Below are 56,666 nucleotides of genomic sequence, written 5' to 3'. Positions count from 1 at the left end.
TTACTCAAATTTGTATTGAAGTCAGGTTCGCCTTTCATGCCGCAGGTGGTGTAGTCCTCGTACATGGCGTCATACAGTTGCTGTTCGTCGAGATCGAATAATTCCCGTGCGCCCTGGTAGATCAGGCGAAACAGTCGGGGCAGGGCGATCTTGTGGGTCTGCCCGGTGGTGGCATATAACCAGTCCGACAGCTGGAGAAAGCGCTCGAAAGGGATCTTGTCGAGCAGCAACGAGCGGGTCCGGTTGAAACGCCCCGAGTTGCCGATCATATCCCAGTAGCGGGCAAAGCGACTCAGGCGTTGCATCGTGGCAAAGTCGATGTCGCGGGTACTGAGAATATTGTATGGCGGCGCGGGATTAAAGCACAGTTGATATTCGTCGATGTGACGAATTATCGGTGCGCCGCGCAGCCGCTTGAGGATGCCGACCTGGATTTCATGCGGATTCAGGTCAATTAGCTTATCAAAGCCCCGGGCGATACTCGCCACATCTTCGCCAGGCAGACCCAGGATCAGATCTGTATGCAGATGCGCATGGGTTTGCTCGCGCAAAAAACGGATATTCGCCTCGGCCTTGTCATCATCCTGGCAGCGACTGATACGTTCCTGTACCTCCGGGTTGAAAGTCTGGATGCCAATCTCGAATTGCAGCGTTCCGGGCGGGAATTGCTGAATCATGGTTTTCAGTTGATCGGGGAGATGATCCGGAATCAGTTCAAAATGCAAAAACATTCCGTCGTTGATCCGTGCCAGGAAGAATTCCATAATCCTCAGGCTGCTGGCCACCTTGAGATTGAAGGTCCGATCGATGAATTTGAAATGCCGGGCGCCGCGTTGATAAAGATCGTCCATGTGGGCAAGAAATTGATCCAGATCGAACGGCCAGGCGGTTTTATCCAGCGCCGAGAGACAGAACTCGCATTTGAAGGGACAGCCGCGCGAGGCCTCGACATAGATGAAGCGGTTGCGGATATCCTCGTCGGTATAATAGGGATAGGGGAAGGCCAGATCCGCCAGCTTGAACGGCTCCGGCGGCACGATCTTCTCCTCAATCGGTTCGCCATCCAGTAGCCGCTTGCAGAGTCTGGCAAAAGCCAGATCCCCCTGACCACTGACAATATGATCCACCTCGTCATAAAAAGGTAGAGTGGACTGCTCGTAGCTCACCTCCGGTCCGCCGACAATGATGATGAGATCGGGGCGCACGCGACGCAGGATGGCGATCAGCTCCCGGCTTTGCGCAATATTCCAGATATAAATGCCCAGACCGATGATCGTCGGGTTGTCAGCCAATAGCTGCTCGGCAATCTCGATGGGCCGCTGATTGATAATGAATTCCCGGATCCGGGCACGCGATTGCAGATTGCCAAGATTGGCGTACAAATAGCGCAATCCCAGCGAGCTGTGAAAATAGCGGGCATTAAGTGTACAGAGGGTGATATCAGTCATGCCCGGCCTCTTGCTCTTTGCGTTGACGTTTATGCAGTGCCTTGTTGATGGCACGTGAGGCGGCGATCATGCCGAACGTGGCGGTGACAAAGACCGCCGAGCCGTAACCGAAGCGACAATCCAGGTTAACGCCGTGAATCCCCGGTTTTTGATGGCTCACGCTACCGTCCTCTTTGGGATAGAGTTTATGCTGCGAGGAGAACACACATTCAACTCCGAAGCCGCGCTTCGGGTTCTTGCTGAAACCGAAACGGGCGCGCAGATTGTTGCGCACTTTGGCGGCGAGGGCATCGTTGTAGGTTTTGCTCAGATCCGCGACATGGATCAGATTCGGGTCAGTGACGCCGCCGGCGCCGCCGGTGGTGATAATCGGTAGCTTGTTGCGCCGGCAATGCGCGATCATCTCGGTCTTGAATTTGATACTGTCGATGGCGTCGATGACGTAATCGTAGTTTTTGTTTGCTGAAAGATAGTCGGGCAGGTTGTCGCTGTTAATAAAATCATCGATCACATTGACCCGGCAAGCGGGGTTGATTTCCTGGATGCGTCGGCTCATGACGATGGATTTTTTCTCGCCGATCGTGTCGCTCAGCGCGGGCAATTGCCGGTTGATGTTACTCGCGGCCACGGTATCGTAATCGATCAGAGTCAGTGTGCCGACGCCGGTGCGCGCCAGCGCTTCCACAGCCCAGGAGCCGACACCGCCCAGCCCGACCACGGCGATGTGCAGTTGCGCCAGCCAGGGATAGACCTGCTCACCATACAGGCGACGCAGGCCGCCGAAGCGTTCATCATAGTCATCGTGGGTCATGGTTTAGTGCAATCCGAGCACGGCTTCGGCATTGGCGGTGGTTTGCCGCGCCACCTCGGTGGGATCGGCGTTGCGCACTTCGGCCAATGCCGCCAGGCATTCGGGCAGGTATTCGGGACTGTTACGCTCACCGTGATGGGAGGCGACGGTCATGTCCGGGGCGTCGGTCTCCAGTACGATCACCTCCAGAGGCAGCTCGCGGGCCAGTTTACGCAGTTTATTGGAGCGCTCGTAGGTGAGCATGCCGCCGAACCCCAGCTTGAAGCCCAGCTCGATATACTGGTGTGCCTGCTGCAGGCTGCCATTAAAGGCATGGGCGATACCGCCACGGACCGGGATCTCGCGCAAAGCCTTGAGGATCCGATCGTGGGCCTTGCGACAATGCAGCAACACCGGCAGCTCGGTATGCCGGGCAAAGTCCAGCTGGGCACGCAATAACGACTCCTGATTCCGCCGGTCGGGGTTCTCAATGTAATAGTCCAGTCCAATCTCACCGATCGCAACGGGCCGGCTTTCCTCCAACAAGCTGGTCAGTTGATCCAGATGTGCCGGTTTGTGCGCCTCGAGATACAGGGGGTGCATGCCCAGCGCCGGATAGAGGCCGGCGTCCGCCTCGCACAGCGCCAGGAGCCGGGACCAGCTGTCGGCGGTCACGCCGGGCACCACAATCCGGCGCACACCCGTCTGGCGACACCGGCCGAGCAGCTGCTCGCGATCGGTATCGAAAACGGGATCATCGAGATGGCAATGGGTGTCGATTAAATCCATACGGCTATTCTAGCGGCTCCAGAGGTCGAGTGTAAATAACTGAAACAAAAGGGGTTTTAGACTGAATTACCGCATTTTTGTCCACCACAGCCAGCCCGGCCCCCTGGAAACCTGCACATGAATCCTTATAATGGTGTATAACCAAGTTCAAGACTCAAGTAAACCGCAAGGAGGTAAGTGATGGCGACAGGTACATTCAAACCCAAAGCCGATCCATTGAATCGTCCGGATGACGCAACTGGTTTTCGCATCGGCTGGAAATACAAGACCAAATTCGAACGCGGCCATTTTGACGACGAGATGACCTACGGCGAGGCCAAGAAGAAGGTCGAGGAACTGGCTGCCAAGGAACCGGAAAAAACCTTCTGGCCGGAAATCATTTACGAATAAAACCGCATCACAAACCGGGCGCCAGCCCGGTTTTTTTATCGAAAAGATTCTGCTATAGATGGTAGAGATTAAGCGTTTTGTACTGAGAGGAGACACTATGGCAACGAAAAAAACGGGAGCAGGTTCGAGGTTCAAAGAGTCGGTGCGCACCCGCACCACCGATGCGATGAAAGAAGCGGAGAGAATTCGCGAGCAGATGATGAAAGAAATCCATGAGGGGTTCGACAAGGTCAGTAACAAGGTCTCTTCCGCCGCCAAATCGACCTCGCAAAGGACGGAAGATTTGCGGAACCAGGTTTCCGATATTCATCCCCGGGAATACTGGGAGAGGGTGGTCAAGGAGGTCGAAGAATTGAGAGGCGAGCTGGTCAACGGTGTTTCGGAACGATTCAATCAGTTGCGCAAGGCCACGGAGAATGCGCTCGCCAAATCCGGTAAGAAAACCGGCAAAAAGAAAATAGCAAAAAAGCCGGCAAGCAAAAAGAAAGCCGCAAAGAAAAAGACAGCCGGAAAGAAGGCGACTAAAAAGAAAGCGGTCAAGAAAAAGGTTGCCGGGAAAAAAACAACCAAAAAGAAGGCCGCCAAAAAGAAAGTCAGCAAGAAAAAACCGGCCAGGAAAAAGGCGCGCGGTTAGAGACTGTAAATTAAATTGTGTAACTGCTCAAAGTCCCATACCCTTGATAATAAAGGAGAAGACACATGAGCAGAAGAACAAAAACCAAAACCGATCTCGACCCGCAGCTTGAAGAACTGGTCAAGGCAGTCAAAACGCCAGAACAGCTTGCCGCATTGACCCAGCAGCTTCAGCAAAAAGCCTTTGAGGCCATGCTCGAAGGCGAGATGACTGACCATCTCGGCTATCCCAAGCACGCCACAGCCGGCCACAACACCGGCAACAGCCGTAACGGGTATAGCGCCAAAACCCTCAAAGGCGAACAGGGCGCACTGACCCTCGATGTGCCTCGAGACCGTAACGGCGAGTTTGAGCCGCTCATTATTCCCAAGGGGCAGACGCGTCTGCCGATGTTCAACGATAAAATCCTGGCGCTCTACAGTCGGGGCATGAGTACCCGCGATATCGTTGCCATGCTACTAGAGCTCTACGGCGTCGAGGTTTCCCCTACGCTCATCTCCCAGGTCACCGCGCAGGTGATTGAGGAAGTGCAGCAGTGGCAGTGCCGACCGCTGGACGAGATCTATCCCATCGTCTATCTGGACTGCATCCACATCAAGATCCGCCAGGACAAGCGGGTCAGCAACAAGGCCATCTATCTGGCGCTGGGTATCAACCTGGACGGCCAGAAAGAACTGCTGGGGCTCTGGCTCAATGAGAACGAGGGGGCTAAGTTCTGGTTGTCCGTGTTGACCGAACTCCAGCAGCGGGGTGTCCGGGATATCTTTATCGCCGCCGTGGACGGTCTGACCGGCTTCCCCGAGGCGATCAATACCGTCTACCCCAAAACAAAAATCCAGCTGTGTATCGTCCACATGGTGCGCAACTCGCTGAAGTTCGTGGCCTGGAAACAGCGCAAGGCGGTCGCCGCGGATTTGAAAAAGATCTACACCTCCCTGACGGTGGCCGAAGCCGAGCAGGAGCTCGACGCCTTTGCGGCTCGCTGGGATGATCAGTTCCCGTCGATCAGTGCCAGCTGGCGGCGACACTGGCCCAACCTGATTACCCTGTTCGACTATCCGGATGACATCCGTCGGGTGATCTACACGACCAACGCCATCGAATCACTGAACAGCGTGATCCGCAAGGCGGTCAAAAATCGCAAGGTTTTCCCTAACGATGAATCCGCCCTCAAGGTCGTCTACCTGGCCATCCAGGCGGCATCGAAAAAATGGACCATGCCCATTCACCATTGGAAGAACGCGCTCAATCGCTTTATGATTGAATTCCCGGACAGAATGCCGGAGCAGTTCTAAGCGGGCAGTTACACAGAATTATTTACAGTCTCCGCGGTTAGGCAATGATTATTGCTAAATAGCCGTTTCAAATGCCAGATTATCCTGGCTTTCATCGGCACTGGTATTCGGAACGGCTATCGAAATATCTGTTCCTAAAAGGTGTTCTGAGGCTGCACGCCAAGTAACAATTTAATATCTGGATATCAAGTCTAAATAACTTCTCCCATAAGGCGCGTAAAAGTGTAGGTCAGGTTGCGCGCAGCGCTACCTGACATTCTCCGCGTCGGCAAAGATGTCACGCAGGCTAACGCCAGCGTGACCTACAGGATTGGCCAGAGTATAAACCAGGCATGAATTTGGAGCAGTTGTTTAGTCATGGATTTGTCATGTTGTGGCATCTAAGGATAGAATCAACTTATTGATTGGTCATAAATATGACAAACGGCATGCTCGAAACCTTTACACAGCTTGGTATCGCCATCGCCATCGGTTTAACGATTGGCCTGGAGCGGGGTTGGAAAGATCGCGAGAGTGACGAAGGACTGCGCGTTGCCGGCCTGCGTACCTTCGGGTTGATTGGTCTGTTAGGCGGTCTGTGGGGTTTGCTGGCCCATCAGCTGGATACCTGGCTGCTGGGGTTTGCTTTCCTGGCGCTGGCGAGCCTGCTGATTGTTGCGCATGTCGTGGCAGTCAGCCACACGAAGGATTTCGGGATTACCACCATCGTTGCCGGCCTGATCACCTTCGCGCTGGGTGCCCTGGCTGTCAGTGGCTCCATACACGTTGCCACGGCCGGGGCAATCATCACCGCCCTTATTCTCAGCCTTAAACCATTGTTACATGGCTGGTTAAAACTGCTTGATTTCGACGAACTTTCCGCCATTCTCAAGCTGGCCCTGATCTGGATCGTCATACTGCCCTTAATGCCCGATCAGGGATTCGGCCCCTGGCAGGCGATCAATCCGTATCAAATCTGGTGGATGGTCGTGCTGATTGCCGGTATTTCATTTGCCGGCTATGCGGCGATAAAAATTGTCGGTTCGCGCAAGGGGCTGCTGATTACCGGTTTTCTGGGCGGGCTGGTCTCCTCGACCGCCGCCACGCTCAATTTATCCAAGCTGGCACAGAAAAAAGCCCGAATCGCGGTGATCTGCGCCGCCATTTTGCTGGCGGAGACCATCATGTTCCCTCGCATACTGCTGGAGATCGCGGTGGTTAACCGCGACTTGCTGGTTCCCACGCTGTTGCCGATTCTGCTGATGACGGCCGTCATGCTGGTTGGCGTCATTGTCATCTGGCATCGCAAAGAGGCACCGGGCGAGGCGGAATTACCCGTCACCAACCCCTTTCAAATCAAGATGGCCTTGCAGTTCGGACTGCTGCTGGCGCTGGTGATGTTTTTGGCGCAGGCCTTCATGGCCTGGCTTGGCGATGCCGGGATCTATCTGGTCGCGCTGATCTCGGGGATTGCCGATGTGGATGCGATCACCCTGTCGCTGGCCTCAATGGCCAGGTCGGATCTGGCACCCGAGACCGCCGTGCGCGGTATTGTGATCGCCGCTATCGCCAATACCTTGTTCAAGACGGCACTGGCGCTGATGATTGCGGGTCGACAAATGTTATGGCGGCTTTTGCCCGTGGCTCTGATCGCCTGTGTTGCGGGCGGGGTGAGTCTGTTCTGGCTGTAGGCCAATAAAAATCAATACGGAGATTGAGTATTGATTTTATCCAAATAAAAAAGGAGACCGACGGTCTCCTTTTTTGGTTTGCGCAATTGAGCTGTTCTACCTAGCTGTCCGGTTTGTCCGAACCTGTGCGCGAGGTGTCGCTTTGCTGAACACGCCCGGATTCCGGTTTGTTCTGATTCTCGCTCTGTTCCCGGGGCTGTTCCTGGGCGGGCCTGGTCTGGGTTTCCACCTGAACCAGTGAACCTGAGCCGGCGCTGTTTTCAGCCGATTTGGGCTCGCTGGATTTTGCGGGACCTTCTGCGGCGGCTTTTTTCCCGGATTGTTCCTCCGTGCTTGCCGGTTTTGAAGCGGGCGTCTCGGGCGTATTGCCGGCGGGACGGCCGCTCGCTTCACGCGGTTGTTGCGTCGGTTTTACCGGGCTGGCGTTGTCGTCGGCTTTGCCTGTCGCCCCACCGGATTCAGATTGTGACGGGCTTGTCGATGTCGCCGGTTGTCCGGTGGACGAACTCTTGTTCTCTGCTTTTTGCTGACCGGTCGGTTGTCGGGTACCGCTTTCGGTTTCATTGCGAGCCGGCGAGTTATCTGTGGGCTTGTCTTGTGCCTGAGATTCATTGCCACGGTTGTCATTTTCGCCGGACTGCGCTGCGGAGGGGGATTTCTGATCCTTGTTCTTGTCGGTGTCCTTGTCGGTTTTGTCCGACGGGCCACGGTTGTCGTTGCGATGGCCATTATTTTCGTTTTTATTGTCGCCTTGCGAGGACTGATCGCCACTGTCGGCGGGCGACGACGAGGAAGAAGAGGGACGCCGACGGCGACGGCCACCCCGACGGCCCCGGCGACTGCCGGAGGAGCTGCGTGGCTGCTGCTCGCCTTGCTGTCCACCCGTGCCGCTGCCGCTCTCCTGCGATTTTTGTTTACTCTCCTTGTTCTCCTTGCTCTCCGCAGACGGCTCGCTGGCGGGCCTGGTGTCAGCCTGCTTCGCCGCGGCCGGTTTGTTACCGCCCTGGCTTTGTGCGCCGCTTTGCGCAGTACGGCGGTTTTGCTGACCGCCGGATTTGCGTCGCTGACCTTCGCCGGCGCTACTCTTGCGACGGGGACGAGTCGTCGCGCCGGATTCCTGGCGTGGTTTTTGACGCCCGGCTTCATCGCTGCCGAACAACAAGCGCCACAAGCGGACAAACAGCCCGGGGCCGTGCGGGGCGACAGGTGCAGCGGCTACCGGCCGGGGCGTGGCCGGTTTGACTGATTTGACGGCCGGCTCTTCCGGCGCAATGGCGGTCGAACTCACCGAGGCGGAGACCGCTTCAATGCCTTCTTCATCATGGCGCTCGACCAGCTGAAAACTCTGTTTGTTCTCTTCCAGTGACGGATCATCGTCGCGAACGCGGGTCACTTCAAAGTGTGGTGTCTCCAGATCGATGTTCGGTATCAACAGGATTTTGATTCCGTGTCGATTTTCGATTTCCTGCAACACATCGCGTTTTTCATTTAACAGGAAAGTGGCGGCATCCACCGGTAACTGGGCGACAACGCGCGCCGTTTTTTCCTTCATGGATTCTTCTTCGACCAGACGCAGGATCGACAATGCCAGCGATTCGATACCGCGAATGGTGCCGTGACCGCTGCAGCGTGGGCAGATGATCTGGCTGGATTCACCCAGCGAGGGACGCAAACGCTGTCGGGACATCTCCAGCAGGCCAAAGCGCGAGATACGCCCGACCTGGACCCGGGCACGATCCGCCTTGAGCGCCTCACGCAGGCGGTTTTCCACCTCACGCTGGTTCTTGGCGGGGCTCATGTCGATAAAGTCGATGACGACCAGGCCGCCCATATCACGCAGGCGCAACTGGCGGGCGATCTCTTCGGACGCTTCGAGATTGGTGTTGAGCGCGGTCTCTTCGATGTCGGCGCCCTTGGTGGCGCGCGAGGAGTTGATGTCGATGGAAATCAGCGCTTCGGTGTGGTCGATGACCAACGCGCCGCCGGAGGGCAGACGCACCTCGCGCTGGAAGGCGGACTCAATCTGCGATTCGATCTGGTAACGGGTGAACAGCGGCACCGGATCCTGATAGAGCTTGATCTTGTTCAGGTTGTGCGGCATCACCTGGGCCATGAACTCCCGGGCCTGTTCATAGACCTTGGGCTCGTCGATGATGATTTCGTTGATGTCGTTACGGAAATAATCGCGGATCGAGCGGGTGATCAGATTGCTTTCCTGATAGACCAGAAACGGCGCGTTTTTCTGCCCGGCGGCTTCCTCGATCGCTTTCCAGAGATTGAGCAAATAATCCAGATCCCACTGCAGCTCTTCGACATTCTTGCCGACACCGGCGGTGCGGATGATGATGCCCATGTCCTGGGGGATTTCCAGCTGGGCGAGGGCGTCACGGGCCTCGTTGCGGTCATCGCCCTCTATCCGGCGGGAGACCCCCCCGGCTCGTGGGTTATTCGGCATTAACACCAGATAACGCCCGGCCAGGCTGATAAAGGTGGTCAGGGCCGCGCCTTTGTTGCCGCGCTCTTCCTTGGCGACCTGGATGACCAGTTCCTGGCCTTCCTTCATGGCATCCTTGATATTGAGCTTGCCGCCGGGATCGACGCCTTCGCGGAAATACTCGCGGGATATCTCCTTGAGGGGCAAAAAGCCGTGGCGTTCGGCGCCGTAATCGACAAAGGCCGCTTCGAGGCTGGGCTCGATGCGGGTAATTTTACCTTTATAGATGTTCGACTTTTTGGATTCGCGGGCGCTGGTTTCGATATCCAGATCGTAGAGGCGCTGGCCGTCGACCAGCGCGACACGCAACTCTTCCGGCTGAGTTGCGTTAAACAACATTCTTTTCATTGTATAACCTTTATGCGTGCGTGCGCTCTGACCCCGGTCGCCTGTACTTCGGACCGTGGGCAATGCCACAACAGACCTTCGCACGAACCCGGCATCGCCGACAGCCGGCGTGACTCAGAGATCCACCCGGGTCACGTGCTGGTCTGCCCACCCGATCGCGAAACGTGTCGCGGCCCCGGGGAGCGCGTATGTTCATCCACGGCTATTCGTCGTGTTAACAGGTCGCGAATAGCCACATTTGTCTTGCAGTTATCACCTGCGCGAAGCAGATGATGGAAAACCGGTTTTTGACCGTCTGCGCCGCCCTGTATTCACTCGGAGGTACAGCAGCGGCGAACTTCCCCAATAATCGGAAGTTAAGCGAATATATCAGTGTTGCTCCAGAGCATCAATCGCTGGACGAAAAATGCTAGAATAGGCCCTATCATGGCGACAAAAAGCAGTAATCCGGGCCCTTCAGAGGTCAAACTGGTCACAATCGGGCCCGAACAGGCCGGCCAGCGCATCGACAACTATCTGCTCACCCGGCTCAAGGGGGCGCCCCGCAGTCTGATCTACCGCATCCTGCGCAAGGGCGAGGTGCGGGTCAACAAGGGCCGGATCAAGGCGCCTTACCGGCTCAAGGCCGGGGACGAGGTGCGGATCCCGCCGGTGCGTCTGGGCGAGAAAACCGTCACCACGCCGGCCGAGCGGGTGCTGCGCCAGGTCGAGTCAGCGATTTTGTATGAAGACAAGCGGATTTTGATTCTCAACAAACCCAGCGGACTGGCCGTGCATGGCGGTAGCGGGATCAGCTACGGGGTGATCGAGGCCCTGCGCGCCCTGCGGCCCGACGCCCCGTTTCTGGAGCTGGTGCACCGCCTGGATCGCGACACCTCCGGCTGTCTGGTCATCGCCAAAAAACGCAGCGCCCTGCGGACCCTGCACGAGCTGCTGCGCGAAAACCGCATGGACAAATATTATCTGGCGCTGCTCATGGGTCCCTGGCAGGGCGGGGCATGGCGCGTCGAGGCGTCGCTAAAAAAGAATGTGCTGGCATCCGGTGAACGGATTGTCCGGGTGGATGAGACCGGCAAGGCCGCGGCCAGCCTGTTTCGGCCTTTGGCGGTCAATGCCACGGCCAGCCTGGTCGAGGTCAAGCTGGAGACCGGGCGTACCCATCAGATCCGGGTGCACGCCGCCCACCAGGGCCATCCCATCGCCGGCGATGAGAAATACGGCGATCCAAAATTCAACAAACAGCTGCGCGAAGCGGGGCTCAAACGGCTGTTTTTACATGCCCACCGGCTGGTATTTGCATTTGACGATGACGGTCCCCATATTGACGTGAGCGCGCCGCTGGACACGCACCTGCAAACATTACTCGCAAAACTGAATCTGGAGTTTCATGAATAACACACAACTGATTGTTTTTGACTGGGACGGGACCCTGATGGATTCAGAAGGGGAGATCCTCACCTGCATGCGCGCCGCGATCCGCGATCTGGATCTGGCACCGCGCAGCGATGAGCAACTGAAAAACATCATCGGCCTGGGATTGCAGGAAGCGCTGCGTACCCTGTATCCGCAGGGCAGCCCCGAGGAGTTGATCCAGTTGACCGCCCGCTATCGACATCATTTTTTGGAAAGCGAACGTGAACCGTCACAGCTGTTTGCCGGTGCGCGGGAGATGATCGAGGAGCTGCACCGCGCCGGCCACTTTCTGGCCGTGGCCACCGGTAAGGGTCGACAGGGATTGAACAAGGTCCTGCAGCAGACCGGGCTGGATGAATATTTTCACACCACCCGCTGTGCCGATGAATGTCATTCCAAACCCCATCCGCAGATGCTGCACGAGATCATGGATTATCTCGGCGTCGAGACGGACGCGGTACTGATGATCGGTGATACCGAATACGATTTGCAGATGGCCAGCAACGCAGGTGTAAAATCCCTGGCAGTGAGTTATGGTGTCCATGAGCGCCAGCGCCTGCTCGATTGCAAGCCGCTGGATTGCCTGGACAGCATTGGCGATGTTCACAACTGGTTGAAGGAACGCAGCAACCTGGCCGCTTGACAACAACCTCCTTGGTAGCGCCACCGGCGCGATGAAACGCACGAGACGGGAATGGACAACATGAGCGACGAACAAAACAATCAGGATTCATCCGCGCAACAATGGCAACAGGATGTCATCAACCGCCTGGCATTCGCCGCACTGAATGAACAGAAGAAAAGCCGCCGCTGGAAGATCTTTTTCGTGCTGCTGTTCCTCTCCTATCTGTTTCTGGTCTATTTCACCGCCTTCGTCAACACCGACTCGGCCCGCGCCAGCCTCATCAGTAAAAAACACACCGCACTGGTCGAAGTCAACGGCGTTATAGCTGATGGGGAATCAGCCAGCGCCGATAACATCGTCACCGGATTGCGTAACGCATTCAAGAACGAGAAAGTGTCAGGAATCATCCTGCGCATCAACAGCCCCGGTGGCAGTCCGGTGCAGGCCGGTTATGTCAATGATGAGATCAACCGCCTGCGTGAACAGTATCCCGAGACCCGGGTCTATGCTGTGATCAGTGACATCGGTGCTTCCGGCGGCTATTACATCGCCGCCGCCGCGGATGAAATCTACGCTGACAAGGCCAGCCTTGTCGGTTCCATCGGGGTGATCATGAACAGCTTCGGCTTTACCGAAGCGATCGACAAACTGGGTGTGGAACGTCGTCTGTACACGGCCGGTGAGAACAAGGGCTTTTTGGATCCCTTCAGCCCGGAAAAGCAAGAAGATGTGCAGCATGTCAAGAAAATGCTGACCAACATCCACCAGCAATTTATCGATACCGTCAAAAAAGGGCGCGGCGACAGATTGGCCGATGATCCGAAGCTGTTCAGTGGATTAATCTGGACCGGCGAGGAGAGTCTCGAACTGGGGTTGATCGACGGCCTCGGCAGCAGCAGCTACGTCGCCCGCGAAATTATTAAAGCTGAAAACATCGTTGACTACACACCGCAGCCCGACTTCTTCGAGCGCTTCACCCGACAACTCGGCGCCGCCATGGCCGGCACCATGAGCAAGACACTGGGGTTGGAGAAGGGAACGATCCGGTAATTTTAAAAAAATAACCACGAAGACACCAAGACACAAAGTAACTATTTTGGTTTTCTTCAAGCCTTCGTGTCTTCTTGGTAAGCTTTGATTTGCATCCTGCGCACCGCATTCCCGATACCCTGATAACGGTGTGCGGAACACAGCCTGTCCCTCGGGTTGGAAAAGGGAATATCGGGTAGATCAACCGATTAACCGGCACGCACCGGGCGGCGCCGTTCATGGGACGCCCGGTGCGTGGGTTAAGCCGGGAATTACTGATGCAGGATCTCGCCTTTTAACGAATAGGCAATCGCCAGAACATCTTTCTGGGTCTGTGCGTCGATTTTCTCTTCCTCCAGCGCTGCCATAATGTCATCGAGTGCGGCCAGATATTCCGTCGCATTGATATTCATTCCACGGTGCGTGTCCGGCATCGAGCGTCCCTGGTATGCTGCATTCCCGCCGCTACCGGCTTCGAGAAATGCGCAGAGATGGTGCTTGGTCGTCGCCAGTTTTTCCGGGGTGTCCAGATAGGGACGAAAACGCGCCCGGATGGTCGGGTTCTCCATGTGGTTGGCGACGATCTTCTCCACCAGCGTATTAATACCGTTACTACCCCCCAGACGTTCAAAAAGTGATGCATTTTCCATTGTCTATCTCCTTATGGTTTGCGTTCAGGTCGTTTGACTTACGGCACACTAATAGACCGGTCGGTCTATATTTTACACGGCATTTCCCGGCTACAGCAGTGGGGTTGGATATTGACCTCCCTAGGCCGAGGCTATGCGGAAATAGAAATCCAGCATTTCCCGCAACGGCGCGGGATCACGTCGCAGGCGTGTCCGCAAAGCCGCGCCTTCCCAGCAGTTGACGAGCAGTTCCGCCAATTTCTGCGGGTCGGTATTTTCAGCGAGATCCCCGCGTTCGATCGCCTCCTCAAGGCTGATGGCGATACGCTGGGCGATCTCAAAGAAACACTGTTCAACCTTCTGGCGAAAGACCTCACTGACCCCCGACAGCTCCTGGCCCAACCCGCCCAACAGGCAACCCAGGTAACCCTGGGTGCGATACTTCTCCTCGCTGAGCTCGAAAAAACGGCGTACCCGTTGTAGCGGGGCAAGACTTTTGTCACCCAGAGAATAGTCGAGTCCGGCATGCACCTCTTCCATATAGCGATCGATGGCCTGCAGACCAAAGTCCTCCTTGGACTTGAAGTGGTGGTAAAACGAACCCTTGGGAATGCCCGTCGCTTCCAGCACCGCGGTGATGCCCAGATCGTGGTAGCCGTGGCGCAACAACATGGCCATGCCCTGTTCGAGTAAAAGCTGTTTGGTTTCGGTTGCCATTTGCGTCGCAGATTATTAATAGACCAGTCAGTCTGGTTGTAAGTGTAAATTATGAGGGAATATTGTCAAGCTGGGCAGGGATGATAATCAGCTCGGCACAGCAATGGCCGGGACCAGCGCAAGACGCCGGGGCTGGAAGGCGAGAAAAGTATCCGATAAGAATGCTATTTGTTTAGCGTGAATAGGACTTTATCAACGGGGGCGATAGCCCATGTACAATATTTCTTTTCAGGAGCTCTGACCAAAGCCTTGACCAGGTATCCCAATTATGAGTGCCATTTATCGAATAAATATTGGCCGACGGTAATAGTTGCTTAAACTCGTTGTACTGAGGGGCTAAATCATCCTGCCTGCCATAGGCAAGATAAATATTTTTCAATGACTGATAACCGTTTTCCCTGGCAGGACGAATTATGTCATTCATAAATCGCTCGGGAAAATTTCCACGTATGAGTAGGAAATGTTCGCATCAACTGACAGGAAGTCGAGGTTAAGCCCGTTTTTACGTGCGTTATCTACAAATCCATAGGTCTCAAAATCCGCGGGCCTATCCCAGGCCCCCGGTAAAAGAATAACAAGTTGTTAGCTGTCATTATTATTTGATTTATACCAGGTCTTTTTCATAGGATCGCTTTCTTGCGGGAAGAAAGAGCAAGCGGAAAGGCATAGAAAGGAAAACAGACAAATAATAATTCTGGAAATAAACGAGTGCAGTTGCATGAGATTCCAGGGGCCGAGACTGTAAATAATTCTGTGTAACTGCCCGGTTAGAACTGCTCCGGCATTCTATCCGGAAACTCAATCATAAAACGATTCAAGGCGTCCTTCCAATGATGAATGGGCATGGTCCATTTCTTGGAGGCCGCCTGCATGGCCAGATAGACGACCTTGAGTGCCGCGTCGTCATTCGGAAAGACCTTACGGTTGTTGACGGCCTTACGGATAACGCTATTGAGGGATTCGATAGCGTTGGTGGTGTAAATTACTTTACGAATATCATCCGGGTAGTTAAACAGGGTGATGAGATTCGGCCAGTGTTTGCGCCAGGCCGTGCTGATGGACGGAAACTTCTCATCCCAGCGCTCGGCAAAGGCGGCCAGCTCTCGCTCGGCCTCCTCGACAGTGAGGGAGGCGTAGATCTTTTTCAGGTCAGCGGCAACGGTCTTGCGTTCTTTCCAGGAGACGAATTTGAGCGAGTTGCGCACCATATGCACGATGCATAGCTGGATCTGGGTCTTCGGGTAAACGGTGTTAATGGCTTCCGGGAAGCCTGTCAGCCCATCCACCGAGGCGATGAAAATGTCCTTCAGGCCCCGTTGTTGCAGTTCGGTGAGCACGGACAGCCAGAACTTGGCACCCTCGTTTTCCGCGAGCCACAGCCCCAGCAGTTCTTTCTGGCCGTCCAGGTTGATGCCCAGCGCCAGGTAAATGGCTTTGTTGATGACGCGTTTGTCCTGACGGATCTTCACCCGGATGCAGTCGAGATAGACGATGGGATAGACCTCATCCAGGGGTCGGGATTGCCATTGCTGGACCTGTTCCAGCACCTGCTCGGTGACCCGTGAAATCAGCGTAGGAGAGACCTCAACGCCGTACAGTTCCAACAAGGTGGAAGCTATGTCCCGCGTGCTCATGCCCTTGCTGTAGAGCATGATGATCTTGTCGTTGAAAATCGGTAGCCGGGTCTGGTTTTTGGAGATAATGAGCGGCTCAAATTCCCCGTTGCGGTCCCGGGGAATGGCAATTGGCAGCTCGCCAAGCTCGCCCTTCAAGGTTTTACTGCTGTAACCGTTACGGCTGTTGCCGCTATGCTGACCGGCTTTGTCATGCTTGGGATAGCCAAGGTGGTCATCCATCTCGCCTTCGAGCATAGCTTCAAAGGTTTTTTGGCGCAGCAAGCGGGTGAGGTCCTCGAGTTCCTCCGGTGTTTTGATACTGTTCACCAGGGCTTCAAGCTGCGGGTCGATATCGGTTTTGGTTTTTGTTCTTCTGCTCATGTGTCTTTTCCTTTATTATCAAGGGTATGGGACTTTGAGCAGTTACACAATTTAATTTACAGTCTCCAGGGGCCTTGTAATAATCTTGTCCTGTGTAAAGCAATTACGAGCTAAACTGATCGTTGTATTCAAAGCCTAAATCGGCAATACATCTTTTGTCCACCAGTCGTATTCCTAAAGTCACCCTCAATCAATGCGCAGGCAAGTACAATCTCATGTAGGCAGGCTGTTCAAGCGATATTCCCGAGTATTGACGAGGCGGGAGGGCGTCTAATATAGTTTCTCACAGCTCATAATGCTTTATAACATCAATATTTGTTCTTCTGGTGACTATATTAGTTTAATTATATATTCTAAAAAAGAAAGCGATCATGGTTAATCGAAATCGATGTGCTGAATGCGTTGTGTCAATATCTCGATTGTCAAGTAGGAGACTTGTTTGAGATAACAGATTAGCCAGATCCTATAAATAAAATAAAACTCAGCCAGTTAAAAGTATGCGCTCGTACAAGGTGTGGCTGTATAGTCTGACAAGAGAAAAATAAGGAGTTATTTTCAGGTAATCAGGCTGGTTGTACTTGTTTGTGCCCAAGCTTCCATGGCTGTTAGAGAACGATTATTAGTAATTACAAGAGGTATTAGCCATGGCGATGACTAATTTTGAAAAAGAAGTTGCTGCATTAATCATCGAATCGCTTAATCTTGAGTATATCGGGATCGAAGATATCAATCCGGAAGAACCTCTGTTTAACGTAGGGCTCGGGCTGGATTCAATTGATGCGTTGGAATTGTCTGTTTCGCTGTCCCGGAAATACGGGATAAGCTTGCGTGCTGATAATCCTGATATCCATAATATTTTATCCTCCCTGAAGTCGTTGGCGGCATATATACAAGCGAATGCCAACACACCAGTCAAAAGCTGATTTATGCGCATTCCTGTAATTGATAACTGTTTATTATTTTTGCAGTGACAATGATAAATTCTTTTTTCTGTATCCCTGGGAATCACCTATCATTAGAAGGGCATTTCCCCGGCAATCCGGTTGTGCCGGGTGTTGTTGCCCTGGATATGCTGGCAGAAAGGTTGCTGGAAAACATTAATGATGGTTACATCAGCGGGTTTCCGCAAGTTAAATTTCATGCGCCCATTTATCCGGATCAAAAAGTAACTGTACAGTTCCATAAAAAAAAAGAGTTTTTATACGACTTCACATGTAAAGTTAATGATCAAAAAGTGATTTCAGGAAAAATCTTGACGGCATCTGATAGGTGCGGTGATGGCTGAAAACTGGGATGAGAAAAAAGAGCGCAGCAACCCTTTTTTATTAAAGTTTATATGCAAATTCGCGCTGTACATGCCACGTTCTATCACTCGGCTGTGGTTATGGCCGATCTGTTTATATTTTTTTATCTTCTCCCCAGGGGCACGTAAAGCCTCCTCTGAATATCTGCGTCGTAATCCAAATACCTCTGATAGTATTTGGGCTGTATATAAGCACATCTATACTTTTGCATCAGTAATTCTTGATCGGGTCTATTTTATTACAGGAAGGTTTGAGAAGTTCTCTATCAGCTTCGACATCGATTCGAATGCTTTAGATGTTCTCAAGAACGGGGACGGGGCTCTTTTACTGGGGGCTCATATCGGAAGCTTTGAGGCCATGCGGTGTCTGGCTATAAAACAGGCCGACATCAACCTGAAAGTTTTGATGTATCGTGATCATAATGCCATGATTACTCGTATTCTTGATGAGTTAAATAGTGAGATTGCCGGGTCGGTCATCAACATTTCTGACATAAATGCCTTGTTACAGGCACAAGAGGTCGTTGATGGCGGCGGGGTTCTGGGTTTGCTAGGGGACAGGGCTGTATCCGATGAGAAGGTAACTCAAACCCGGTTGTTCGATGATATGGTTCGAATTCCCGCAGGTCCTTTTTCGCTTGCTTTAATTCTTGGCGTGCCAATTATTGTTTTTTTTGCAACATACACTGGCGGTAACCACTATCAAATCACGTTACGAAAAATAAGCGATCCTGCTAAAGTACCAAGAAGCCAGAGAGAGCCCTGGATACGGGATCTTACAAAGAGTTATGTGTCGCACCTTGAAAGCATTCTGATTCGATATCCTTATAACTGGTTTAATTTCTATGATTATTGGGGTGATGAATGATTCGGTCGCTACTGGTTATAGTCGGGATTGCTTGTAGCTGCCTGGCGCAGGCTGATTTTCTTGATCAGAAGCTAGTCGAAATCTCATCGCGCGACGAACTCTCTGCTAAATTTGTTGATATATGGCGCGCTGATTATCTTGATGAAGATATTGTGAGCCGTGGAAATCTACATTTCAAAAAACCGGACACATTAATAAAAAAAGTCACTGAACCTGAGAAAATAATTTATACTGTATCAAATGATACAGTGAAAATAGAGAAAGACAACGAGACCAAGCATATCAAATTGAGCGAACACCCTGATCTTGCAGTGGGCATCTATGCATTGAGAGCCTTATTGCAGGGCAATAGGGCTGCCCTTGACAAGATTTTCTTGCATCAGCTTCGCTATTCCGACGAGAGATTTCAATCCTGGACTCTGGAACTATTTCCCAAGTCGAGTCACAATAAACAAAAAATAGAACAAATAACTGTTACCGGTAATAAAAGCAATCTGCAGAAACTCAAAGTTTACTACGCGAATGGCGATACCCACGTAACACTGATTGAGCACCATGACTGATGCTAAACCGATAGTACTGCAAGCGATCTGGCTGGTAGTGGTTATTCTACTGTCAGTCTATCTTTCATTCAATTTACGCACCGTTACCGATCTCAAACAGTTTATGCCTCTCGAACAAGAAGGCAGCACGTTTCATGCCTTTCAAAGTAAAATCCTCTCCGGGCGTGAATCTTCGTCATTACTCATTAGCATTCATGGTGCCAAGGCGGGTGAACTGGTCAGACTAAGCCAGGGTTTACGGGCTAATTTGTCTGGAATGAATAATATCCTAACCCTGCATAATGGCGAGGCTCGCTATATAAAAACTGATCTTGAGCGATTGGAGGAATCACGTTTCCTCCTTGTCGACACAGACTGGTCTGTTACTGGTTTGCGCAAGGCATTTGAAGCCAGGGTATCCGATCTCCGTCAGGGGCAGGGTCCCGTTATTGGGCAATTAATCAAATCCGATCCTTATCTGTCACTCAAATCATACTTTCAACAAATCGATTATCCGGAAAAATTGGACAACCAATACCCAGTATGGTATGCAAGTGAAGTGGGTGCAATTCTTCGCGCCGAATTCAGGTCTGATAATGTTCCGCTTGATACTATCGAGAAGACGCAAGATGTATTACATAATACGTTTCAGGAACTCTCGCCAGCAGAGGGTGCCAAGCTCGACATCGCCGGCCCCGGTGCGATTGCTGTTGCGACAAAAGATGAAATAAAAACCGTAACTCAAAAACTAAGCTGGGTTGTCCCCGTTTTGCTGATTTTGGTCTTCTGGATTGCCTATCGATCGCTGTATCTTGTTTGGTTCTCGTGTATTCCGCTGTTATCTGGCGTGTTGGCTGGGCTTGTTATTACTCAGATTGTTTTTTCACATGTCCATGGCATTGTCATCGCATTCGGTTTTACCATGCTGGGAGTTGCGCTTGATTACCCTGTTCACCTGTTCAGCCATAAATATTCTAATGAAACATTATCGGCGACAATTAACCGAATTTGGCCAGTGTTGCGTCTTGGCGGGATAAGTTCCGCCGCCGCTTTTCTGGTTTTATTATTTAGTGGATTCGAGGGCCTGTCCCAACTGGCAGTTTATGCTTCGTCCGGTCTGATAGTGGCATTGTTAATGACACGTTATTTTCTTCCCGTAACTATTAATCCGAATCGGATTCAGCCAATTTTAATCACTTTCAATAAATACATTCCGTCAATTAGTGCGGCATTGATTATAATAGTGGTGATGGTTGCTATTTCTGTGCCGTGGATAAAAGCAGATACCTACTGGAATAATGATCCTGATTCAGTCAGCCCTGTATCCCAAGAGCAGAAAGAACAGGATGCGATATTACGAAATTATATCGGAGGCGTGGAAGTATCGGACGTCTTCATGCTCGAAGGCGATAATCTAAATCAATTGCTGGTTTCTACCGAACAACTCACATTACTATTAAATAATCTTGTCAAAAGTGGAACCGTTAAAGATGTGCTTCCAGTAACTGACTTTTTACCTTCCAGAGAACGTCAAGAGTTCCGAAAAGCACAGATCCCGGAACGTGATGAATTAAAGCAACGGGTAGAACAGGCGGTTGAAAATACGCCGTTAAAGCCATCTGCATTTAAGCAATTTATTGAACTTGCCGAATCATCAAAACACAAGGATGTTGTCAATTATGAAGATATATTAGGCACCCCGGCCGAGCCACTTGTCAGATACGGACTCATTCCTTCTCAGGATGGTTGGCTGTCTGTGATTCGCCTGAGTGGACTTTCATCTTCTGAAAGGCTCTCAGAGTGGTTACTGAATCACCCTGAAGTACGACAATATCATGTTAACATAAAGGACGAAGTCGGCGAATTGCTGACACTCTATCGTGACAAAACGCTTTCTGGCATCTATTGGGCCCTCAGTCTTCTCGTTGTGGTAATTTACTGGTACAGCAAAAGCCTGGCTACGACGATTCGAATTATCTCTCCGGTATTGTTGGGTGTTACCGGCGGTCTTTCTGCGGGATTGCTGGGTGGGCAGGGCCTTAATGTATTCCACCTGATGGCTGTTTTTCTTGTCCTTGGCATGGGGCTCGATTACAGTTTGTTCTTCAATCATTGCCGGGAGAAAAAAGCTGATTTTTCACGGAGCTTTCACGCTATTAGCGTCAGTGCCGTGACAACAGTCACACTATTCCTGTTTCTGGCATTTTCGGCCATACCGGTTCTGTCTGCGATGGGAAGTGTGATTGTTGCAGGTATAATACTAAGCTTTATTTCAGCCTTGTTGATATCCGCAATTAATTGGCATAATAAATACTTTATTTGAAAATTTACGATTTATTTCCCCTTTAACCCATAGTTATTCAACATGTTATCATGGAGGCACCGGATAAATTGATTGTCACCCGAGACGAGATTTGCAAACGAATCCCCCATTCTTATGGTATGTGCTTGATTGAAATTGTTAGTGACTGGGATGAAGATTCAATTACTTGTGTATCAAAAACACACATACTTCCCAGCAATCCTCTTCGCAACAAGAACCATCTACCCATGACTGCGCTGATTGAATACGGGGCGCAAGCAATGGCGATTCATGGCAGCCTGATGAGTAAAAATGATGGAAATGAATCGCGGGCTGGTTACCTTGCAGGTCTGAAAGACGTTCATCTCGAAAAAGGCGACTTGTCTGATATCCATAATGAAATCCTGATTGTTGCCAAAAATATTTATTCAGACGGCAAAAATATGATATACGATTTCTTCGTATATAATGGCGAAAAGCAATTAGCAACCGGTCGCGCTACGGTGTTTGGCGCTATCGAGTCTGGAGGCTTATGATAATGCGCGCTTTGGTAACAGGAGGCAGTGGAGATATTGGTAGTGCGATTGCCAGAGCTCTTGCTGCTCACGGCCATTATGTTTATGTTCACGCCAACTCCAATTATGAACGTGCTAAACGGATCGCTGACGATATTCTACATAATAATGGCTATGCCGAGCCAGTGAAGTTTGATGTCAGAAACCGCAATGAAGTGAATGCCAGCATTGACGATATTCTAAAGGCTGGTCCGATTCAGATTTTGGTCAATAACTGCGGTATTACGGATGATGCGGTTATGGCAGGTATGCAGGGGGAGCAATGGGATAATGTCATAGACGTTAACCTGAACGGATTTTTTAATGTTACTCAACCGCTTCTGCTACCAATGATCAAGACAAGATGGGGCCGCATTGTTAATATTTCATCAATAGCTGGAATCATGGGAAATCATGGCCAGGCTAACTACGCTGCATCCAAGGCAGGCCTGATCGCCGCCGCCAAGACTATGGCCCGGGAAATGGCTTCCCGCGGAGTGACTGTGAACGTTGTTGCGCCAGGCATTATTGAAGGTACCATGACAAATGAGATATTCGATAAAGAAACCATCAAACGCCTGATACCAATGTCAAGGTCGGGCAAACCGGAAGAGGTGGCCAGTGTTGTTGCTTTTCTAGCCTCCGAGGCTGCCAGCTATGTTTCCGGTCAGGTAATCGGCGTAAACGGAGCAATGCTTTAGAGACAGATATTTTATATTCCTGCGAGGAAGTTTTAAAAGTATTAGCGGCTAATACGTGATAGTAAGGTATTGTTATGCGTTAACCTGGAATATATGAGGCCTGTAATATACCAGTGAAGTAGAAAAGCTTCGTTGATATACCCAAAACCTAGCCGCTTTGCGCTGATTGTTTTGGCAGGACATACGTGAACCTGAAAACCAAATTGTCTGGCCATTATACTCGCACGAGCAATATGGTATTGACTCGAGATCAAGACAATATTATGTCTCTCCCCAGGTAGACTCTCCGGGAGTTGAGCAAGATTTTCCAGGGTATTACGTGATGTCTCTTCTGTGTAAATCTTATCCGGCTTAAAACCCTTATTTACCAGGTATTTCTTTCCTGCACCGGATTCACTGATCTCCGCATCACCAGTCATACCCCCAAGCAGGTAAAAATCCAGCTTTGGATTGATTTGGTATAATCTCAATGCCGTTTCAAGCCGCTCAATGTACTCCGTGTCAGGCTGGTTATTGATCAGTTTCTTCCCAAGAATGACGACAGGACCATATTCTGAAGGGCAATCGTTTTGCCGGGATTTTTTAACCACATACAGAAGGGTGGTCAAAAGCGAGATGCTCATTGTTATAATTATGACAATAAACGAGAGTAATCCCATCAAGCATCCTGCATAATCAGTTTTTTCTTTATATTCAGGTAGTAATTTTGGTTTTATTGTTGAATGGTACAAGCCTTGCAGATACATACCACGCATGAATAAATATCGGGCAACCATTAGTGTAATCAAAGTAATATCTCTCACCCCTCGAAAGTGACTCGGGCGCGCATTCGGGGCATAAACGGCAGGTATGCTTACCGCTTTGCTTTGAATTCCGAGTTGCGCTGCCTTGATCAAAATTTCGCTTTCAAACACAAAACTACTGCGTTTTGAGGTGGATATCTTCAGATTATTAAACAATCGGGCCGGGTAGATTCTGAATCCGGACTGGCTATCGGACATCGGATAGCCTGCTGCCCAGGCAAGCCAGAAATTTGCGATGCGGTTGGCATAATATCGTTTTGCCGGAATGGCTGATTTATCCGCCAGACGGGCACCGATGATGATACTGTCAGGGTATTCTTCCAGCTGAGTCTGTAACCGTGGGATGTCATTTGGCGAGTGCTGTCCATCACCATCCAGTGTCACATAAAAGTCGACCTGGTGTTTTCTGGCTTCCTGTATTCCGTCCCATAAGCTCGCTGCCTTGCCCTGGTTGTGCTCGTGCTCGATAATAATGACTGGCAGGTCACTAACAACCCCTGATGTATCATCATCCGATCCGTCATTGACAACAATAACAACATTAGAAAACTCTAATGCTGATTGGGCAATGTTGCGCAGTGTCCTGGCTTCATTGTAGGCAGGAATAATTATGGCGTAGCTACTGGACATGTGAGTTAACGATTTTATACACTATTTTTATGCTAGCTTAGCATAAAAGGTGTGTATGAATTTGGAACAGTTATTTAGTCTTTTGCCATCTTACTTAAAAATATATTTCCAGTATTTCTAGATGGTATAAAATCCTTCCTGATCGAGCATTCGTATCAATCTGATTAATGGCAAACCGATCAAGGTATTGGGATCGTCGCCTTCGAGTTTTTCGAACAGGGCGATGCCCAGCCCTTCGGACTTGAAACTGCCGGCGCAGTTGTAGGGCTGCTCTTTCTGTAAATAGTTTTCAATCTGGCTGTCATTCAGCTGGCGGAAATGGACCTTGAAGGGCACCACGTCACACTGGGCATGATCGGTAGTGCTGTTATAGAGGCACAGCCCGGTGAGGAAAGTGACTGTCTGGCCGGAAGCGGCGCGCAGTTGTTCGACGGCCCTGGCGTGATCGCCGGGCTTGCCTAGGATTGTATCATCGATCACCGCAACCTGGTCGGAGCCGATGATCAGCGCGTCGGGAAATTGATCAGCCACCGCGCGAGCCTTGGCTTCGGCCAGACGCTCGACCAGTTGTTCGGCGGATTCGCTGGCCCGCGCCGTTTCGTCCACCTCCGGGGAGGCGGTATCAAACGGCACACCGAATTTTTCCAGGATAGCCTTGCGAAACGGCGAAGTGGAAGCGAGGACCAGCTTATTACTCATAGAAAAATATCTTTCATTATATGAAGTTTTTTATCACCACGAAGTCACGAAGCCACGAAGAAAATCAGAAATAATGACTTCTTCGTGTCTTGGTGTCTTCGTGGTGAGATTTTGCTTTTTATTCTATCTCCACCAGCGCCTCGTCCGGGTTGACGCTTTCGCCCTTGGTGACGTGGATGGCCTTGATGATACCTTTAATCGGCGCCTGGATCTCAGTTTCCATTTTCATCGCTTCGGTGATCAGTACCGGATCGCCGGCCTCGACCTCGTCACCGACGCTGACCAGCACGTCGACGATGGTGCCGGGCATGGAGGTGGAGACGTGGCCGGGGGTGGTGGCCCGGGGGCGTTTGCCGGCGGCGGAACGGGCGTGGCCGGTATCGCCGCCTTCGCCGCCCAGAGCGATCTCATCCAGCGATTCGAGCAGGATCTCCTCGGGTACGCCGTCCACTGTCACGTAGTAGGGACGCAGATGTTCCTTGGGATAACCGCGCCCGGTGACCTTGATGTGGTAGCTCTCGCCATGCAGGGTAACGTTGAACTCAGTAGCGGCTTTATGTCCATTGGCACCGTTGACGTTGGGCGGCTCCAGCGGTTCGGGGATCAGCTTGCCGTCCTTGCGCTGTTGCAGAAAATCCCGGCCCAGCTCCGGGAACATGGCGTAGGTCAGCACATCCTCTTCCGATTTGGCCAGGGTGCCGATCTCCTTGCGCAGTTTCTCCATCTCCGGCGGGATCAGATCGGCGGGGCGACACTCGATGACCTCCTCGTTGCCGATGGCCATGTGTTGCACCTGGGGGCTGATTTCACCCAGCGCCTTGCCGTAACGGCCTTGCAGATAAAGTTTCACCTCGTTGGTGATGGTCGCATAACGCTTGCCGGCGAGCACATTCATCACCGCCTGGCTGCCGACGATCTGTGAGGTGGGCGTGACCAGTGGCGGATAACCCAGCTCCTTGCGCACCCGGGGGATCTCTTCGAGTACCTCGTTCATGCGGGTCAGGGCACCCTGTTCTTTCAACTGGTTCGACAGATTGGAGATCATGCCGCCGGGGACCTGATTGACCTGTACGCGGGTATCCAGGCCGGTGAATTCGCTTTCGAACTGGTGGTACTTCTTGCGCACCTCACGAAAGTAAAACCCGATCTCCTGCAACAGTGGTAGATCCAGCCCGGGGTCGTACTCGGTATCCTTGAACGCGGCGACCATGCTCTCGGTGGGGGGGTGGCTGGTACCGCCGGAGAAGGAGGAGATGGCAGTATCGAAACCGGCGGCGCCGTTTTCCACCGCCTTGTAGTGGCACATGTCAGCCAGCCCGGCGGTGGCGTGTGAATGGGTGAACACCGGGATATCCAGCTCGCTGACCAGCGCCGAGACCAGTTGGGCGGTGACATTCGGGGTTAACAGCCCGGCCATGTCCTTGATGGCGACACTGTCACAACCCATCTCCTGGATATCTTTACCCAGTTGTACGAAACGATCCAGGGTGTGTATCGGACTGGTGGTATAACAGATAGCCCCCTGAGCATGTTTGCCGCTTTTTTTCACCGCTTCAACCGAGACACGAATGTTGCGCAGATCGTTCATGGCATCGAAGATGCGGAAAATATCCATGCCGTTATCCGCGGAACGGGCCACGAATTCGCGCACCACATCGTCGGCATAGTGGCGATAACCGAGCAGATTCTGGCCGCGCAACAGCATCTGCAGTTGCGTGTTGGGCAACGCCTCGCGCAACTGGCGCAGCCGCTCCCAGGGATCTTCTTTTAAAAATCGCACGCAGGCATCGAAGGTCGCGCCGCCCCAGACTTCCAGCGACCAGTACCCGACCCGATCCAGCTTCTCGCAGATCGGCAGCATATCCTCGGTGCGCATGCGCGTGGCGATCAAAGACTGATGGGCGTCGCGCAAAATCGTGTCGGTAATCTTGGCCTTGGGCATGGATAAATCCTGTTTTAATTTCTTTTAACGCAGAGGTCTTGAACAATTTTGAATTTTTAATGTTGAATTTTGAATTAGTGCCTCCGAGTAATTCAAAATTTAAAATTCAACATTCATAATTGCCGTTCACAGTCCCATGTTCGCCGCAATGGCCACGGCGATGGTGGCGGCGATGGCGCGGTCGTCGTGGCGTTCAGAATACTCGATCAGTTCGGGATGAGCCTCGACGAAGCCGGTATTGAAGTGGCCGGACTGAAACTCGGCGTTGCGCAGTATCTCTATATGATAAGGAATGGTGGTCTTGACGCCGTAGACACCGATATCCTGCAACGCGCGTAATGAGCGATCAATGACCCCGTCCCAGGTCGGGGCCCAGACGATGAGCTTGGCGCACATGGAATCGTAGTAGGGTGGTATTTCGTAACCGGTGTAGATGGCGCCGTCGGTGCGTACGCCGGGGCCGCCGGAGGCGAAGTAGCGGGTGATGCGCCCGAAGCTGGGCAGAAAATCGTTTTTCGGATCTTCGGCATTGATCCGAAACTCGATGGCGTAGCCGTAGCGCCGGATATCCTGCTGGCTGAAGCTCAGGGTCAGCCCCGAGGCGATGCGGATCTGCTCCTGGACGATATCGACCCCGGTGATCGCCTCGGTGACGGGGTGCTCCACCTGCAGACGGGTGTTCATCTCCATAAAGTAGAAATTCTCGCCACTGTCCATTAAAAACTCCACCGTGCCGGCGTTGGTGTAGCCGACCGCCTCGGCAGCGCGCACCGCCAGATCGCCGATCACCTGGCGCTGCTCGTCGTTGAGCTGGGGGGAGGGGGCGATTTCCAGCAGCTTCTGGTGGCGGCGCTGGATGGAGCAGTCCCGCTCCAGCAGGTGGATCACGTTGCCGTGCTGGTCGGCGAGGATCTGCACCTCGATATGGCGCGGGTTGCCGATGTATTTTTCGATGAAGACCTCGGCACTGCCGAAGGCCTTCTCCGCCTCGGAGATGACCCGCTTGTAGTTGCGCCGCAGCTCCTGCTCGTTATCGCAGCGGCGGATACCCCGGCCGCCGCCGCCGGAGGTGGCCTTGAGCATCACCGGGTAGCCGGTGGATTTGGCCACCGCCACGGCGTCTTCCAGATCGCTCACATTGCCGTCGCTGCCGGGGGTCACCGGCACCCCGGCCTTGCGCATCAGATTGCGGGCCCGGGTTTTGTCGCCCATCTGGCGGATGACCTGCGACGTGGGGCCGATAAACTGGATATTACGCCGGGCACAGATCTCCGCCAGTTCCGGGTTTTCCGAGAGAAAGCCGTAGCCGGGGTGCAGGGCGTCGCAGCCGGTGGCCACGGCCAGATTGACCAGCCGGTGGGCGTTGAGATAGCCGGCCACGGTGTCCGGGCCCAGGCTGTAGGCCTCGTCGGCCTTTTTGACATGCAGGGCATAGCGGTCGGCTTCCGAATAGACGGCCACCGATTTGATGCCCAATTCCGTGCAGGCCCGGATGATCCGCACCGCGATCTCGCCACGGTTGGCGATGAGGATTTTTTTGATCATCTAATGCCTTAAAAATAATGAGTGAATAACGTCGACGCCGGGAATTCTCTGTTTATGTGAACGTCCGGAGCCTGTCAAGCAGCCCGCTGAACCGGCGGCGTGGCGGGGACTCAAGGCGGGCTTTGCGGAATGCGGCCGGATTCACGGAACAGCCCGATATACAAGGATTTTTTTGACACACTGGCGGCGCGTCGATACAATTCGCGGCTTATGTCAAATCGGCAAGATCGGCTGCCGGTGCAGGTTGACCCCTATCGCCTGGCTGAACAAGGTCGGGAATATGACGGGGTGTTAGCGCTGCGCCAGATGAAGCGCTTGTCGCCCTTGCTGGCGACGGACGAGGGCGAGGCGACGGTCAGTTTGCGGTTTGGCGTCGATGAGATGGGCGTGCATTTTCTGCAGGGTTCGATCCACGCCAATCTGCAGTTGCCATGTCAGCGTTGTCTCGAACCGATGGCATGGCCGGTCGATACCGACCTGGCGCTGGGGTTTGTGGACTCCACGGCCGAGGCGGATCGCCTGCCGGGCGGGTATGAACCCTATATAGTAGAATCGGTACCGCTGGTATTGGTCGACATGATCGAGGACGAACTGCTCCTGTCGCTGCCGCAGATACCGCTGCATGATTTGGAAAATTGTCCGGCTCAGGAATATGTCGAGCCCCAGGACGAACAACAGGATAAGGCTGGTCAGGATAATCCGTTTCAGGTCCTGGCCGATTTGAAAACACCGGATAAAAGTTAAACGAGGTAATCCCGATGGCTGTTCAACAGAACAAGAAATCCCCTTCCCGGCGCGGCATGCGTCGTTCGCACGATGCGCTGGGCACCGCCGCGCTGTCGATTGAACCGACGACAGGGGAAACCCACCTGCGTCACCATGTCAGCGCGGACGGCTACTACCGCGGCCGCAAGATCATCGACAAGGGCGACGAGTAAGCCGCTTCGTCGAGCAGGCAGTCTGCCCCGGCAGACAGGTTAGTCCATGATACGATAACAACAGGGACACGGGACATGGAGTATTCCATGTCCCGTCTTTGCTTGGATCGCTGAAATTCGAATCGACAGTTTGATGACCAATACATCAATCACAATTGCACTGGATTGCATGGGCGGCGATTTTGGCCCGGATGTCGTCGTGCCGGCGGCTTTTAAGGCGCTCTCCCGCCACCCGGAGCTGAATCTGATTCTGGTGGGCCAGGAAACGGTGATCGAACAGGCCATCCAGGCGCAAAAGAAGACCAGCGACCGCTTGTCGGTCCACCACGCAACCCAGGTCGTGAGGATGGACGAGTTGCCGTCCCAGGCCTTGCGTGGCAAGAAGGACTCTTCCATGCGCGTGGCCATCAACCTGGTCAAGGAGGGCGCCGCCCAGGCCTGCGTCAGCGCCGGCAACACCGGCGCCCTGATGGCCACCGCCCGCTTCGTGCTGAAGATGCTGCCCGGCATCGATCGTCCCGCCATCTGCACCACCTTGCCAACCATCGTAGGTCATACCCACGTACTGGATCTGGGCGCCAATGTGGATTCCGACGCCCAGACATTACTTGAGTTTGCGGTAATGGGCGCGGCGTTGACCAGCGCGGCCAACAACCAGCGTGAACCGACTATCGGTCTGTTGAACATCGGCGAAGAAGAGATCAAGGGCAATGAACGGGTCAAGGAAGCGGCGCGTCTGCTGAGCAAGAGCAATCTTAATTATATCGGTTATGTTGAAGGTGACGGCATCTTCAAGGGCGCGGCGGATGTGATTGTCTGTGACGGCTTTGTCGGCAATGTCATGCTCAAGACCACCGAAGGCGTGGCCAAAATGATCAGCTTTTACATAAAGCAGGAATTCAAGCGCAACCCGCTGACCATGTTAGCCGGCCTGATTGCCATGCCGGTACTCAAAGCGTTTAAAAAGCGTATCGATCCCCGCGAATACAACGGGGCCAGCTTGCTGGGGTTGCAGGGCATTGTGATTAAAAGTCACGGCAGCGCGGATGCCTATTCCTTTAGCACCGCGATTTCCGAAGCAGTGCTGGAAGTGAACAAGAACGTTCCGGCCCGGATTACCCGGGTACTGGAAGGCCAGTTGGCAGAGAGGCAGGTAAGTTGATCTATTCACGCATAACAGGGACCGGCAGTTACCTGCCCGAAAAGATTCTGACCAATCAGGATCTGGAAAAGATGGTGGAAACCTCCGACGAATGGATTACCGATCGTACCGGGATCAAGGAACGCCACATCGTGGAGGACGAGACTACCTGCGATCTCGCCGAACAGGCGTCACGGCGTGCTATTAAAGCCGCCGCCCTGGAGCCGGCCGACATCGATATGATCATCGTCGCCACTACCACGCCCGATCGGGTCTTTCCCAGCACCGCCTGCCTGTTGCAGCAACGACTGGATATTCACGGCTGCCCGGCATTCGATATCCAGGCGGTCTGCACCGGTTTCGTCTACGCCCTGAGCGTCGCCGATCTCTACATCAAATCCGGCGCGGTCAAAAATGCGCTGGTGGTCGGGGCCGAAACGCTTTCCAATATTATCGACTGGACCGATCGCAGTACCTGCGTGCTGTTCGGTGACGGTGCCGGCGCGGTAGTCCTCTCCGCCAGCAGCGAGCCGGGCGTGCATTCAACCCACATTCATGCCGACGGCCAGTACAAGGAGCTGTTGACCGTGCCCGCCGGGATCGCCGAACATCCGCAACAGTTCAAGGACGGCAGTGCCCGGATTGTGATGAAAGGCTACGAAGTCTTCAAGGTGGCGGTCAATACGCTGGGTCGTATCGTCGACGAAACCCTGGCGGCCAACAACATGAGCAAATCGATGATCGACTGGCTGGTACCGCATCAGGCCAATATTCGCATCATCGCCGCCACCGCGCGCAAACTGGATATGTCGATGGACAACGTCGTCGTCACCGTCGGCGAACACGGCAACACCTCGGCGGCTTCGATCCCGCTGGCCTTCGACATCGCCGTGCGCGACGGGCGGATCAAACGGGGCGAGCTGATCATGCTGGAAGCCTTCGGCGGCGGCTTCACCTGGGGCTCGGCGCTGCTGACGTTTTAAAACTCTTCACCGCAGAGACGCAGAGGGCACAGAGTATATAAAGCAATTTTGAATTTCTAATGATGCATTTTGAATTAAACGCTTGGCTACAATTCAAAATTTAAAACTCAACATTCAAAATTATATTTTTTATCTCTGCGTCCTCAGCGTCTCTGCGGTAAAAAATTATTAAATTCAAGAGGCACTCAATGACACTGGCGTTTGTTTTTCCCGGGCAGGGTTCACAGTCACAGGGCATGCTGAAGGATCTGGCGGAGGCGTCTCCGCGGGTCGGCGAGACGTTTGCGCTGGCGTCAGAGAAGCTCGGGTACGATCTGTGGCAGATCGTGCAGGACGGGCCGGCCGAGGATCTGAACCGGACCGATATCACCCAGCCGGCGATGCTGGCGGCGGGGGTGGCCACCTGGCGGGTCTGGCAGGCGCAGGGTGGGGCGATGCCGGCGCTGATGGCCGGCCACAGTCTGGGCGAATACAGCGCGCTGGTGTGTGCCGGCAGTCTGAATTTTTCCGACGCCATCGCGCTGGTTGCCGAGCGCGGTCGCCTGATGCAGGCCGCCGTGCCGGCCGGCGAAGGCGCCATGGCGGCGATTCTGGGACTCGATGATGATGCCGTGCTCCAGGCCTGCGAGGAGGCGGCCGAAGGTGAGGTGCTGGCGCCGGTCAACTTCAACTCGCCCGGCCAGGTGGTCGCGGCGGGGAATAAGAGCGCGGTCGAGCGCCTGATTAACGTGGCGAAAGAGCGCGGCGCCAAGCGCGCGCTGCTGCTGCCAGTCAGTGTGCCGTCCCACTGCAGCCTGATGCAGCCGGCGGCCGACAAGCTGGCCTCAGTGCTGGAGCAGATCGAGGTCAAGGCACCGCAGGTCCCCGTGATCAATAATGTGGATGTCGCCACGCCGGATGATCCGGCCGCGATTCGCGACGCCCTGGTGCGCCAGCTTTACAACCCGGTGCGCTGGGTGGAGACGGTCCAGAAAATGGCCGCCGACGGCGTGGACCGCCTGATCGAATGCGGCCCCGGCAAGGTGCTGGTGGGCCTGAACAAACGGATAGATAAAAATATGGTCGCTGAAGCTGTGTTTGATTCAGCTTCTATTGAAGCTGCGCTTCAAACAGGGGGAGAGTAGCGAGATACGAGGTTGTAGGAGCGGCTTTGCCGCGATTCTGCACTATCGCGCCAAAGGCGCTCCTACATCAGACGCGGATTAAAAAATTAACCACCAATACACCAAGACACGAAGATTGAGTTTTAATATTGTTACCTTGGTGTCTTAGTGTCTTGGTGGTGAAAAGGTTTATATTCAGCCACTGACCAACAGGGGAAAGTGATGACACTTGAAAACGAAATTGCCTTTGTCTCCGGCGCCAGTCGCGGTATCGGTCAGGCGATCGCGCTGGAGCTGGGACGTCAGGGCGCCAGAGTGATTGGCACGGCGACTTCCGAGGACGGCGCCGGGAAGATCACTGCTTATTTAAAAGAGGCCGGGATCGACGGCATGGGCGTGATGATGGATGTTACCGACAACGCCAGCATCGATGCCGCCCTCAAACAAGTTGAAGAAAACTATGGTGCGCCGAGCATTCTGGTCAACAACGCCGGTATCACCCGCGATAATCTGCTGATGCGCATGAAGGACGCGGAGTGGGAAGACATTATCAACACCAACCTGAATTCCATTTTCCGTCTGACCAAGGCCTGCCTGCGGCCGATGAGCAAGGCCAAAAAGGGCCGGATCATCAGCATCGCCTCGGTCGTGGGCGTCTCCGGCAACGCCGGGCAGACCAACTATGCCGCCGCCAAGGCCGGGGTCATCGGCTTCAGCAAGTCGCTGGCCCGGGAAGTGGGCTCGCGCGGCATCACGGTCAACGTGGTGGCACCCGGCTTCATCGACACCGACATGACCCGGGCCCTGCCCGAGGCACAGCGTGAAACGCTGCTGGGGCAGATCCCGCTGGCCCGTCTTGGCGACCCGGCGGAAATCGCCCAGGCCGTGGCCTTCCTGGCCTCGCCCGGGGCGGCCTACATCACCGGCGAGACGCTGCACGTCAACGGCGGGATGTATATGGCGTAAGTTACTGTAAGTTTATGAATTTAATCGACTAATTCGGGCGTCAAAGTGTGGGGTGTTTAACGTTCTGGAATGTGGCATATTGACCATGATTTCACTACAATAGCGGCCGCACACAGCGCTCAGAGCTGAAAGTTTCAAACATTAAGAGGATGAAAACACATGAGCAGTGTTGAAGAACGCGTAGAAAAAATCGTAGTTGAACAATTGGGCGTGAAGGCGGAAGAGGTGACCAAGGAAGCGTCTTTCGTTGACGATCTGGGCGCAGATTCACTGGATACCGTGGAACTGGTGATGGCTCTGGAAGAAGAGTTCGAAACCGAAATTCCGGATGAAGACGCCGAAAAGATTACCACCGTTCAGCAGGCCATCGATTACATTAACAACAACGTTAAGTAATCGACCTGCTAAGCGTTTCTGCGGGCCGCACCACGTTAAACTGTGAGTGCGGCCTTTGCTTATATTCCGTCTCGCCACCAATAGCAACAACTGCTAAGAGGACTCAGCGTGTCAAAACGTCGTGTTGTTGTCACCGGCATGGGTATGTTGTCTCCGGTCGGTAATAACGTCAAAACAGCCTGGGAAAATATTCTGGCCGGCAACAGCGGCATTGGCCCCATCGAGCATTTCGATGTCTCCGATTTCGCCGTCCGCTTTGGTGGCTCGGTGCGGGATTTCGATGTTACCAGCATCATGTCCAGCAAGGACGCGCGCAAGATGGATACCTTCATCCATTACGGTATCGCCGCCGCCATCGAGGCCATCGAGGACAGCGGGCTGGAAGTGACCGAGGCCAACGCCGAACGCATGGGCGTGGCGATCGGTTCCGGTATCGGTGGGCTCGGTACGATTGAAAAGAATTACGAGGCGTTTGAGAAGGGCGGTCCGCGCAAGTTTTCGCCGTTTCTGATCCCTGCCACGATCATCAACATGATCTCGGGCAATCTGTCGATCCGTTACGGCTTCAAGGGTCCGAATATCGCGCTGGTTACCGCCTGTGCGACGGCGACCCACAGTATCGGTGACGCGGCCCGCCTGATCGAATACGGCGATGCCGATGTGATGATCGCCGGCGGTGCCGAGATGGCCACCACACCCTCCGGACTGGGTGGCTTTGCCGCCGCCCGCGCCCTGTCCACGCGCAACGACGATCCGCAAACCGCCAGCCGTCCCTGGGATCGGGAGCGCGACGGTTTTGTCCTGGGTGACGGTGCCGGTGTCGTGGTGCTGGAAGAGTACGAACAGGCCAAAGCCCGTGAAGCGACCATCTATGCCGAAGTCAGCGGTTACGGCATGAGCGGCGATGCCTATCACATGACGTCTCCGTCGGAAGGCGGCGAGGGCGCGGCCCGCTGCATGAATGCCGCATTGAAAAACGCGGCGATCGATCCGCAGCAGATCGATTATATCAATGCCCACGGCACTTCCACACCGGCCGGCGATGCCGCCGAAGTCGCCGCGGCCAAGCGCACCTTTGGCGATTACGCCTACAAGCTGGCAATGAGTTCCACCAAGTCGATGACCGGTCACCTGCTGGGCGCCGCCGGCGGCATCGAGGCGATCTTTACCTGCCTGGCGATTCGCGATCAGGTGGCGCCACCGACGATCAATATTTTCAGTCCGAGCGAGGACTGCGATCTCGATTTTGTCCCCGTCGAAGCCCGGCAGATGAAAATCGACACCGCACTGTCCAACTCGTTCGGCTTCGGCGGCACCAACGGCACCCTGGTCTTCCGCAAACCGGAATAGGTTCTCAGTCAAAAACTTAAAAAGAGATTCACCACCAAGACACGAAGACACGAAGTAACAATAAAAAAGTTTGCCACGGAAAGGACAGTGATTTAATCGCTAAAACAAAAAACGTGCAGTTGATTTTGCATGTTTTGTTTCCGGAATATTATTCCTTTGTGTCTTGGCGTCTTGGTGGTAATTCTTTTATTTTGAGAATTAAACACATGCCAAGCACAGTATCCCAACCGGTCGACCTGCTGGCATTACACCGCCACAACCCCGAACGCTATCCCTTCCTGTTGCAAAGTGCTGTAGTAGCTGAACCGCGACCGGCAACGGCGCGCTACGATATCCTGTTTGCGTTTCCCGGCGACAGTTACGCCCTGTGGGCGGACAATCGCATTACCCGTAACGGGGAAGCGTATGGCGACGGTGATTTTCTGGCCTTGCTGGATCGGCTCTGGCGTGAGGAACAAACCGATACCGACACATCCCCTGATCTGCCCTTTACCGGCGGCTGGTTTGTTTATCTGGGTTATGAACTGGCGGGGCAGATCGAGCCGCGATTGGCTTTACCAAAAGATGCTGCACAACCGGTGGCCGTACTGGTGCGGATTCCTGCGGCGGTGATCCACGATCATCAAACAGGCCAGACCAGCCTGGTGGCCGAGCCCGCACAGGAATCGATACTGAAACGGATTGAGCAGGACATTGCCCGTGCGGCTGAGACGACCAGCGACCGCCTGCCGACGCAACAGATCAACATGGACGCCGATGATCCGCAGCATTATCTGCGCGGCGTCGAGCGGATAAAGCATTATATCGTCGAAGGCGATGTGTTTCAGGTGAATCTGTCGCGTGGCTGGCAGGGTGTTATGAAACCGGCACCGGCCGGCGCGGATCTCTATCAACAATTGTGTCAAACCAATCCCGCGCCGTTCGCCGCGCTGGCGCAACTGCCGGGCCTGAACGTGATCAGTTCCTCGCCCGAACGACTGGTGAAAATCTCGGGCGGGCGTATCGAAACCCGCCCGATTGCCGGAACGCGCCCACGAGGCAAGGAACAACACGGCGATACGGCCAATCTGCAGGAATTGATCGGCCACCCCAAGGAACGCGCCGAACATATCATGTTGATCGATCTGGAACGCAACGATCTCGGGCGGGTCTGCGAGCCGGGCAGTGTCGAAGTCGATGAGCTGATGGGACTGGAGACCTACGCGCACGTCCATCATATTGTTTCCAATGTGACGGGCCGGTTGCGTGAGGACGTAACACCCGGCGAGGCCATCCGTGCGGTGTTTCCCGGTGGGACGATTACCGGTTGTCCCAAGGAGCGCTGCATGGCGATCATTGCCGAGCTCGAACAGGTCCCTCGCGGCGCCTATACCGGCTCACTGGGGTATCTGAATCACAACGGCGATCTCGATCTGAATATTCTGATCCGCACCATCACCCAGCAGGGCGAATACCTCGCTTTGCGCGCCGGCGCCGGGCTGGTGTTCGATTCGATCGGTGAAAACGAACTGCAGGAAACCGAACACAAGGCCCGCGGCATGTTGCTGGCACTGGGAGCAGTGAGCTGATGCTGGCCTGTCGGATCAACGGCATCGACAGCCGGCAGCTGGAGATCACCGATCGCGCCTGCCAGTACGGCGACGGCCTGTTTGAAACCCTGGCGGTGCGTAACGGCAAGGTGGAATTTCTCGAGGCGCATCTGCAACGACTGGCGCAAGGGGCTCAACGACTGGGCATCCCGCTGCCCGACAGCGCCCGGTGGCGGGTCGACATCCGGGCGCTGCTGGTCGGGCGTCAGCAGGCCGTGCTGAAACTGATGCTCACGCGCGGCCCGGGCGGACGGGGTTATCGGGCCCCGGCCGAACCGGCCGCGAACCGGATCGTCATGCTCCATCCCTGGCCGGTGCATCCGATCGAATACGCCGAACAGGGGGTACGACTGCGTTTTTGCCGCACCCGCCTGGCCGTGCAACCGCAACTGGCGGGGATCAAACACCTCAACCGGCTGGAACAGATCCTGGCGCGCCGCGAGTGGGAGGATGAAACAATCCAGGAAGGGCTGATGCTGGATACCCGGGACCGGGTGATCGAGGGCACCATGAGCAATCTTTTCTGGTTAAAGGGTGACACATTGCATACCCCGGACTTATCAGCCTGCGGTGTTCAGGGTATTATGCGTCAACAGATCATCGATCTGGCCCCGACACTGGGACTGGATATGCAGATCGGTGACACGACCCGTCAGGCGCTGGACGAGACGGATGGTCTGTTTTTAACCAACAGCGTCATCGGCCTGTGGCCGGTGCGACAACTGGAAGACAGAGTGTTCGATCCCTCCCCGCGGATCAAACAGCTTCAGGATAAACTCGACGCAGTACGATGGCAGCATGCGGAATCTGATTTTTAGGCTATTAGCCGCTGGCATAGTGAGCGCGGCTCTGGTTGCTGGCGCGTTCTGGATAGATTATCGCGATTATCTGTCCTCGCCCCTGTCCCTGCCCGATGATGCGCCGCTGACCTTCGAGATCAAAGCGGGCTCCAGCCTGAAACGTGTGGTGGATAATCTGGCCGAACAGGCTGTTATCGAAAAACCCCGTTACATCCTGCTCAATGCCCGCCTCACCGGTAAAGGCACCCAGATCCATACAGGCGAGTATCGACTTGAACCCGGGATGACGGTTCAGGATTTTCTGGACCTGCTGTATCAGGGAAAAGTCATTCAATATTCGCTGACCCTGGTCGAGGGCTGGAATTTTAAACAGATGATGACAGCCATCCACACTACGGCACAGCTGGAACAAAAAACCCTGGGACTGTCGGACGCAGCGATCATGCAGGCGATCGGTCACGGTGATGAACACCCGGAAGGTCGCTTCATGCCGGATACCTATCGTTTTACCCGGGGCATGAACGATGTGGCGATTCTCAAGCGGGCCTATAACGCCATGGCCGGCTATCTGGAAGAACAATGGCCGCAACGTGCCGTCGGTTTGCCTTATGAAACGCCTTATGAAGCGCTGATTATGGCCTCGATCGTGGAAAAGGAAACCGGTGTGCCCGAAGAGCGGGATACCATCGCCGGCGTGTTCATCAACCGGCTGGAAAAACGTATGCGCCTGCAGACCGATCCCACGGTCATCTATGGCATGGGGGAGGATTACGACGGTAACATCCGGCGTCGCGATCTGCGCACCGACACGCCCTATAACACCTATACCCGTGGCGGACTGCCGCCGACCCCCATCGCCATGCCGGGGCGCGAGGCGATTCATGCCGCGCTGCATCCTGATGAGACGGCGTATCTCTATTTTGTTTCCCGGGGCGATGGCAGTCACCATTTCTCCAGCACTCTGGAAGAACATAACCAGGCGGTGATCAAATACCAGCTCAAGGGTCGCAAGCGATCCTTCTCTTCCTACAATAATGACGAGGATGAAAATCAATGAGCGGTTATTTCATCACCGTGGAAGGCGGGGAGGGCGTCGGTAAAAGCAGTAACCTGGGTTTTATCGAAACCTGGTTGCGCGAGGCCGGCAAGGAGGTGGTGATGACCCGCGAGCCGGGCGGCACCGCGCTGGGGGAGAACATCCGCAAACTGCTACTGGATGCCAATGAGAACCACATGGCCGTGGATACCGAGTTGTTGTTGATGTTTGCCGCCCGCGCACAACACCTGGAAGAGGTGATCAAACCGGCCCTGGCACAAGACAAATGGGTTATCTGCGATCGCTTTACCGATGCCACCTACGCCTACCAGGGTGGCGGGCGCGGCGTTGACTTTCAGCGTATCGCCCAGCTGGAGCAGTGGGTACAGGGCAATCTGCGCCCGGATCTGACCCTGCTGCTGGATATGCCGGTTCAGCAAGGCCTGCAACGGGCCGGCCAGCGCAGTACGCCGGACCGCTTCGAGCGCGAGCAACAACACTTTTTCGAGCGGGTGCGGGAAACCTATTTGATCCGCGCCCGCCAGGAGCCCAATCGCTTCCGGGTGATCGACGCGGCACCGGCGCTGGAGCAGGTACACCAACAGATTGCCGCGGTGTTATCGGTACTGGTATGACGATTCCGGTCATTCAATGGCATGCCGCAGCCTGGCAGCAGTTACAGGCCAGCCGCCAGCAACAGCGGCTGCCTCATGCCCTGTTGCTCAGCGGGGAGTCGGGCACCGGCAAGGCGGCATTCGCCGCCCAGGTGGCCGCCTCGCTGCTGTGTGAACAGCCCGCTGCGGATGGGCGGGCCTGCGGTACCTGCCAGGCCTGCCAGCGGGTGGCGGCGGATACCCACCCGGACCGGTTTCGGCTGGCGCCGGAGGAGCCGGGTAAACCGATCAAGGTTGATGCCATCCGCCAGCTCATCCAGGATCTCTCCCTGACCGGCCATTACGGCCGTTACCGGGTGGTGCTGCTGGAACCGGCTGAAGTGATGAATGCCAATGCCGCCAACGCCTTTCTCAAGACCCTGGAAGAGCCGCCGGCCAATACCCTGCTGATCCTGATCACCGCCGCCCCGGCCCGCCTGCCGGCGACCATTCGCAGCCGTTGCCAGCCCCTGCGGCTGAAAAGTCCCGACCGCGCGGCGGCCGCTGCGTGGCTGAGCCAGGAATTCAGCGACAGCAGCCGGGCGGAGATTGAACTGGCCCTGCGGCTTGCCGGTGGGGCGCCCTTGCTGGCGGCCCGGTATCTGCGCGAGGAGTGGCTGGCGGCGCGCCGGCGCCTGCTGCAGGCGCTGGTAAACTGTGCCACCGGCCACACGTCGCCGCTGGAGGCCGCCGGCGTGGCCACCCAGCTGCTCAAGCTGGATCGGCAGTTGCCGATATACTGGATGTATTACTGGGTTGCCGATTTTATTCGCCTGGCCTATGATGATAACAATATTAAAAACAACGACATGACAAGCGATTTGCAGAAACTACCCAAACCGGTGGAGCCGAAGGCGCTTCACCAGTTGCTGGGCAAACTGCAACAGGCCCGGCGCCTGACCGAATCGACCGTCAACCCGCAATTGCTCTGGGAAGACCTGATGATCGACTGGTCCAGCCTGTTTGCCGGCCAGCGCGGCTAATCGATAAACCCGAAGAGGATTTTATGGCAGCAGCACCCCCCAAAGCGCCCGGTGGCGGTCGACAGGGCATACTCTCGTTGACCATCAAGGACAAAAGCGCGCTCTATGCCGCCTATATGCCCTTCGTCAAAAACGGCGGGCTGTTCATCCCCACCAGTAAAAGCTACAACCTCGGCGACGAGGTGTTCATGCTGCTGACCCTGATGGAAGAGAAGGAAAAATTACCGGTGGCCGGCAAGATCGTCTGGGTGACGCCCAAAGGCTCGCAAGGTAATCGCGCGGCGGGTATCGGCGTGCAGTTCAGCGAACAGGACGGCGGCAACGCCCGCACCAAGATCGAAACCTACCTGGCCGGCGCCCTCAAATCCGATCGCCAGACCCACACGATGTAACTAACAGGGCCGAGGGACGAGTGACGAGGGCCGAGAAAAAAGCGGTTTTGTTTTCCTCGTTACTCGTCCCTCGTCACTATTCTGTAGTATCATACTCGGCCAAATTCATCGGAAATTGTAAGCTAATATGTACCTGGTCGATTCCCACTGTCATCTCGATCGCCTGGATCTGGAACCGTTTGACGGCCAGCTGGAAGGCGCGCTGCAAAACGCTCGCGAGCACGGGGTAGAGCACATGCTGTGTGTCTGCATCAACATGGAAAACCGCACCGACGTGCTGGATGTCGCCCGCCAGCACGATTTCATCTCCGCCTCGGTCGGGGTGCATCCCAATGAGGATGAAGGCCATGATCCTGACGTGGATGAACTGGTGAACCTGGCGCAGGACGAGAACATCGTCGCCATCGGCGAAACCGGCCTGGATTACTTTCGCAGCGAAGGTGATCTCGAGTGGCAGCGGGACCGCTTCCGTCGCCACATTGCCGCCGCCAAACAGAGCGACAAGCCGCTGATCATTCACATGCGCGATGCGACCGAGGATACCCTGCGGGTTCTCAAAGAGGAGAAGGCGGACGAGATTGGCGGCGTCATGCACTGTTTCGTCGAGGACTGGGAGACCGCCAAAAAGGCGCTGGATCTCAACTTCTATATCTCCTTCTCCGGCATCGTCACCTTCAAAAGCGCCCGGGAACTGCAGGAAGTCGCCAAAAACGTCCCGGCCGACCGCTACCTGGTCGAAACCGATTCCCCCTATCTCGCCCCGGTTCCCTACCGCGGCAAAAGCAATCAACCGGCCTGGACCCGTCATGTCGCCGAGTTTATTTCGGGATTGCGCGAGACAGAAGTCGAGACGATTGCAGAACAAACCACCAACAACTATTTCGAGCTGTTTAAACATGACAAAAAATAAATTTGAAGTTGCTGAAAGCGAAATTCACGGCAAGGGCCTGTTTGCCACCACGCCGATCAAGAAGGGCGAGTTTCTGGGTAATCTCAAGACCCGTGCGGCCAAAAAAGATGGACCCTATGTGCTGTGGTGCGACGATGGCAAGGGGCGTGAGGTGATCTGTGATTTTCGGTTTATCAATCACTCGCGCAAGGCCAACGTGGCCTATTACGACGATCTCACCGTGATGGCGCTCAAAAATATCAAGCCCGGCGAGGAGCTGGTCCACAATTACGGGGAAGAGTGGGAAGATTGAGGCTGCCGGGGTTCCGCTGAGCCACCCTACAACCCGGGTAATTAATGTAGGCCGGATCTGCGGACATACACTCCGCGGATTCGGCCTATTTGATTTTCGGCATAACTAGTACAATAATTTATTAAAAACATACAATTACGAGTTATTTCTCAACCCATTTCTCGCCGCTTTTCCGGTCCTTTTTCTTGACCGCCGCCCAGGCAAAATTACAGGTGCTAGTACCTGGTACCTGGTACCTGGTACCTGGTCACGTAGGCTATCGCCAACGTGACCTACGGCCTACCGTAGATAGGGTTTGCCGGATATCGCGGAGTTTATGCCCGCAGGGTGTTTATGCCCGCAGGGTTGCAATATCGGCCTGCATTTTATTGTTGATCGGGCTGTTGTCAGTTATTGGCGTTACCTAATCTGACTATGGATTTTTGTATCCACTGTCTGAGGTTTTCGAAATCTGCCTGATGATTTTCCAACCGACCAATAATGTAACTATAGGCCTGGTCCGGTTTAACCTGGAATTTCCAGCCGTTTAAACGCAGAAAGATGTCCGTCGCGAAAAAGGCAATGCGTTTGTTTCCATCGACAAACGGGTGATTCATCAGCAGGGATTCAGACAGCGCGGCCGCCATTTCGATCAGATCCTGGTAGTAGCCAGTCCGGGGACGAAAGAGGGCGCTCTCCAACAAGCCCATATCACGTATCCCTTCAAGGCCGCCAAAATGGTGAATCAGCCTGTTGTGTATTTCCAGCACTTCATCAAGTGTCAGGAACTGCACAGGACTATTGGGCAAGCAATTTTCCCAGTTCTTCGTTTTCTTTAATAGATTCGGACAGGTGGTCAAGAACTATCGGACGGACTCTGTGTTTACGCACATAGTCTTCAATGGCCTCAGTGAGCACCCCGGAAATGCTTTTATGTGATTCGTGTGCAAGCACCCGTAACTCATCCCAGGCGGCGTCATCGACTTTGGAGCTGATTTTGATATTTGCCATAATTGGAGCTTAGTATGGAAAACCTGACATGTCAAGATATGTCATGACGAGATGATATTATTGTTAAAACAATCACTTAATTGTTATTTCTCAACCCATTTCTCTCCGATTTTCCGGTACTTTTTCTTGACCGCGGCCCATGCGACCTTGTGGGCGGTGGCTTCGCGATCCTCCCGCTCGGCATATTCCTCCCAGGCGTGGTTGAAGGCTTCCTTGTAGATCTGCTGGGCCTCGGTGGGCAGGTGATTGCGCACGGAATCGGGGAGTTGAACAATACGGTCGTAGGGCATATTAATAGTTCTCAGTACTTAGTACTTAGTACTTAGTTCTCAGTACTTAGTTCTTAGTTCTTAGTTCTTAGTTCTTAGTTCTTCGTTCCCGGCCTACATCTAACACTTAGTACTAAGAACTCAGAACTAAGTACTATCATCCACCGCGCGCGGTTTGCCCTGTTCGTCGATGGCGACGTAGGTGATCTCGGCCTCGGCGACACGGTCGCACTCGTCGGTGCCGCGGCTGCGTTCGGCAAAGCCTTCGATCATGACCCGGATGGAGGTGTTGCCGACGTGAATCACCCGCGAATAGAGGCTGACCAGATCGCCGACGTAGACCGGGTGGATAAAGCGGAATTCGTTGACGGCGATGGTGACGATGCGGCCCCGGGCCCGGCGATAGGCGGCGATGCTGCCGGCGATGTCGACCTGGGACATAAGCCAGCCGCCGAAGATGTCGCCCGAGGCGTTGGTATCGGCCGGCATGGCCATGACCCGGATCTGGGGTTCTTCGCCCTGGGGCAGTTTGTCGGAATGCAGGCTCTGGCTCATCAGTGTCCCTTGTAGAAGCGGGCGATGTCATCGGCGTATTTCGCCATCAGCTCGTTGCGCTTGAGCTTGAGGGTGGGCGTAATCAGGCCATCGTCGATGGTCCAGGGATCCAGCGTCGCCCTGACGCAATAAATGTTCGCATAGCCGGGAAAGTCGTGCAGCTGGTGATTGATCTTGTCCAGCAGCGTTTTGATCAGCGCGTCGTTCTCGAGGCTGGCGCTGTCATCGGGATCGAGGTTGTATTCCCGGGCCAGCTGTTGCCAGCTGTCGGGATTGAGGACGGTGATGCAGCTTAAAAACGGTTTACCTTCGCCGATGACCATGGCCTGATCGAACAGCGAATCGTTGGCGATAGCCATTTCGATATCGGCCGGCGGGACTTTCTCGCCGTTGGCCATGACGATGATGTCCTTGATGCGTCCGGTGATATAGACAAACCCGTTATCGATACGGGCGACATCGCCGGTATGCAGCCAGCCGTCCGTATCGATCATCTCGCGCGTGGCCTGCTCGTTGTTCCAGTAGCCTTTCATAATGCCGGGACTGCGTACCAGCAGTTCGTCGTTCTCGCCCAGCTTGATTTCCACATCATCGAGGACCGTGCCGACACTGGCGGGGTCGTTGCTGGCCCGACGGTTGACGGTGGCCACCGGACTCAACTCGGTCAGGCCATAACCCTGCAGCAGCGGCAGACCCAGGCCGATGAAGGTTTTAGCTACCTCAGTCGGCAAGGGGGCGCCGCCACAGACGGCGATGCGCAACCGGCCGCCCAGTTTTTGCATGATCTTTTTCGCTACCAGTGCCTTGAACACGGGCCAGAGCAGTTGCCCCGGACGCCAGCGATCGCGGCCCTGCTGGTGTTCGAACATTTGCCAGCCGGTGGCCACGGCGCCGAGGAACAGTTTGCGGGCAACGGGGGATTTGGCTTCCAGTTGCGCCTTGATCTTGTTGTTGACCCGCTCATAAATGCGCGGGACCGAGATCAGAATGGTCGGACGGATGCTCAGCAGATCCTCGGCCAGCTGTTCAATGGAGCGCGCATAGGCCACGGTGGAGCCGGCGACCATGGGCAGATAATAGCCCGCGGTGCGCTCGAACATGTGGGACAGGGGCAGGAAGGACAGATACATATCATCGTTATAAAAAAGCTCGCAATGGGCACAGGCACAGGCATTCCAGAGAATATTCTCGTGGCTCAGCATTACTCCCTTGGGTTTGCCGGTGGTCCCCGAGGTGTAGACGATCGAGGCCATGTCCCCGGGTTTGAGCTCGGTCAGGGCAGGTTTATCTTGCCTGTCGGGAACCCATTGGCTGACGGCGGTCAGACGTTCTTCTGATTGTTTCCCAAGATCCTGCAGGCTGATAAAACGTTGGACCGTCGCGAGGCGATCCAGCACCCCCTGCAGTATTTGCCAGTGTTCCTCGCCTTCGAACAGCAGGCATTTCACGTCGGCATCGTCGATAATGTAGGCGATGTTGTCCGGGCGATCGTTGGTGTACAACGGCACGACCACCAGGCCCAGCCCGAGCGCGGCCTGTTCGAACTTGACCCATTCGGGGCAGTTGCGCAGGATCAGTCCGACCCGCGCGCCGGGCTCCAGGTTCTCCCGGGCCAGCGCCGCCTGCCAGCGGGCCACTTCATCGGCCATTTGTTGCCAGCTGATATCTTCCCACTGCCGGCTGTTGTTATTGTAGTGACGATAGGCAATGTGCTGCGGACTGCGACGAACCCGCTCCTGAAACAGGCCGTGCAAATTGCCGGCGTCTTGCTGGCTGATCAGATCGCTTGGTTGGTTCATGGGCTGTTCCTGTTAATCAATCAGTGCAGTTGAGACCAGCCGCTGTCAGGCGTGAAGCGGGGACCATAACGTTGTTGTAACTGGCTGAGCATTTTCTCGATCTGCTCGTAGCCGCGTGAGTCCGCATAGCGCAACGGGCCACCGCGAAACGGCGCAAAGCCGGTACCGAAAATTACCCCGGCATCGGCCAGATCGGCATCGTCGATCACGTTATCCCGCAAACAGGCGACGGCTTCGTTGATCAGGCGCAGAATCATGCGATCCTGAATATCCGCCGGGGGTGTATAGCTTTTATCCGGCCGCGGTTTGACCGGTTTGCCTTTTTTGAAGGTATAAAAGCCCTGGCCGCTTTTCTTGCCCAGGTTGCCCTTGTCCACCAGCTTGCGCAGTTTCTCGGGAACGGTGATATCCATCGATTCGGAGAGGATCTCGGCCACTTTCAGGCAGATATCCAGTCCGACCGTGTCCGCCAGTTCGATGGGGCCCATGGGCATGCCGAATTTCACCGCTTCATCATCGATCACTTTCAAGGGAATGCCTTCGTCGGCCAGGGTCACCGCTTCGATCAGATAGGGCATCAACACGCGGTTGACCAGAAAGCCCGGCTTGCTGGCCACCGGCAGGGGCAGTTTGCGAATGGCCTTGGTGAAACTGCTGGCCTGGTTCACGCTCTCCTCGCTGGTTTGCTGGCCGTGGACGATTTCCACCAGCGGCATTTTGGCCACCGGGTTGAAAAAGTGCAGACCGATCAGCCGCTCGGGTTTGTTCAGCGCCGTGGCCAGTTTTTCCAGCGGGATGCTGGAGGTGTTGGTGGCGATCAGGGCGTGATCCGGCAGTTTGGGTTCGATGTCGCGCAGCAGATCCTGCTTGACCTTGACGTCCTCGAAGATCGCCTCGATGACGATATCCGCGCGCTTGAGGCCGTGACCATGGGGATCGGGGATCAGCCGATCCATGGCGCCGTTGATGGCAATGCGCGCCTTGAGTTTGTCCTTGTAGAGTTTATGCGCGGCCTTGATCACCCGGCCGATGGCCTCGGTCTTCTGATCCTGAACGGTCACCTGAAAGCCCTGCATGGCGCACCAGGCGGCAATGTCGCCGCCCATCACCCCGGCGCCGATCACATGTACCTGTTTGGGTGCGTAATCGATCTGCCGGCCGAGGGATTTCATCTGTTCCTGTAACTGGAACACCCGGATCAGATTGCGCGCGGTCTTGCCGACGATCAGCCGGGCGACGGAGAGGGCTTCTTCTTTGAGCATCTGCTGGCGATCATCGAAATGGTTCTGCCACAGATCGAGCAGGGCATAGGGCGCCGGATAATGGGCGCGCGGCGCTTTTTTCGCGACTTTTTTCGCCATATATTTGGCCAGCCAGGGACGCAACCATTTGTGATTCAGCCACGGCATCCAGAACGGCAGTGACTGTTTGGCCGGCGGGTGCAACACCGTCCGGGTCGCGGCATTGAGCAGATGACGTTGGGGTACCGCATGCTGGATCAATTTCATCCGTTTGGCGGCGCGGGCGGACAGGGTGCGGCCGGTGAGCATCAGATCCATGGCGTTTAGCGGGCCGAGGGTCTCGATGCTGCGCACGGTCCCGCCAAAGCCCGGATGAATGCCGAGTTTCACTTCCGGCAGGCCGATGCGGGTCGCCGGATCGTCATTGGCGATGCGATAACGGCAGGCCAGGGCCAGTTCCAGCCCGCCGCCCAGACAGAAGCCGTGGATCAGTGCGACCGTCGGACAGGGCAGGTGTTCCAGTTTCGTGAAAATGGTGTGGCCCCGTTCGATCGCCGCCTGGGCCTCGCCCTGATCGTTGAACTCGGTAAATTCGTTGACATCGGCGCCGGCGATAAAGCCGTTGTCCTTGTCGGATAACAGAATGACCCCGCGCGGGGGTTTGCTGAGCAGTTGATTCAGTATCTCGTCCAGCTCGTTGAGCACGCCGGCCGACAGGGTATTGGTGCTGCTTTCGGCCTTGTCCAGATGCAACCAGGCAATGTGATGATCATCGTGGACGACGTTCCAGTTCTTGTAATTTGTTGCAGCCATTTTTATCAATCCTGTTTGCGTTACGCGGTTTCCACCAGCATGGCGCCACCCTGGCCTCCGCCGATGCAGAGGCTGGCCATGCCGCGTTTGGCATTGTGTTGTTTCAGGACCTGCAGCAGGTGCAGCACGATACGCGCGCCGCTGGTGCCGACCGGATGGCCGAGGCTGATGCCGCCGCCGTCGATATTGAGTCGCGCCTGATCGATGCGGCCCATGGCGCCGCGCAGGCCCAGCTCGGTTTTGCAGTAGTCACTGTCTTCCCAGGCGCGCAGGCAGGCCAGTACCTGGGCGGCAAAGGCTTCGTTGATTTCCCAGTAGTCGATATCCTCGGGTTTGAGTTTGTGACGCTGCATCAGCGGGGTCATGGCGTGCACCGGACCCAGCCCCATCTGCGCCGCATCCAGTCCGGCCCAGTTGGCATCGACAATCCGCCCGAGCACCGGCAGATCATGTTGTTTGACCGCCTTTTCACTGGCCAGCAGCAACATGGCGGAGCCGTCGGTGACCTGGGCGCTGTTGCCGGCGGTCACGTTCCCGAACGGCTTGTCGAACACCGGCTTCAACTTGCCCAGCTGTTCCACGGTGCTGTCGGCGCGAATGCCGTCGTCGTGCTCGTAGACCTTGCCGTACCGGTCATAGATCGGCTCGATCTCCTCCAGCCGGCCTTCCTGCTGGGCGGCGGCCAGGCGGTGGTGGCTGCGTACGGCAAACTCGTCCATCGCCTGGCGGCTGACGCCAAAGCGCCAGGCCAGGTTCTCGGCGGTCTGACCCATGGAGAGGCCGACGACCGGATCCGTGAGCCCGCGCAGCAGGCCGATGACCGGCTTGAGATGTTGCAGGCGCAGCTGGCCGAGGGTCTTGAGCCGTTGCCCCATCGTTTTGGCGCTCATCCAGGCGCCCAGCCAGGCGACCATCTGCTCGTTCCAGAGCACCGGGGCGTGGCTCATGGCCTCGACACCGCCAGCCAGCACCAGATCGGAACGACCCAGGGCGATGTTCTTGGCCGCGCTGTCCAGCGCCTGCATGCCCGAGGCGCAATTGCGTTGCACGGTCCAGGCCGGCACATGCTTGCCCAGTCCCAGACGCAGGGCGACCACGCGGGCGATATTCGCCTCGTCGGGGCCGGGCATGACGCAACCGGTGATCACCTCGTCGATGAGGCCGGGATCAAAAGCCTGGCGCAGGAGCAGGGGACGGGTACAGCCGAGCAACAGATCGGCGGCGGCAAACGGGCCCGGTTTGTTACGGGCCTTGAGATGCGGCGTGCGGCTGCCGTCGACGATAAAGACCGGGCGCTGGCCGCTGGCGGCGCCGCGATTGCTGGCGGTCTTTTTTCGGGTGGCGGTTTTTTTTGCGGTTTTCTTCTTCGCTTCTGCCATGGGGTAACCTTCGCTATTTGAGGTCGGGGCCGAAATCATCCACCTTGATCACCTCGCGGCGCGCGGCATCGGCACCACGGACGGTCTCGGCCTCCTGTTCACTGATGATAGCCTGTTTGAGCGCGGCGTGTAACAGGCCCTCCAGACCGTGATAGTCGGGCTCGTAATCGGGCAGCTGCTGACGAATGCGCTTTTCAATGGGCTCGGCGGCGATCACTTTGTGCAGGGCATCCTCGATCCGCTGCAGCGGTTCATCGCTGGCAGGGGGCTGATACATTCCTTCGCATAACCGTTCGCGGGCCTCGCCGGGGGTGATCAGCATATCCGCGATGCGGTGGCCGAGCTTGTCGCCGGGTTGTTTGAAGTGCTGCCCCAGGGGAAAGACCATCCAGCGCATGATCCAGGCGACCGGCCGGTTGGGCAGGTTCTGCAACAGGCCGTCGAAGGCGCGCTGAATCTCGAACAGGCTGTGCTGGCAGCACCAGTGCAGCAGGGGCTCATCGCTTTTGGGATGGCCCTGATCCTCGAAACGTTTGAGACAGGCCGAGGCCAGATACAGCTGACTGAGGATATCGCCGAGGCGTCCGGAGAGTTTCTCCTTGCGCTTGAGATCGCCGCCCAGGGTGAGCAGGGCGATGTCGGTCATCAGGGCAAAGGCCGCGCTCATGCGGGTCAGATGCTGGTAATAGCGTCGCGTGGGGCGACGGCCACGAACCCAGATAAACCGGGCCGAGGTCAGGCCGTGGAACAGGCTGCGGAACAGGTTTTTGGCCGTAAAGCCGATGTGGCTGAACAGCGCGCGGTCGAAGTTCTCCAGGGATTGTTCGGGATCCTCCATGCCCAGCGCTTCGAGCTCCTTGAAGATATAGGGATGGCTGCGGATCGCCCCCTGGCCGAAGATGATCATGGTGCGGGTCAGGATATTGGCGCCTTCGACCGTGATGCTGATCGGGGTCGACTCATAGGCGCGCGCAAGGAAGTTGCGCGGTCCCAGACAAATGCCGGCGCCGCCAAGCACGTCCATGCCGTCATTGATCACCTGGCGCATGCCTTCGGTCAGGTGGTATTTGACGATCGCCGAGATGACCGACGGTTTTTCGCCCCGATCCAGGGCCACCGAGGTCAGGCCACGGGCGGCGTCCATCATATAGGTGTAGGCGCCGATGCGCGCCAGGGCTTCCTCGACGCCCTCAAAGCGGCCGATGGGCAATTTGAACTGACGGCGCACCCGCGCATAGCCGCCAACCGCATGGCTGACCAGCTTGCCCGCACCGGTGCTCAACGCCGGCAGCGAGATACCGCGCCCGTCGGAGAGACACTCCATCAACATACGCCAGCCCTGGCCGACGCGATCCTGGCCGCCGATGATCCAGTCCATGGGAATAAACACGTCCTTGCCGCTGTTGGGGCCGTTCATGAACACCACGTTGAGCGGGAAGTGGCGCCGGCCAATGTTCACGCCGGGCGTGTCGGTCGGGATCAACGCCAGGGTGATACCGAGATCGTCCTGATCGCCCAGCAGATGATCGGGATCGTACAGTTTGAACGCCAGCCCCAGCAGCGTGGCCACCGGGCCCAGCGTGATATAGCGCTTGTCCCAGGTGACGCGCATGCCCAGCACGTCTTTTTTGCCATCAAACTCCTGGCGACAGACGATACCGTAATCGGGCATGGAGCCGGCATCGCTGCCGGCTTCGGGACTGGTCAGGGCGAAGCAGGGGATCTCCTCACCTTTGGCCAGCCGGGGCAGGTAATGGTTTTTCTGTTCCTCGGTGCCGTATTCGAGCAGCAGCTTGGCCGGCCCCAGCGAGTTGGGCACCATTACCGTCACCGCACCGGTGATACTGCGGGTGGCCAGTTTCATGACGATGGCCGAGTGGGCCAGGTTGGAATAGTCGAGCCCGCCATATTCTTTGGGAATGATCAGGCTTAAAAAACCCTGTTCCTTGATATATTGCCAGGCTTCTTCAGAGAGGTCGTAGCGTTCGCCGGTGATCGTCCAGTCATCGAGCAGCTGGCAAAGTTTTTCCACCGGCCCGTCGATAAAGGCCTGCTCTTCGGCGGAAAGGGTGGGTGGGGGCAGACTGCGCAGTTTGCTCCAGCGCGGGCGGCCGCTGAACAGCTCGCCGTCCCACCACACCGAACCGGCGTCCAGCGCCTCGCGCTCGGTCTGGGACATACGCGGCGAGACGCGCCGGAACAGCGTCAACACGGGGCGGGAGAGCCAGCGTTGTCGCCAGCCGGTCAGTTTTTTTGCCATGTTGGTCATGGAACCTCCTTGCCACTATGCCCGTAATTCGACGTCGATGCCGACGCGCAGCGAAGCGTTACCTCGCTTGTCTATTTGACGCCGTATTGATGCCAAACTTTCATCCTTTTCCAGACTTTATGCGTCCCTGTCGGCTTCGGCAAGCCCACCCGGGACGCTTATTGCGGTCCCGCGTTGGCCAGCTGCAGGCCCTGTTCAATTTTTGCCCATGGGGTATAAAAATGCGGTGAAAAACGGATCCCACCACCGCGTCGGGCACACAGAACGCGCTGTTCCATCAGCCAGGGGTAGAGTTGCTCAACCGGTATCTGTGTGTGTTTGAACACGACGATGCCTGCATAACGCCCCGCTTGCGTATCGGTGATTAATTCGAGGTTGGGAAGCTGTGAAATCAACTCGAACATACGTTGACTGTTTTCCAGTACCTGTTGTTCGATCGTCGTCATCCCGATCTCGTCGAACAGCGACAGGCTGGCTTCCAGGGCATGCGTGCACAGCATATTGGGACTGCCGCATTCGAAGCGGCGCGCGCTGTGGGCCGGTTCCCACTGCGGATTATCGAACTCGCCCATCTGCTCGACCATGTGCCAGCCGTATTCAAACAGCTGCAACGGTTCACGCGCCTGCGCACGGCTGTAGAACAGCGCCAGCCCCTCGGGACCCAGCAGCCACTTGTGACCGTCGGCCATGACAAAGTCGGCCCCACAGGCCTGCACATCAAGTTGCATGGCACCAATGCTTTGAATGGCATCGACGCAAAACAGCACATTGTGTTGCCGGCAGTGTTCCCCCAGTTGCTCCAGATCAACGCGCAGCCCTGACGCGTACTGAACCGAGCTGATCGCGAGTAACCGGGTTTGTGCATCGAACGCCTCGATCAGGGCCTGTTCGGGCGATTGATGGCCATGCAGATTGACCTGGCGCACCTGTACGCCGCGCGATTGCAGCGACTCCCAGACAATCCGGTTGGAGGGAAACTCTTCATCGCTGATGATGACCGTATCGCCCGGTTGCCAGTCGATTCCCCAGGCCACCATCGACAGGGCTTCGGAGGTGTTTTTCACCAGTGCGATATCCTCGGCCCGGGCATTGATCAAACGTGCGCACCGTTCGCGCAGCCGGGTTTCAACCGTGATCCACTGCGGGTAGTGCAGCGACCCGAGCTGATGGTTTTCCCGGGCAAAAGCTTCCACTGCCTGCAACGTACGTCCCGGCCAGGGGCCGACCGCGGCATGATTGAGATGGATCAGATCATCCTGCAGGTTGAATTCCTGCTCGATTAACGACGGCATATCACTCATCAGGACAGGTTGCTCCACATCGGGAAAAGAATCCGCCAATGAACACGAATGATTCTTTGTTATTAAAATTCATCGTATAAACTCACTGTCGTGACCGGCGGAACGCTCGGCCAAAATTATAGAACTCTGCAGGAGCCGAGCCCTGTCGGCGATTCAATCTCTCGATTTCCGCGTCATACTCAACAATCGGCCAGAAGGCTAAATAGATGTTCCGAATACCCAATCACTTTGTTCAAAAGATTGCTTCGCTTCGCTCGCAATGACCGTAAATAGAGCGGTCATTGCGAGGAACAACGTGACGAAGCAATCTCTCTGGACTGGTATTCGGAACATTTATTTAGCTTACTACCTCCAACAAACTGGCCATCATCTTCTTTCTCCGTTACTCGTACCTCGTGACTCGCCCCTGCCCGAAGGGCGATGTGATGGAGTGCGATTCAATCCGCCTCGCGTTCGATACTACAGCAATGGTGCGTGCTTTGAATATCATCGCTGCTGAGAATGGCACCGGTGACCGGATTGGGACGGTAGGTCGTGCAACCTTTCAGTTTGCTCTCGTAGGCCAGACGATAGAGATCGACAAAATCATCAAAAGGATAATCCTGCGGAACGTTGATGGTTTTGGAGATGGCGTTATCGACATACGGTTGCAGCCGGGCCTGCATGGCCAGGTGATCTTCTGGCGCAATATGCAGCGCGGTCTGAAAATAATCGGGCAGCGGGGTGTCGCTGTTCTCTTGCTGCCATCGCAGCCAGGCATAGTCGCTGACCTGAAAGTCGATAAACGTCCCGTCCTGATTCAGAACCCGGCGATGGGCCTGCAGATCGTAAACCGGCTCGATACCGCTGGACACGTTACCGGCCAGCAGGCTGATCGTCCCGGTCGGGGCAATGGCCAGCAGATGGCTGTTGCGAATACCGTATTGCCGGATTTGTTGTTGCAGCCTGTCGGGCAGACGCTGGATGAACGGGCTGTGCAGATATTGCTCTGCCTGATAAAACGCAAACGGCGCTTTCTCCCGGGCCAGTTCAATCGAGGCGGCATAGGCCTGATCGCGCAGACATTGCAGGATATCGGCCGCCTGTTGCCGGCCCGTATCGCTGTCATAGCGCAGTCCCAGCATGATCAGGGCATCGGCCAGGCCGGTGACACCCAGCCCGATCCGCCGACTGCCGGTTTCATACGCCTGATGCGCTGCCAGCGGAAACCGCGAAATATCGATAACGTTATCCAGAAAACGGACCGCTAGCGCGATGTCCTGTTCCAGGCGCGGCCAGTCGACCGCGGCCTGTTTGCTGAAGGGGGCATCGATATAGCGGGGCAGGTTCAGTGAACCGAGATTGCACGCGCCATACGGGGGCAGGGGGATTTCCCCGCACGGGTTGGTGGCGGTGATGGTTTCCCGGTAGGCCAGGTTGTTTTCACGGTTTATAGGATCGCAAAACAACACGCCCGGCTCGGCATACTCATAGGTGCTGCGCATAATCAGCTGCCAGAGCCGACGGGCCCGCAAGGTACGCACGACCCGGCAGGCAACCGGTCCGGTGTAACCGGGCCATTCGCAATGGAGGTCGGCCGGTGCTGTATCCTGTTCGTCCAGGGGAAAGACAAGCGGCCAGTCGGCATCTTCGTCGACCGCCTGCATGAACCGATCACTGACCAGCACGGACAGATTGAAGCGGGTGAGGGTGCCGGCGTGCTGCTTGGCCTGGATAAACTCCTCGATATCAGGATGATCGCAACGCAGAGTGGCCATCATGGCGCCCCGGCGGGCGCCGGTGGACAGCACCGTGGCACACATGGCATCCCAGATACCCATGAACGAGACCGGCCCGGAGGCCACTGTGCCGCGATGATGCGCTGTAAAACCACGCGGACGCAGGGTGGAAAAATCGTAACCGACGCCGCCACCCTGTTGCATGGTAATGGCGGCTTCCTTGAGCGCATCAAAGATCCCGTCCATGGAGTCCTCGACCGTGCCCATCACAAAACAGTTGAACAGGGTGACATCCTTGTCCGTGCCGGCCCCGGCCAGAATCCGGCCACCGGGCAGAAAGTGATAGTCATCCAGCAGTTGATAAAATCGCTGTTGCCAGCCGGCAATGTCCTGCGTCTCGGCCTGGGCCGCGGCGAGGGCAACGCGTTGCCAGGTATCCGTGATAGTTCTGTCCACCGCGGTGCCGTCGCGGAAGTCACGGTACTTGGTATTCCAGATATGGGTGGCGATATCGTCGGACATGGGGCGTAAAGCAACAGGCCGGTTGGTCACCGGCCTGCCGGTCTGCTCAATGCAGTTCCAGGTTGGGTAAATATTCCGGCAGATGTTTGCGAATGGCGTCCGGATTTTGCCGGGTCAGGTTTTTATCCAGTTGCAGGGTCAGACTGCGACGGGTGCTTTCGTTCAGACTGTCACGCAACAGGCCGAGAAAGTTCGGCGCGGCGACAATAATCAGTTGTTTGAACTTGTTCTTGCCGTGGGCCTTGTTGATATGCTGGGCAATCTCACGCGAGAAATTGATCGCCTCATGCTTTTTGGGATCGGTTTCCTGGGTCATGGCGTGGGCAAAGCTGCCATTGATGCCTTTGCCATTTTGTTTGCCCGGCAGGTCGGAGGTAATATCCTGTTCATGCTGTCGGCTGGCCGGGTGGGTAAATGTTTCCACTTCAATCAGTGGTGAGGATGCCGTATCCGCGGAAAAAAGACGGGCGCGACTGCTATCGGCAACCAGAATCCAGGTCTTGGGCATAAGTGACTCCTCCTTCGTTGGGATGTCAAAAAACTCAAAGCGCCGGGCTAAATCTGCAACGCTTGCAGTTCCATATTGCGGCTGCTCATTTCCCAGCAGGTATTAAAGAACGCAATCAGTTCCGCGGCCCGGCCCGGGTCGTTAAAACTGGCGATCCCCTCGAAACGGCCGGCAACGCGCCGATCCACCACCCCACAACCGTCGGCGACAAAAAACGCGTGATGATACGCGCGGGACAGCTGGCGAATTTCAATGCGACTGCTCAGGTGCCGGGTCAACTCGGGCAGGTGATGGCAGCGGTGGAGCAGTTTATCGGGGCTATAAAACAGAATCCGTATAGTCGCGTTGGCGTCCCCCGTGGCAATGCGCCGTGCCGATGCCACGAAATCAGGCCTGTCGTAGAGCGCGGGCTCCAGATCGTCGTCGAATATATATAAGGAATGTGACGCCTGCTGGCTCATGGCGTGAGTGACCCGGGAGCAATCCTCCCGCCCGGCCACCGAAAGGAGCTGGTCGGACTCACACAGGGAGAGCGAATCGATGGGATCCATTCTTCTAGTCTAGCGCCTTTGGCGTCCTTGTCACGAGTCCGCCGCAAATCGGTCAAACCCCCGTTCAGAGCGTCCGACTGGCGGTTGTAAGTGATTGAAATACAAGCAGCCGGCAAACCCCGTGTGTCACAGCGCCTGTTCGATCGCCTGACAGAATTGCTCCAGATCATCCGGCTTGCGTGAGGTGATCAGATTGCCGTCCACGACCACCGGCTCATCCACCCAGATCGCGCCGGCGTTGAGCAGATCGGTGCGCACCGACGGCCAGGAGGTGAGGGTGCGGCCACGCACCTGGTCCGCCTCGATCAGCAATTGCGGACCGTGACAGATCGCCGCCACCGGCTTGCCGGTGCTGACGAAGCCTTTGACAAAGGCCACGATTTTCTCATCGGTTCGCAGGCGATCCGGACCGAAACCGCCGGGGATCACCAGCGCATCGTAATCGTCCGGATCGGCTTTGCTGGCGTCCATGTCGATGTGCGCGGCAACGCCTTCGCGTTTGCCATGCACATCGACGCCGGCTTCCTTGCCCATCACATCAACTTCATGGCCGGCTTTTTTCAGGCGCTCGTAGGGGACCTGAAACTCGGAATCCTCAAAACCTTCACCCACGATAAAGACCAGCTTGCTCATAATGCGTCTCCTTGTGATGTACTTCTGTCAGGTGATGTTCTATTAGAGAGACTGTAGAACAGCAAACGGGCGTTGCCCATTGCGAAATTTCAATATTTACCCTGCAAACTACGTGGACACAGCGCTGGCGGAATATGTTATATACGCAGTGCCAAACAGGCGTTTGAATACCCGATCACCTGGTTTACAAGATTGCTTCGCCAAGTTTATGCCCCGAAGGGGTACTCGCAATGACATAAGACGAGAGCAGTCATTGCGAGGAACAACGTGACGAAGCAATCTCTCTGAACTGACAATGAGAACACTTGTCTGGAATGAGCCTGTCGAATAACGGAGAAGAACAATGTTACAACCTGAACAATTTGCACCGCCGTTTTGCGCCCCGAATCAGTCCAGCCGACCTGTCTGTCTGGCCGATTTCAAAGGCCT

Annotated in this window: 56 protein-coding genes (2 of these 56 cut by a window edge); 32 read left to right on the top strand and 24 right to left on the bottom strand. The window is 55.4% G+C overall.

Annotation, left to right across the window (positions count from 1 at the left end):
• The 3 genes in view from U5J94_RS11890 to U5J94_RS11880 are tightly spaced (at most 3 nt apart) and all read right to left on the bottom strand, a layout consistent with a single transcriptional unit that may run on beyond the window.
• Positions 1-1,448 carry the 5' portion of a B12-binding domain-containing radical SAM protein gene (locus U5J94_RS11890; RefSeq protein ID WP_322565845.1) on the bottom strand. 61 nt of this gene lie to the left of the window's left edge, so 1,448 of the gene's 1,509 nt are visible here — the first part of the coding sequence; the start codon lies at positions 1,446-1,448; the stop codon falls past the left edge of the window.
• Positions 1,441-2,259, bottom strand: coding sequence for a tRNA cyclic N6-threonylcarbamoyladenosine(37) synthase TcdA (gene tcdA, locus U5J94_RS11885; RefSeq protein WP_322565844.1), 819 nt, complete (start codon positions 2,257-2,259; stop codon positions 1,441-1,443). Before tcdA ends, U5J94_RS11890 begins: the two co-directional genes overlap by 8 nt.
• 3 nt (positions 2,260-2,262) lie before the next feature.
• Positions 2,263-3,027, bottom strand: a complete 765-nt coding sequence (locus U5J94_RS11880) for a TatD family hydrolase (RefSeq protein WP_322565843.1) — start codon at positions 3,025-3,027, stop codon at positions 2,263-2,265.
• Between the two features lie 180 nt (positions 3,028-3,207).
• Between U5J94_RS11880 and U5J94_RS11875 the strand changes: the two genes are divergently transcribed.
• From U5J94_RS11875 to U5J94_RS11860, 4 genes are all read left to right on the top strand, one after another.
• The gene (locus tag U5J94_RS11875) at positions 3,208-3,417 is read left to right on the top strand and encodes a hypothetical protein (RefSeq protein ID WP_322565842.1); all 210 of its coding nucleotides are present in this window, start codon (positions 3,208-3,210) and stop codon (positions 3,415-3,417) included.
• 97 nt (positions 3,418-3,514) lie between these two features.
• Positions 3,515-4,051: a hypothetical protein gene (locus tag U5J94_RS11870; RefSeq protein WP_322565841.1), complete on the top strand. Its 537-nt coding sequence runs from the start codon at positions 3,515-3,517 to the stop codon at positions 4,049-4,051.
• A 65-nt stretch (positions 4,052-4,116) separates the two neighbouring features.
• Positions 4,117-5,346: an IS256 family transposase gene (locus U5J94_RS11865; protein WP_322563789.1), complete on the top strand. Its 1,230-nt coding sequence runs from the start codon at positions 4,117-4,119 to the stop codon at positions 5,344-5,346.
• Positions 5,347-5,762: 416 nt separating this feature from the next.
• Positions 5,763-7,016: an MgtC/SapB family protein gene (locus U5J94_RS11860; RefSeq protein WP_322565840.1), complete on the top strand. Its 1,254-nt coding sequence runs from the start codon at positions 5,763-5,765 to the stop codon at positions 7,014-7,016.
• A gap of 100 nt (positions 7,017-7,116) precedes the next feature.
• On the opposite strand, the gene rne is transcribed toward U5J94_RS11860, so the two are convergent.
• On the bottom strand, positions 7,117-9,858 hold the full coding sequence (rne, locus tag U5J94_RS11855; RefSeq protein WP_322565839.1) for a ribonuclease E: 2,742 nt from the start codon (positions 9,856-9,858) through the stop codon (positions 7,117-7,119).
• Positions 9,859-10,284: 426 nt separating this feature from the next.
• Here rne and rluC point away from each other — a divergent pair, with 426 nt between their 5' ends.
• From rluC to U5J94_RS11840, 3 genes are read left to right on the top strand one after another with little or no spacing between them, the layout of a single operon-like run.
• Positions 10,285-11,253 (top strand): 23S rRNA pseudouridine(955/2504/2580) synthase RluC, encoded by a 969-nt coding sequence (gene rluC, locus U5J94_RS11850; protein WP_322565838.1) that lies wholly within the window; start codon positions 10,285-10,287, stop codon positions 11,251-11,253.
• Positions 11,246-11,914, top strand: coding sequence for an HAD-IA family hydrolase (locus U5J94_RS11845; protein ID WP_322565837.1), 669 nt, complete (start codon positions 11,246-11,248; stop codon positions 11,912-11,914). Before rluC ends, U5J94_RS11845 begins: the two co-directional genes overlap by 8 nt.
• Before the next feature lie 60 nt (positions 11,915-11,974).
• Positions 11,975-12,946 carry a S49 family peptidase gene (locus U5J94_RS11840; protein WP_322565836.1) on the top strand — a complete coding sequence of 324 codons (972 nt, stop codon included), beginning with the start codon at positions 11,975-11,977 and terminating at the stop codon, positions 12,944-12,946.
• Positions 12,947-13,197: 251 nt separating this feature from the next.
• Here U5J94_RS11840 and U5J94_RS11835 read toward each other — a convergent pair whose 3' ends face one another.
• From U5J94_RS11835 to U5J94_RS11825, 3 genes are all read right to left on the bottom strand, one after another.
• Positions 13,198-13,575, bottom strand: a complete 378-nt coding sequence (locus tag U5J94_RS11835; protein WP_322565835.1) for a group 1 truncated hemoglobin — start codon at positions 13,573-13,575, stop codon at positions 13,198-13,200.
• Positions 13,576-13,695: 120 nt separating this feature from the next.
• Positions 13,696-14,271: a TetR/AcrR family transcriptional regulator gene (locus U5J94_RS11830; RefSeq protein ID WP_322565834.1), complete on the bottom strand. Its 576-nt coding sequence runs from the start codon at positions 14,269-14,271 to the stop codon at positions 13,696-13,698.
• A gap of 767 nt (positions 14,272-15,038) precedes the next feature.
• Positions 15,039-16,268, bottom strand: a complete 1,230-nt coding sequence (locus U5J94_RS11825) for an IS256 family transposase (protein WP_322564286.1) — start codon at positions 16,266-16,268, stop codon at positions 15,039-15,041.
• 378 nt (positions 16,269-16,646) lie between these two features.
• Here U5J94_RS11825 and U5J94_RS15350 point away from each other — a divergent pair, with 378 nt between their 5' ends.
• The 8 genes from U5J94_RS15350 (at position 16,647) to fabG (U5J94_RS11790) (ending at position 22,538) form a co-directional block, all read left to right on the top strand.
• A complete protein-coding gene (locus U5J94_RS15350) occupies positions 16,647-16,724 on the top strand; it encodes a helix-turn-helix domain-containing protein (protein WP_416224224.1) in 78 nt (25 codons plus the stop codon).
• Positions 16,725-16,912: 188 nt separating this feature from the next.
• On the top strand, positions 16,913-17,191 hold the full coding sequence (locus tag U5J94_RS11820; RefSeq protein WP_322565833.1) for a phosphopantetheine-binding protein: 279 nt from the start codon (positions 16,913-16,915) through the stop codon (positions 17,189-17,191).
• Positions 17,192-17,241: 50 nt separating this feature from the next.
• Entirely contained in the window at positions 17,242-17,553 is a 312-nt protein-coding gene (locus tag U5J94_RS11815) for a hypothetical protein (protein ID WP_322565832.1), read from the top strand.
• On the top strand, positions 17,546-18,439 hold the full coding sequence (locus U5J94_RS11810) for a hypothetical protein (RefSeq protein ID WP_322565831.1): 894 nt from the start codon (positions 17,546-17,548) through the stop codon (positions 18,437-18,439). Before U5J94_RS11815 ends, U5J94_RS11810 begins: the two co-directional genes overlap by 8 nt.
• Positions 18,436-19,002, top strand: coding sequence for a LolA-related protein (locus U5J94_RS11805; protein WP_322565830.1), 567 nt, complete (start codon positions 18,436-18,438; stop codon positions 19,000-19,002). The genes U5J94_RS11810 and U5J94_RS11805 overlap by 4 nt, the downstream gene beginning before the upstream one ends.
• On the top strand, positions 18,995-21,304 hold the full coding sequence (locus U5J94_RS11800; protein ID WP_322565829.1) for an MMPL family transporter: 2,310 nt from the start codon (positions 18,995-18,997) through the stop codon (positions 21,302-21,304). The genes U5J94_RS11805 and U5J94_RS11800 overlap by 8 nt, the downstream gene beginning before the upstream one ends.
• Positions 21,305-21,354: 50 nt before the next feature.
• Positions 21,355-21,819: a hypothetical protein gene (locus tag U5J94_RS11795; protein WP_322565828.1), complete on the top strand. Its 465-nt coding sequence runs from the start codon at positions 21,355-21,357 to the stop codon at positions 21,817-21,819.
• On the top strand, positions 21,816-22,538 hold the full coding sequence (gene fabG, locus U5J94_RS11790; RefSeq protein WP_416224171.1) for a 3-oxoacyl-ACP reductase FabG: 723 nt from the start codon (positions 21,816-21,818) through the stop codon (positions 22,536-22,538). Before U5J94_RS11795 ends, fabG (U5J94_RS11790) begins: the two co-directional genes overlap by 4 nt.
• Positions 22,539-22,579: 41 nt before the next feature.
• On the opposite strand, the gene U5J94_RS11785 is transcribed toward fabG (U5J94_RS11790), so the two are convergent.
• The 4 genes from U5J94_RS11785 to U5J94_RS11770 form a co-directional block, all read right to left on the bottom strand.
• Entirely contained in the window at positions 22,580-23,971 is a 1,392-nt protein-coding gene (locus U5J94_RS11785; protein ID WP_322565826.1) for a glycosyltransferase, read from the bottom strand.
• Between the two features lie 117 nt (positions 23,972-24,088).
• Positions 24,089-24,670 (bottom strand): nucleoside triphosphate pyrophosphatase, encoded by a 582-nt coding sequence (locus tag U5J94_RS11780; RefSeq protein WP_322565825.1) that lies wholly within the window; start codon positions 24,668-24,670, stop codon positions 24,089-24,091.
• A 118-nt stretch (positions 24,671-24,788) separates the two neighbouring features.
• Positions 24,789-26,612: a sodium-extruding oxaloacetate decarboxylase subunit alpha gene (gene oadA / locus U5J94_RS11775; RefSeq protein WP_322565824.1), complete on the bottom strand. Its 1,824-nt coding sequence runs from the start codon at positions 26,610-26,612 to the stop codon at positions 24,789-24,791.
• Between the two features lie 126 nt (positions 26,613-26,738).
• The gene (locus U5J94_RS11770) at positions 26,739-28,157 is read right to left on the bottom strand and encodes an acetyl-CoA carboxylase biotin carboxylase subunit (RefSeq protein ID WP_322565823.1); all 1,419 of its coding nucleotides are present in this window, start codon (positions 28,155-28,157) and stop codon (positions 26,739-26,741) included.
• Positions 28,158-28,367: 210 nt separating this feature from the next.
• Between U5J94_RS11770 and U5J94_RS11765 the strand changes: the two genes are divergently transcribed.
• The 16 genes from U5J94_RS11765 (at position 28,368) to U5J94_RS11690 (ending at position 41,689) form a co-directional block, all read left to right on the top strand.
• A complete protein-coding gene (locus U5J94_RS11765; protein WP_322565822.1) occupies positions 28,368-28,901 on the top strand; it encodes a YceD family protein in 534 nt (177 codons plus the stop codon).
• A gap of 14 nt (positions 28,902-28,915) precedes the next feature.
• Positions 28,916-29,095 carry a 50S ribosomal protein L32 gene (gene rpmF, locus U5J94_RS11760; RefSeq protein ID WP_322565821.1) on the top strand — a complete coding sequence of 60 codons (180 nt, stop codon included), beginning with the start codon at positions 28,916-28,918 and terminating at the stop codon, positions 29,093-29,095.
• A 133-nt stretch (positions 29,096-29,228) separates the two neighbouring features.
• Complete coding sequence (gene plsX / locus U5J94_RS11755; protein ID WP_322565820.1) at positions 29,229-30,257, top strand: phosphate acyltransferase PlsX; 1,029 nt, start codon at positions 29,229-29,231, stop codon at positions 30,255-30,257.
• Positions 30,254-31,219 carry a beta-ketoacyl-ACP synthase III gene (locus tag U5J94_RS11750; protein ID WP_322565819.1) on the top strand — a complete coding sequence of 322 codons (966 nt, stop codon included), beginning with the start codon at positions 30,254-30,256 and terminating at the stop codon, positions 31,217-31,219. Before plsX ends, U5J94_RS11750 begins: the two co-directional genes overlap by 4 nt.
• A 188-nt stretch (positions 31,220-31,407) precedes the next feature.
• Entirely contained in the window at positions 31,408-32,343 is a 936-nt protein-coding gene (gene fabD / locus U5J94_RS11745; RefSeq protein ID WP_322565818.1) for an ACP S-malonyltransferase, read from the top strand.
• 201 nt (positions 32,344-32,544) lie between these two features.
• The gene (fabG, locus tag U5J94_RS11740) at positions 32,545-33,288 is read left to right on the top strand and encodes a 3-oxoacyl-ACP reductase FabG (RefSeq protein ID WP_322565817.1); all 744 of its coding nucleotides are present in this window, start codon (positions 32,545-32,547) and stop codon (positions 33,286-33,288) included.
• A 159-nt stretch (positions 33,289-33,447) separates the two neighbouring features.
• Entirely contained in the window at positions 33,448-33,684 is a 237-nt protein-coding gene (gene acpP / locus U5J94_RS11735) for an acyl carrier protein (protein ID WP_134082170.1), read from the top strand.
• A 108-nt stretch (positions 33,685-33,792) separates the two neighbouring features.
• Positions 33,793-35,034: a beta-ketoacyl-ACP synthase II gene (gene fabF / locus U5J94_RS11730; RefSeq protein WP_322565816.1), complete on the top strand. Its 1,242-nt coding sequence runs from the start codon at positions 33,793-33,795 to the stop codon at positions 35,032-35,034.
• A 206-nt stretch (positions 35,035-35,240) separates the two neighbouring features.
• On the top strand, positions 35,241-36,602 hold the full coding sequence (locus U5J94_RS11725) for an aminodeoxychorismate synthase component I (protein ID WP_322565815.1): 1,362 nt from the start codon (positions 35,241-35,243) through the stop codon (positions 36,600-36,602).
• The gene (gene pabC / locus U5J94_RS11720; protein ID WP_322565814.1) at positions 36,602-37,441 is read left to right on the top strand and encodes an aminodeoxychorismate lyase; all 840 of its coding nucleotides are present in this window, start codon (positions 36,602-36,604) and stop codon (positions 37,439-37,441) included. The genes U5J94_RS11725 and pabC overlap by 1 nt, the downstream gene beginning before the upstream one ends.
• 19 nt (positions 37,442-37,460) lie before the next feature.
• Positions 37,461-38,480 (top strand): endolytic transglycosylase MltG, encoded by a 1,020-nt coding sequence (mltG, locus tag U5J94_RS11715; RefSeq protein ID WP_322565813.1) that lies wholly within the window; start codon positions 37,461-37,463, stop codon positions 38,478-38,480.
• Complete coding sequence (gene tmk / locus U5J94_RS11710) at positions 38,477-39,094, top strand: dTMP kinase (RefSeq protein WP_322565812.1); 618 nt, start codon at positions 38,477-38,479, stop codon at positions 39,092-39,094. Before mltG ends, tmk begins: the two co-directional genes overlap by 4 nt.
• Positions 39,091-40,095, top strand: a complete 1,005-nt coding sequence (locus U5J94_RS11705; RefSeq protein ID WP_322565811.1) for a DNA polymerase III subunit delta' — start codon at positions 39,091-39,093, stop codon at positions 40,093-40,095. The genes tmk and U5J94_RS11705 overlap by 4 nt, the downstream gene beginning before the upstream one ends.
• A gap of 23 nt (positions 40,096-40,118) precedes the next feature.
• Positions 40,119-40,487 carry a PilZ domain-containing protein gene (locus U5J94_RS11700; protein WP_322565810.1) on the top strand — a complete coding sequence of 123 codons (369 nt, stop codon included), beginning with the start codon at positions 40,119-40,121 and terminating at the stop codon, positions 40,485-40,487.
• 127 nt (positions 40,488-40,614) lie between these two features.
• Entirely contained in the window at positions 40,615-41,397 is a 783-nt protein-coding gene (locus U5J94_RS11695; protein ID WP_322565809.1) for a TatD family hydrolase, read from the top strand.
• A complete protein-coding gene (locus U5J94_RS11690; RefSeq protein WP_322565808.1) occupies positions 41,384-41,689 on the top strand; it encodes an SET domain-containing protein in 306 nt (101 codons plus the stop codon). The genes U5J94_RS11695 and U5J94_RS11690 overlap by 14 nt, the downstream gene beginning before the upstream one ends.
• Before the next feature lie 386 nt (positions 41,690-42,075).
• Here U5J94_RS11690 and U5J94_RS11685 read toward each other — a convergent pair whose 3' ends face one another.
• From U5J94_RS11685 to U5J94_RS11625, 13 genes are all read right to left on the bottom strand, one after another.
• A complete protein-coding gene (locus U5J94_RS11685; RefSeq protein ID WP_322565807.1) occupies positions 42,076-42,477 on the bottom strand; it encodes a type II toxin-antitoxin system death-on-curing family toxin in 402 nt (133 codons plus the stop codon).
• The gene (locus U5J94_RS11680; protein WP_322565806.1) at positions 42,467-42,679 is read right to left on the bottom strand and encodes a hypothetical protein; all 213 of its coding nucleotides are present in this window, start codon (positions 42,677-42,679) and stop codon (positions 42,467-42,469) included. Before U5J94_RS11680 ends, U5J94_RS11685 begins: the two co-directional genes overlap by 11 nt.
• 83 nt (positions 42,680-42,762) lie before the next feature.
• Entirely contained in the window at positions 42,763-42,969 is a 207-nt protein-coding gene (locus U5J94_RS11675) for a ChaB family protein (protein ID WP_322565805.1), read from the bottom strand.
• Positions 42,970-43,095: 126 nt separating this feature from the next.
• Positions 43,096-43,503, bottom strand: a complete 408-nt coding sequence (locus U5J94_RS11670) for an acyl-CoA thioesterase (RefSeq protein ID WP_322565804.1) — start codon at positions 43,501-43,503, stop codon at positions 43,096-43,098.
• Positions 43,503-45,302 (bottom strand): long-chain fatty acid--CoA ligase, encoded by a 1,800-nt coding sequence (locus tag U5J94_RS11665; RefSeq protein ID WP_322565803.1) that lies wholly within the window; start codon positions 45,300-45,302, stop codon positions 43,503-43,505. Before U5J94_RS11665 ends, U5J94_RS11670 begins: the two co-directional genes overlap by 1 nt.
• Before the next feature lie 20 nt (positions 45,303-45,322).
• Positions 45,323-47,356 (bottom strand): 3-hydroxyacyl-CoA dehydrogenase NAD-binding domain-containing protein, encoded by a 2,034-nt coding sequence (locus U5J94_RS11660; RefSeq protein WP_322565802.1) that lies wholly within the window; start codon positions 47,354-47,356, stop codon positions 45,323-45,325.
• Between the two features lie 20 nt (positions 47,357-47,376).
• Entirely contained in the window at positions 47,377-48,735 is a 1,359-nt protein-coding gene (locus U5J94_RS11655; protein ID WP_322565801.1) for an acetyl-CoA C-acetyltransferase, read from the bottom strand.
• A 13-nt stretch (positions 48,736-48,748) separates the two neighbouring features.
• A complete protein-coding gene (locus U5J94_RS11650; protein ID WP_322565800.1) occupies positions 48,749-51,004 on the bottom strand; it encodes an acyl-CoA dehydrogenase in 2,256 nt (751 codons plus the stop codon).
• A 158-nt stretch (positions 51,005-51,162) separates the two neighbouring features.
• Positions 51,163-52,305: an aminotransferase class V-fold PLP-dependent enzyme gene (locus U5J94_RS11645; protein ID WP_322565799.1), complete on the bottom strand. Its 1,143-nt coding sequence runs from the start codon at positions 52,303-52,305 to the stop codon at positions 51,163-51,165.
• Between the two features lie 437 nt (positions 52,306-52,742).
• Complete coding sequence (locus U5J94_RS11640) at positions 52,743-54,545, bottom strand: adenosylcobalamin-dependent ribonucleoside-diphosphate reductase (protein ID WP_322565798.1); 1,803 nt, start codon at positions 54,543-54,545, stop codon at positions 52,743-52,745.
• A 46-nt stretch (positions 54,546-54,591) separates the two neighbouring features.
• Positions 54,592-55,053, bottom strand: a complete 462-nt coding sequence (locus U5J94_RS11635) for a host attachment protein (RefSeq protein ID WP_322565797.1) — start codon at positions 55,051-55,053, stop codon at positions 54,592-54,594.
• 47 nt (positions 55,054-55,100) lie between these two features.
• Positions 55,101-55,604 (bottom strand): hypothetical protein, encoded by a 504-nt coding sequence (locus U5J94_RS11630; RefSeq protein WP_322565796.1) that lies wholly within the window; start codon positions 55,602-55,604, stop codon positions 55,101-55,103.
• 126 nt (positions 55,605-55,730) lie between these two features.
• A complete protein-coding gene (locus tag U5J94_RS11625; protein ID WP_322565795.1) occupies positions 55,731-56,237 on the bottom strand; it encodes a type 1 glutamine amidotransferase domain-containing protein in 507 nt (168 codons plus the stop codon).
• 343 nt (positions 56,238-56,580) lie between these two features.
• Between U5J94_RS11625 and U5J94_RS11620 the strand changes: the two genes are divergently transcribed.
• Positions 56,581-56,666, top strand: partial view of a peroxiredoxin gene (locus U5J94_RS11620; RefSeq protein ID WP_322565794.1) — the beginning only. 385 nt of this gene lie beyond the right edge of the window; the window shows 86 of its 471 coding nt (coding positions 1-86); it begins with the start codon at positions 56,581-56,583; its stop codon lies beyond the right edge, outside the window.

Origin of the sequence: Thiohalophilus sp. (genome assembly GCF_034522235.1) — a bacterium.
Taxonomy (GTDB): domain Bacteria; phylum Pseudomonadota; class Gammaproteobacteria; order UBA6429; family Thiohalophilaceae; genus Thiohalophilus.
This window is presented reverse-complemented; position numbering and strand designations above follow the sequence as displayed.

What these genes read in the sequence shown, in the direction of transcription:
- tcdA (WP_322565844.1), bottom strand. Translation starts at nt 2,259, where the DNA reads ATGACCCACGATGACTATGATGAACGCTTCGGCGGCCTGCGTCGCCTG.
- U5J94_RS11880 (WP_322565843.1), bottom strand. Translation starts at nt 3,027, where the DNA reads ATGGATTTAATCGACACCCATTGCCATCTCGATGATCCCGTTTTCGAT.
- U5J94_RS11875 (WP_322565842.1), top strand. Translation starts at nt 3,208, where the DNA reads ATGGCGACAGGTACATTCAAACCCAAAGCCGATCCATTGAATCGTCCG.
- U5J94_RS11870 (WP_322565841.1), top strand. Translation starts at nt 3,515, where the DNA reads ATGGCAACGAAAAAAACGGGAGCAGGTTCGAGGTTCAAAGAGTCGGTG.
- U5J94_RS11865 (WP_322563789.1), top strand. Translation starts at nt 4,117, where the DNA reads ATGAGCAGAAGAACAAAAACCAAAACCGATCTCGACCCGCAGCTTGAA.
- U5J94_RS11860 (WP_322565840.1), top strand. Translation starts at nt 5,763, where the DNA reads ATGACAAACGGCATGCTCGAAACCTTTACACAGCTTGGTATCGCCATC.
- rne (WP_322565839.1), bottom strand. Translation starts at nt 9,858, where the DNA reads ATGAAAAGAATGTTGTTTAACGCAACTCAGCCGGAAGAGTTGCGTGTC.
- rluC (WP_322565838.1), top strand. Translation starts at nt 10,285, where the DNA reads ATGGCGACAAAAAGCAGTAATCCGGGCCCTTCAGAGGTCAAACTGGTC.
- U5J94_RS11845 (WP_322565837.1), top strand. Translation starts at nt 11,246, where the DNA reads ATGAATAACACACAACTGATTGTTTTTGACTGGGACGGGACCCTGATG.
- U5J94_RS11840 (WP_322565836.1), top strand. Translation starts at nt 11,975, where the DNA reads ATGAGCGACGAACAAAACAATCAGGATTCATCCGCGCAACAATGGCAA.
- U5J94_RS11835 (WP_322565835.1), bottom strand. Translation starts at nt 13,575, where the DNA reads ATGGAAAATGCATCACTTTTTGAACGTCTGGGGGGTAGTAACGGTATT.
- U5J94_RS11830 (WP_322565834.1), bottom strand. Translation starts at nt 14,271, where the DNA reads ATGGCAACCGAAACCAAACAGCTTTTACTCGAACAGGGCATGGCCATG.
- U5J94_RS11825 (WP_322564286.1), bottom strand. Translation starts at nt 16,268, where the DNA reads ATGAGCAGAAGAACAAAAACCAAAACCGATATCGACCCGCAGCTTGAA.
- U5J94_RS11820 (WP_322565833.1), top strand. Translation starts at nt 16,913, where the DNA reads ATGGCGATGACTAATTTTGAAAAAGAAGTTGCTGCATTAATCATCGAA.
- U5J94_RS11815 (WP_322565832.1), top strand. Translation starts at nt 17,242, where the DNA reads ATGATAAATTCTTTTTTCTGTATCCCTGGGAATCACCTATCATTAGAA.
- U5J94_RS11810 (WP_322565831.1), top strand. Translation starts at nt 17,546, where the DNA reads ATGGCTGAAAACTGGGATGAGAAAAAAGAGCGCAGCAACCCTTTTTTA.
- U5J94_RS11805 (WP_322565830.1), top strand. Translation starts at nt 18,436, where the DNA reads ATGATTCGGTCGCTACTGGTTATAGTCGGGATTGCTTGTAGCTGCCTG.
- U5J94_RS11800 (WP_322565829.1), top strand. Translation starts at nt 18,995, where the DNA reads ATGACTGATGCTAAACCGATAGTACTGCAAGCGATCTGGCTGGTAGTG.
- U5J94_RS11795 (WP_322565828.1), top strand. Translation starts at nt 21,355, where the DNA reads ATGGAGGCACCGGATAAATTGATTGTCACCCGAGACGAGATTTGCAAA.
- fabG (WP_416224171.1), top strand. Translation starts at nt 21,816, where the DNA reads ATGATAATGCGCGCTTTGGTAACAGGAGGCAGTGGAGATATTGGTAGT.
- U5J94_RS11785 (WP_322565826.1), bottom strand. Translation starts at nt 23,971, where the DNA reads ATGTCCAGTAGCTACGCCATAATTATTCCTGCCTACAATGAAGCCAGG.
- U5J94_RS11780 (WP_322565825.1), bottom strand. Translation starts at nt 24,670, where the DNA reads ATGAGTAATAAGCTGGTCCTCGCTTCCACTTCGCCGTTTCGCAAGGCT.
- oadA (WP_322565824.1), bottom strand. Translation starts at nt 26,612, where the DNA reads ATGCCCAAGGCCAAGATTACCGACACGATTTTGCGCGACGCCCATCAG.
- U5J94_RS11770 (WP_322565823.1), bottom strand. Translation starts at nt 28,157, where the DNA reads ATGATCAAAAAAATCCTCATCGCCAACCGTGGCGAGATCGCGGTGCGG.
- U5J94_RS11765 (WP_322565822.1), top strand. Translation starts at nt 28,368, where the DNA reads ATGTCAAATCGGCAAGATCGGCTGCCGGTGCAGGTTGACCCCTATCGC.
- rpmF (WP_322565821.1), top strand. Translation starts at nt 28,916, where the DNA reads ATGGCTGTTCAACAGAACAAGAAATCCCCTTCCCGGCGCGGCATGCGT.
- plsX (WP_322565820.1), top strand. Translation starts at nt 29,229, where the DNA reads ATGACCAATACATCAATCACAATTGCACTGGATTGCATGGGCGGCGAT.
- fabD (WP_322565818.1), top strand. Translation starts at nt 31,408, where the DNA reads ATGACACTGGCGTTTGTTTTTCCCGGGCAGGGTTCACAGTCACAGGGC.
- fabG (WP_322565817.1), top strand. Translation starts at nt 32,545, where the DNA reads ATGACACTTGAAAACGAAATTGCCTTTGTCTCCGGCGCCAGTCGCGGT.
- acpP (WP_134082170.1), top strand. Translation starts at nt 33,448, where the DNA reads ATGAGCAGTGTTGAAGAACGCGTAGAAAAAATCGTAGTTGAACAATTG.
- U5J94_RS11725 (WP_322565815.1), top strand. Translation starts at nt 35,241, where the DNA reads ATGCCAAGCACAGTATCCCAACCGGTCGACCTGCTGGCATTACACCGC.
- pabC (WP_322565814.1), top strand. Translation starts at nt 36,602, where the DNA reads ATGCTGGCCTGTCGGATCAACGGCATCGACAGCCGGCAGCTGGAGATC.
- tmk (WP_322565812.1), top strand. Translation starts at nt 38,477, where the DNA reads ATGAGCGGTTATTTCATCACCGTGGAAGGCGGGGAGGGCGTCGGTAAA.
- U5J94_RS11705 (WP_322565811.1), top strand. Translation starts at nt 39,091, where the DNA reads ATGACGATTCCGGTCATTCAATGGCATGCCGCAGCCTGGCAGCAGTTA.
- U5J94_RS11700 (WP_322565810.1), top strand. Translation starts at nt 40,119, where the DNA reads ATGGCAGCAGCACCCCCCAAAGCGCCCGGTGGCGGTCGACAGGGCATA.
- U5J94_RS11695 (WP_322565809.1), top strand. Translation starts at nt 40,615, where the DNA reads ATGTACCTGGTCGATTCCCACTGTCATCTCGATCGCCTGGATCTGGAA.
- U5J94_RS11690 (WP_322565808.1), top strand. Translation starts at nt 41,384, where the DNA reads ATGACAAAAAATAAATTTGAAGTTGCTGAAAGCGAAATTCACGGCAAG.
- U5J94_RS11680 (WP_322565806.1), bottom strand. Translation starts at nt 42,679, where the DNA reads ATGGCAAATATCAAAATCAGCTCCAAAGTCGATGACGCCGCCTGGGAT.
- U5J94_RS11675 (WP_322565805.1), bottom strand. Translation starts at nt 42,969, where the DNA reads ATGCCCTACGACCGTATTGTTCAACTCCCCGATTCCGTGCGCAATCAC.
- U5J94_RS11670 (WP_322565804.1), bottom strand. Translation starts at nt 43,503, where the DNA reads ATGAGCCAGAGCCTGCATTCCGACAAACTGCCCCAGGGCGAAGAACCC.
- U5J94_RS11665 (WP_322565803.1), bottom strand. Translation starts at nt 45,302, where the DNA reads ATGAACCAACCAAGCGATCTGATCAGCCAGCAAGACGCCGGCAATTTG.
- U5J94_RS11660 (WP_322565802.1), bottom strand. Translation starts at nt 47,356, where the DNA reads ATGGCTGCAACAAATTACAAGAACTGGAACGTCGTCCACGATGATCAT.
- U5J94_RS11655 (WP_322565801.1), bottom strand. Translation starts at nt 48,735, where the DNA reads ATGGCAGAAGCGAAGAAGAAAACCGCAAAAAAAACCGCCACCCGAAAA.
- U5J94_RS11650 (WP_322565800.1), bottom strand. Translation starts at nt 51,004, where the DNA reads ATGACCAACATGGCAAAAAAACTGACCGGCTGGCGACAACGCTGGCTC.
- U5J94_RS11645 (WP_322565799.1), bottom strand. Translation starts at nt 52,305, where the DNA reads ATGAGTGATATGCCGTCGTTAATCGAGCAGGAATTCAACCTGCAGGAT.
- U5J94_RS11640 (WP_322565798.1), bottom strand. Translation starts at nt 54,545, where the DNA reads ATGTCCGACGATATCGCCACCCATATCTGGAATACCAAGTACCGTGAC.
- U5J94_RS11635 (WP_322565797.1), bottom strand. Translation starts at nt 55,053, where the DNA reads ATGCCCAAGACCTGGATTCTGGTTGCCGATAGCAGTCGCGCCCGTCTT.
- U5J94_RS11630 (WP_322565796.1), bottom strand. Translation starts at nt 55,604, where the DNA reads ATGGATCCCATCGATTCGCTCTCCCTGTGTGAGTCCGACCAGCTCCTT.
- U5J94_RS11625 (WP_322565795.1), bottom strand. Translation starts at nt 56,237, where the DNA reads ATGAGCAAGCTGGTCTTTATCGTGGGTGAAGGTTTTGAGGATTCCGAG.